The sequence below is a fragment of the Streptomyces sp. S063 genome (genome assembly GCF_002832675.1).
Lineage (GTDB): Bacteria > Actinomycetota > Actinomycetes > Streptomycetales > Streptomycetaceae > Streptomyces > Streptomyces sindenensis.
The window spans coordinates 6319958-6377628 of record NZ_CP021707.1; the positions used below are offsets into that span (position 1 = coordinate 6319958).

The window sequence follows — 57671 nt, forward strand, 5'->3', positions numbered from 1 at the left end:
ACCTGGCCGATCAGGCCGAAGACCTTGCCGTGGGCGGCGCGCAGGATGTTGGCGAACTTCCGCTCGTACGCGTCCCCGCTCGCGGCCGTCAGCTCCCGCAGCCATTCCTGCTGCTGGGCGGTCGGCTGGTTGGGCAGCTCCACCCCGAGCTTCGCCGCGACGTCCCGAGCCCGCCGGTCCAGGTCCGTGTGCCCGACGACGAGGTGGTCCCCGGCGGCCTTCGTCGCCTCGCTGGGCGCCCGTTCGATCGCCTGCTGCCCGGCGGGCAGCTCCCACAGCCCGGCGAGCCGCACCTTGACCAGGAAGTCCCGGTCGGTCGCGGAGAGCGGCCCCCACTGCGTGGCGACACTGGAGGCGTTGAGATTCGCCTCGCCGGTGCCCGAACGGTCGGCGTAGGACCAGACAGGGAACGCGATGGCGCCGAGTGTGGCGACCAGTGCCGCGATGATGAGGGCCGTGCCGTTGATGCGTCGCAACAAGGTGTCTCCCGGGCCGAGGCGTGACAGCGTCGATCGAACAGGCGTCAATCAACCGCCAATCGACTGGCTGTGCAGGCTACTTGGCGGTAATGCCGATAGGGCAGTACCGGGAGATACGTAGTCAGGCGCAGGAATGCTCAGCCGCTGGCTGAACCCGATCCGGCCTGCGGCGCGCCCCCGCCCGGTCTCACGGATCGATCCGTGAGACCGGGCGGGGGCTTCGTAATGCCGTGGTCCGGCCCGCGCTGACAGCGCGGCTGTCGTTGTTCTACTCCTTCTCGGTGCGGGTGGGAGTGATCGTCTTCTCGGCGAGCCCCCGGAGTTTGGCCTCGACGAGGGGGCCGACCTCCCGGAACATATGCGGTGTCGTGATGGTCTGGTGAGTGCAGTCCACCTCGTGGTGGGTGACGTCACCCTCCACATACGCGCTCCAGGCGTCCGCCGGAATCACGTATCCGGAACGGTGCCGAGTGGCCGCGAAGATCATCGCGTCCGTCGAGATACGCTTGTGGCGATAGTTGCCCATCAGCGTGATGTTGTTCCTGATGACGCTCATCAGGGCGACGAACCGGTCCTCCTCAAGGCCGCCCAGTACCGTGTTCGTCCCGCGTGCGAGCTCTGCGAACTCCTCGAATGTGGGCGTCCCGTCGGCCAGCTGCTCGGTGTTGACCCCGAGCGCCTCCAGGATCGCGCCGTACATCAGCCGCATCTCGTCCTGGCCCTGGAGCAGGTCCTCGGGGATCGGCTTGGCGGGATCGGAGTCCAGGAAGACCAGGAGAGCGACCCGCTCACCGCGTTCTTCAAGCTGCGCCCCTATCGCATGGGCCAAGATTCCTCCGAACGAGTGCCCCATCAGGTGGTACGGCCCCTCGGGCTGCACCTTGAGCATCTGCTCGATGCAGTCATCGGCCACCTCCTGGACGCTGTTCCTGAGCTCATCAGGATGAGCCAGTCCGTGGGCCTGGAGTCCGTAGACCGGGAAGTCCGCGCCGAGGTGCGGCAGGAGGCCGGCGTACGACCAGCACATGCCCGCTCCCTGGTGCACGACGAACAGCGGAGCGTGCCGCCCTCGCTTTCGAAGCGGCAGCAGAACCTCATAGGCACTGCTGGGCGAGCCGGCGTCAAGGCTCGCGGAGAGCTCGGCCACGGTGGGCGCCTCGAAGAGCGCCTGGAGAGGCGTCTCGGTGCCGAGAGCTGTCCGAATTCGGCTGCCGAGCTGGGCCGCCAGCAGCGAGTGGCCTCCGAGGTCGAAGAAGTTGTCATCGATCCCGACGCCGGGCAGGCCGAGGACTTCGGCGAACAGCGTGCAGAGAAGCTCTTCTTGGGGTGTGCGGGGTGGGCGGCCGCTGCCTGTGGATGTGTAGTCGGGTGCGGGGAGGGCTTTGCGGTCGGTCTTTCCGTTCGGGGTGAGGGGTATGTGGTCGAGGGTGACGATGGCTGACGGGACCATGTAGTCGGGCAGTTGGTCCTGCAGTGTCTGCCGGAGGGTTGTGATGAGTGTTCCGGTGGTGCGGGATCGGGCTGGGGAGTTGGTGAGAGTGGTGCTGTTGTTGGTGGAGGGCTGGTAGGTGCCGGTCACCGTCTGGGTACTGCCTGCGGGTAGCAGGACTGTGTCGAAGGAGGCGGGCTGTTCGGTGTTCCAGGTGGAGACCGCTTCGAGGCCGTGTCCGGTGGCCCACTCGTGGAATGTTTCGGGGTCGATTCCGGCGGCGGAGGTGAGTGCCGACCGTACGGCGTCCAGGTTCTCGCCGGTGTCCAGGGCGTGGACGGCGGCTGTTTCACCGGTCAGGCGTGCGTTCGGAACACCCACCACGCGCAGGCCGTCTTCGGCCAGCTGTTCCCCGAGCTGCTCGAGGGTGGTGACGTCGCTTCCCCAGTGCAGCGCCGGGAGGTTGGCGAGGTTGGTTGGTGTCTGGGGGTTTTTGTGGAGGGTGATGTCGTAGCGGTGGCGGGTGAGTTCGTTGTGTGCTGTTCCGCGTTTGATCCGGATGTCCACGCCGATGCCGTGATGAGTGGCGAGGTTGGTGAAGTAGTCGGGGTGGACCAGGAGTTCTTTTTCCACTACTAGTGCGCGTTCGACTGAGGCGTGGAGTTGGGCGGTGTCGGTTGCTTTGGGTGTTTGGACTGCGGTGTGGAAGGTGCGGAGTTGTCCGAGGTGGCGGATGTCGCCGAGGATGATTCGGCCGTTTTCGGTGAGGAGTTCCAGGGCTTGGTTGAGGACGGAGGTGAGGTAGTGGTGGTCGGGGAAGTACTGGGCGACGGAGTTGATGACGATGGTGTCGAAGTAGCCTGTCGGCAGGTCGGTGAAGTCGTCGGCGCTCTGGCAGCGGACCTGGACGTGTTTCCAGCCCCGGTCCGTGATCTGTCCGGTGAGGCGGGTGACGACGGCCTGGGAAAGATCCGTTCCCCAGTACGATTCGACGTCCTGTGCCAGGGGTGCCATCAGCAGGCCTGAGCCGACACCGATCTCCAGGACTCGCTGGGGGGCGTAGGAGCGGATTCGTTCCACTGTTGCCGAGCGCCATTCCCGCATTTCTTCCAGCGGGATCGCTTCACCGGTGTAGGAGCTGTCCCAGCCGGCGAAGTCCTCACCCAGGGGCGAGTCGGTCTCGCCGTAGAGGGAGTCGTACAACACCTTCCAGTCCTCGACCTGTTCGGTGGGATCGGTTTCGGTGTTGTCGATGGCTTCGGGGACGATGTAGGCGACCAGGCGGGTGTCGCCGGGCTGGTCCTCACGCGGAACCACCACCGCCTGCGAAATCTCCGCGTGCTTAGTGAGGACGGCTTGGATCTCGCCGGGTTCGATGCGGAAGCCGCGGATCTTGACCTGGTCGTCGGTCCGGCTCAGGTATTCGAGTTCGCCGTCGCGGTTCCATCGTACGAGGTCGCCGGTGCGGTACATCCGCTCGCCCGGTTCACCGAACGGGTCGGCCACGAACCGCTCGGATGTCAGGGCGGACCGGTTGAGGTAACCACGGGCCAGACCGCGGCCCGCGATGTACAGCTCGCCGGCGACACCTTGCGGTACCTGCTGCAGATTCTCGTCCAGGACGTGGGTGTAGGCGTTGTGGTTGGGAGCACCAATGGGCGTGTATGGCTCGGTGAGGGGGCGGCTGATAGTGGTGGAGATGGTGGTTTCGGTGGGGCCGTAGAGGTTGGCCATGTTGCGGTTCGGTGCCCACAGCGGAACCAGGTGGGGCGGGCATGCCTCGGCGCCGACGATGAGGGTGGAGAGTTCGGTGAGGGCGCCGGGCGACTCGGACGGGAGTGTGGCCAGGACGGACGGTGGGATGAACGCGTGGGTGATCCGCCGGTCGGCCAGGATTCGGACGAGGTCCGCACCGGCGAGACGGCCCGGCGGGGGCAGGACGAGGGTGCCGCCGTTGCTGATGGCTATCAGCAGTTCCAGTACGGAGGCGTCGAAGCTCGGCGAGGCCAGCTGCACGACCCGGCTCTGCGCCGTGGTGCGGCAGCGCTCGATGAGGGTGGAGGTGAGGGAGGTGAGTCCGGTGTGGGTGACGGTGACGCCTTTGGGTGGCCGGTGGAGCCGGAGGTGTAGATGGTGTAGGCGGTGTTCGCCGTTGTCAGGGGAGTGGCCCGGTCGGTGTCGGTGGGGTTGGTGGTGGGTTGCTTGTCCCAGGTCTTGGTCAGTTCCTCGACTGCGAGTCCGTTGGGCAGTTCCTGGGTTAGTTCTTTGGTGGTGAGGAGGAGGGTGGGGGTGGCGTCGGTGAGGATGTAGGTGATGCGGTCGGTGGGGTAGTCGGGGTCGATGGGCAGGTAGCCGGCGCCTGCTTTGGTGATGCCGAGGATGGTGGCGAGTTGTTCGGCGCTGCGGGGTAGTGCCAGGCCGATGAGTTGTTCGGTGCCGATGCTTCGGCTGATGAGCCAGTGGGCGATTTGGTTGGCTCGGGTGTTGAGTTCGGTGTAGGTCCAGGTGGTGTCGTCGGTTTCGAGGGCGATGGCGTCCGGTGTGGCTCGTACGTGGGCTTCGAAGAGGTCGGGCAGGGTGGTGTTGTCGATCTCGGGGCGGGGTGTGGTCGCCCATGCGCGGAGCTGGATCTCTTCGTCGTGCGTGAGGATGTCCAGGGAGCCGATGGGCTGGGACGGGTCGGTGGTGATCGTCTTCAGCAGTCGGGTCCAGCGTTCGATGAGTGTCTCGATCGTGGTCCGGTCGTACAGATCCGTCGCGAACTCGATGTACCCCGCGATCCCCGTGGGTGAGCCGTCGTGCTCACGGAACTCACCGATGTTGACGAACAGATCGAAACGGGATGTGTCCGTGCTCGCGGGTTCGTGGCTGACCCGCAGCCCGGGGAGCTGAAAGTCGGCCTGCTCGTTGTTCTGCAGGGCCAGCATGACCTGGAAGAGCGGGTGGTGTGACGCGGAACGGCGGGGGTTGAGCTTCTCCACCAGGTACTGGAAGGGGACGTCCTGGTGGGCGTATGCCTCCAGGCTGGTTCGCCGGACCTGGGCGAGGAGGTCGGTGAAGGCGGGGTTGCCCGCCGTGTCAGTGCGCAGGACCAGGGTGTTCACGAAGAACCCGACCAGGTCGTCGAGGCTCTCGTCGGTGCGTCCTGCGATGCCGCTGCCGATGGGGATGTCGGTTCCGGCGCCGAGGCGGGTCATCAGGGCGGCCACGGATGCCTGCAGCACCATGAACACCGTCGCTCCGGCTGACCGAGCCAGGTCGGCGAGGCCCCGGTGCAGGTCGGCGTCGAAATGGAAGTCGCAGACGTCACCAGCGTTGGAGGTTGTGGTGGGGCGGGGCCGGTCGGTAGGGATGGTGACCTGTTCCGGCAGACCGGCCAACTGCTCCGCCCAGTAGGTGTACTGGCGGCTGAAGGGGCTGTCGGGGTCGGTGTCGTCGCCGAGCAGGTCGCGCTGCCAGAGAGTGTAGTCGGCGTACTGCACCGGCAGCTGCGGCCAGTCGGGGGTGGCGTCGGTGAGGCGGGCGGTGTAGGCGGAGATGAGGTCACGGGCCAGCGGGGCCATCGACCAGCCGTCACCCGCGATGTGGTGCAGCACCAGCATCAGCACCGACTCGGTCGGGCTCACGGTGAACAGCTCGGCGCGCAGCGGAACCTGGGCGGACAGATCGAACTCGTGACGCGCGGCCCGGTTCAGCTGATCGTGAATCCGGCCCTCGTCCGTGGGGACGACCTTGAGGCCGACGCGGGCCGGTCGGGTTCGAGGATGTGCTGGCGGGCCCGTCCGTCGACGTCCAGGAAGATCGTGCGCAGTGATTCATGGCGGGCTATGACGTCATTGAGGGCGTCCTGCAGCGCCTGCTGGTCCAGATCACCGGTCACGCGCAGGGCCAGCGGCATGTTGTAGGTGGCGGAAGGGCCCTCCACCTTGTGGATGAACCACAGCCGCTCCTGGGCGAACGACAGCGGGACGGCCTCAGGCCGGGTGACGGGCGTCAGGGCGAGCCGTGTCTGCTCGTCACCTTCTGCCAGGCGTTCGGCCAGCTGGGCCGCGGTCGGGGCCTCGAAGAAGGCCCGCAGAGGGGCTTCGATGCTGAGTGTCTTGCGGATGCGGCTGATCAGGCGGGTGGCCAGCAGCGAATGGCCGCCCAGGTCGAAGAAGCTGTCGTCGGGCCCGACACTCGACAGTCCCAGTACCTCGGCGAACAGCGCGCACAGGATCTCTTCCCGCGGCGTACGGGGGGCACGTCCCGTGGAGGCGGCGGTGTGGTCGGGAGCCGGGAGCGAGGCGCGATCGATCTTCCCGTTCGGGGTGAGCGGGATATCGTCGATGACCACGATGGCCGCGGGGACCATGTAGTCCGGAAGCTGTTGCCGCAGGTCCTGCCGCAGCTGTGGCAACGAGGGCTCACTTCCGCCGCTCGGAACAACGTAGGCGATCAGCCGTACGTCGCCGGGCTGGTCCTCACGAGCGATGACGACGGCTTGGGCGATTCCGGGGAGCCGGGTGAGTGCGGCTTGGATCTCGCTGGGTTCGATGCGGAAGCCGCGGATCTTGACCTGGTCGTCGGTGCGGCCGAGGTATTCGAGTTCGCCGTCCTGGTTCCATCGTACGAGATCTCCGGTGCGGTACATCCGCCCGCCCGGTTCACCGAACGGGTCCGCGACGAACCGCTCGGCACTCATGCCGGGCCGGTGCAGGTAGCCACGCCCCACACCCTTGCCGGCGACATAGAGCTCGCCCGCGATGCCCGGAGGCACAGGCTGCAGGTAATCGTCCAGCACGTGGAGATGGGCGTTGGCGATCGGGTACCCGATGGGGGCTCGTCCGGCCGAGAACGGGCGGCTGATCGTCGCGTAGACGGTGCACTCCGTCGGTCCGTAGGCGTTGACCATCCGACGGCCCTGCGACCAGCGGTCCACCAGCGCCGACGGTGTGGGCTCACCGACCATGCCGAGGACACCCAGGTCGGCCAGTTCGGTTTCGCTTCCCTCGGGCAGGCTCGCGAGCCGAGACGCTGTGATGAAGGCGTGCGTGATGTGCCGGTCGGCGATGACCCTGGCCAGTTCGAGGCCGGCGAGCGGTCCGCCGGACGGCGGCAGTACGAGGGTCGCGCCTGCGGCGAAGGCCATGAAGATCTCGACCACAGCGGGATCGAAGCTGGGGGAGGCCAACTGCAGCACGCGGTTTCCCGGACCGGCCTCGCACCGCTCGACTGCGGTGGCTATGAGACCGGCCAGCCCGGAGTGGGCGACGACACTGCCCTTCGGCCGACCGGTGGAACCCGAGGTGTAGAAGGTGTAGGCGGTGTTCGCCGGAGTAAGCGGCGCGACCCGGTCCACTTCGGTCGGATCGGTGGTGGGCTGGTCGTCCCAACGCTTCGCCTGGGACTCGATCGTGAGCGCCTCACCGTCGCCACCGACAGCGGACAAGAGGTTCTCGCTCAACCGGTCGGTGGTGAGGAGGAGGGTGGGGGTGGCGTCGGTGAGGATGTAGGTGATGCGGTCGGTGGGGTAGTCGGGGTCGATGGGCAGGTAGCCGGCGCCTGCTTTGGTGATGCCGAGGATGGTGGCGAGTTGTTCGGCGCTGCGGGGTAGTGCCAGGCCGATGAGTTGTTCGGTGCCGATGCTTCGGCTGATGAGCCAGTGGGCGATTTGGTTGGCTCGGGTGTTGAGTTCGGTGTAGGTCCAGGTGGTGTCTCCGGCTTCTACGGCGATGGCGTCCGGTGTGGCTCGTACGTGGGCTTCGAAGAGGTCGGGCAGGGTGGTGTCGTTGATCTCGGGGCGGGGCGTGGTCGCCCATGCGCGGAGTTGGTTGTGTTCGGTGGGGGTGAGGATGTCGGGCGAGCTGATGGGCTGGTTGGGGTCGGTGGCGATGGCCTGGAGCAGTCGGGTCCAGCGTGTGGTGAGTGCTTCGATCGTCGAGCGGTCGTAGAGGTCGGTGGCGAACTCGACGGTGCCGGTCATGCCGGCCGGTGTGCCGTTGTCGTCCCGGTGCTCGCCCATGTTGATGAACACGTCGAACCTGGACGTGCCCAAGCCCACCCCGACCGGCTCCGCCTGGAGGTCGGGCAGTTCGAAGTTCGGCTGTTTGGTGTTGAGGAGGGCCAGCATGACCTGGAAGAGGGGGTGGTGTGTGGTGCTGCGGTGGGGGTTGAGTTTTTCCACCAGGTGTTCGAAGGGGATGTCTTGGTGGGTGTAGGCGGCCAGGCTGGTTTGGCGGACTTGGGTGAGGAGGTCGGTGAAGGTGGGGTTGTTGGCTGTGTTGGTGCGGAGGACGAGGGTGTTGACGAAGAATCCGATGAGTTGGTCGAGGTTTTCGTCGGTGCGTCCGGCGATGGGTGCTCCGAGGGGGATGTCGGTTCCGGCGCCGAGGCGGGTCATGAGGGCGGCGAAGGAGGCCTGGAGGACCATGTACATGGTGGTGCCGGTGGAGCGGGCGAGTTCGGAGAGGGTTTGGTGGAGGTCGGGGTCGATGTGGAAGGTGGTGGAGTCGCCGGCGTAGCTGGCGATGGCGGGGCGGGGTCGGTCGGTGGGGATGGTGACCTGTTCAGGCAGACCGGCCAGTTGTTCGGCCCAGTAGTTTTGTTGGGCGGTGAAGGGGCTGTCGGGGTCGGTGTCGTCGCCGAGCAGGTCGCGCTGCCAGAGGGTGTAGTCGGCGTACTGCACCGGCAGCTGCGGCCACTGAGGTGCCGCACCCTCCAACCGGGCGGTGTAAGCGGCGACCAGATCGCGGGCCAGGGGTGCCAGCGACCAGCCGTCACCGGCGATGTGGTGTATGACGAGCAGGAGTACGGACTCGGTCGGGCTGACGGTGAACAGCTCGGCGTGCAGCGGTATGTCAAGCGAGAGGTCGAACTCGTGGCGGGCGGCCTGATGCAGCCTCTGCATGACGTCGGCCTGGTCGACCTGCTGAACGTACAGCTCGATATGGGCGTGTTCGGGGTTGAGGACGCGCTGGAGGGGCTGCCCGTCAGCCTCCCGAAGACTGTGCGGAGTGCTTCGTGGCGTGTGATGACGTCGTTGACGGCCTCCCTCAGCGCCTGCTGATTCAGCTGGCCGGTCAGACGGAGCACCAACGGAATGTTGTAGGTGGCCGACGGCCCCTCCATCTGGTCCAGGAACCAGAGTTGCTGCTGGGCGAAGGAGAGGGGCAGTGCCTCGGGGCGGGGCTGCGCAACGAGGGCGGGGCGTGTTACGCCCTGGGTGAGGCGTGGTGCGAGTTGGGCGACGGTGGGTGCTTCGAAGAGTGTTTGTAGGGGTGTTTCGGTGCCGAGGGTGGTGCGGATTCGGCTGCTGAGTTGGGTTGCGAGGAGGGAGTGTCCGCCGAGTGCGAAGAAGTTGTCGTCGACAGTGACGCTGGGTACGCCGAGGACTTCGGCGAAGAGGGTGGAGAGGATTTCTTCTTGGGGTGTGCGGGGTGGGCGGCCGCTGCCTGTGGATGTGTAGTCGGGTGCGGGGAGGGCTTTGCGGTCGGTCTTTCCGTTCGGGGTGAGGGGTATGTGGTCGAGGGTGACGATGGCTGACGGGACCATGTAGTCGGGCAGTTGGTCCTGCAGTGTCTGCCGGAGGGTTGTGATGAGTGTTCCGGTGGTGCGGGATCGGGCTGGGGAGTTGGTGAGAGTGGTGCTGTTGTTGGTGGAGGGCTGGTAGGTGCCGGTCACCGTCTGGGTACTGCCTGCGGGTAGCAGGACTGTGTCGAAGGAGGCGGGCTGTTCGGTGTTCCAGGTGGAGACCGCTTCGAGGCCGTGTCCGGTGGCCCACTCGTGGAATGTTTCGGGGTCGATTCCGGCGGCGGAGGTGAGTGCCGACCGTACGGCGTCCAGGTTCTCGCCGGTGTCCAGGGCGTGGACGGCGGCTGTTTCACCGGTCAGGCGTGCGTTCGGAACACCCACCACGCGCAGGCCGTCTTCGGCCAGCTGTTCCCCGAGCTGCTCGAGGGTGGTGACGTCGCTTCCCCAGTGCAGCGCCGGGAGGTTGGCGAGGTTGGTTGGTGTCTGGGGGTTTTTGTGGAGGGTGATGTCGTAGCGGTGGCGGGTGAGTTCGTTGTGTGCTGTTCCGCGTTTGATCCGGATGTCCACGCCGATGCCGTGATGAGTGGCGAGGTTGGTGAAGTAGTCGGGGTGGACCAGGAGTTCTTTTTCCACTACTAGTGCGCGTTCGACTGAGGCGTGGAGTTGGGCGGTGTCGGTTGCTTTGGGTGTTTGGACTGCGGTGTGGAAGGTGCGGAGTTGTCCGAGGTGGCGGATGTCGCCGAGGATGATTCGGCCGTTTTCGGTGAGGAGTTCCAGGGCTTGGTTGAGGACGGAGGTGAGGTAGTGGTGGTCGGGGAAGTACTGGGCGACGGAGTTGATGACGATGGTGTCGAAGTAGCCTGTCGGCAGGTCGGTGAAGTCGTCGGCGCTCTGGCAGCGGACCTGGACGTGTTTCCAGCCCCGGTCCGTGATCTGTCCGGTGAGGCGGGTGACGACGGCCTGGGAAAGATCCGTTCCCCAGTACGATTCGACGTCCTGTGCCAGGGGTGCCATCAGCAGGCCTGAGCCGACACCGATCTCCAGGACTCGCTGGGGGGCGTAGGAGCGGATTCGTTCCACTGTTGCCGAGCGCCATTCCCGCATTTCTTCCAGCGGGATCGCTTCACCGGTGTAGGAGCTGTCCCAGCCGGCGAAGTCCTCACCCAGGGGCGAGTCGGTCTGGCCGTAGATCGAGTCGTACAACTCCCGCCAGTCCTCGACCTGTTCGGCACCACCGTCGGTCTCGGGGACGATGTAGGCGACCAGGCGGGTGTCGCCGGGCTGGTCCTCACGCGGAACCACCACCGCCTGCGAAATCTCCGCGTGCTTAGTGAGGACGGCTTGGATCTCGCCGGGTTCGATGCGGAAGCCGCGGATCTTGACCTGGTCGTCGGTCCGGCTCAGGTATTCGAGTTCGCCGTCGCGGTTCCATCGTACGAGGTCGCCGGTGCGGTACATCCGGTCTCCGGCCCCGCTGAACGGGTCGGCCACGAACCGCTCGGATGTCAGGCCGGACCGGTTGAGGTAACCGCGGGCCAGACTACGGCCCGCGATGTACAGCTCGCCGGCGACACCTTGCGGTACCTGCTGCAGATTCTCGTCCAGGACGTACACACGGGTGTTGACCACCGGCCGGCCGATCGGGGCTTTCGGCCCGGACAGCGGACCGCCGGTCGAAGCATAGATGGTGGTTTCGGTCGGCCCGTAGGCGTTGATCATCCGGCGGCCTTGCGACCACCGCTCGGCCAGATCGGGCGGGCAGGCCTCGCCGGCCACGACGACGGTGCCGAGGTCGGACAGGGTGGCTTCGGCGCCGGAGGGCAGGCTTGCCAGAGCCGACGGCGGAAGGAAAGCGTGGCTGACCCGCTGAGTGGAGAGCACCCTGGCAAGGTCCTCACCAGCCAGTCGGGGAACCTGCGGCACGACCAGGGTGACTCCGGCGGTGAACCCGAGCAGCAGCTCAATGACGGAGACGTCGAAGCTGGCAGAGGTGAATTGGAGTACGCGGCTGTCCGGGCTGAGGGCGCACCGTTCGACCAGAGTGGTGATGAGGGAGGTGAGTCCGGTGTGGGTGACGGTGACGCCTTTGGGGTGGCCGGTGGAGCCGGAGGTGTAGATGGTGTAGGCGGTGTTCGCCGTTGTCAGGGGAGTGGCCCGGTCGGTGTCGGTGGGGTTGGTGGTGGGTTGCTTGTCCCAGGTCTTGGTCAGTTCCTCGACTGCGAGTCCGTTGGGCAGTTCCTGGGTTAGTTCTTTGGTGGTGAGGAGGAGGGTGGGGGTGGCGTCGGTGAGGATGTAGGTGATGCGGTCGGTGGGGTAGTCGGGGTCGATGGGCAGGTAGCCGGCGCCTGCTTTGGTGATGCCGAGGATGGTGGCGAGTTGTTCGGCGCTGCGGGGTAGTGCCAGGCCGATGAGTTGTTCGGTGCCGATGCTTCGGCTGATGAGCCAGTGGGCGATTTGGTTGGCTCGGGCGTTGAGTTCGCTGTAGGTCCAGGTGGTGTCTCCGGCTTCTACGGCGATGGCGTCCGGTGTGGCTCGTACGTGGGCTTCGAAGAGCTCGGGCAGGGTGGTGTTGTCGATCTCGGGGCGGGGTGTGGTCGCCCATGCGCGGAGCTGGATCTCTTCGTCGTGCGTGAGGATGTCCAGGGAGCCGATGGGCTGGGACGGGTCGGTGGTGATCGTCTTCAGCAGTCGGGTCCAGCGTTCGATGAGTGTCTCGATCGTGGTCCGGTCGTACAGATCCGTCGCGAACTCGATGGCTCCACTGATGCCCGCGTGCTCGTGTTCACCGCCGTACTCCTCGGTGAGGGTGATCATCAGGTCGAAGCGCGATGTGCTGGTGTGCGCACTCTCCGAGCGCACTTGCAGTCCCGGCAGGTCGAAGGCAGCCTGCTCGTTGTTCTGCACGGCGAGCGCCACCTGGAAGAGCGGGTGGTGCGCGGCGGAACGCTGCGGGTTGAGCTTCTCCACCAGGTACTGGAACGGAGTGTCCTGGTGGGAGTGAGCTTCCAGGCTGGTTCGCCGGACCTGGGCGAGGAGGTCGGTGAAGGCGGGGTTGCCCGCCGTGTCGGTGCGCAGGACCAGGGTGTTCACGAAGAACCCGACCAGGTCGTCGAGGCTTTCGTCGGTGCGTCCGGCGATGGGGGAGCCGATGGGGATGTCGGTTCCGGCGCCGAGGCGGGTCATCAGGGCGGCCATGGATGCCTGCAGCACCATGAACACCGTCGCTCCGGCCGACCGGGCCAGCTGAGCGAGATCCGGTGCAAGTCGGCGTCGAAGTGGAAGTCGCAGACGTCGCCCGCGTTGGAGGTTGTGGTGGGGCGGGGCCGGTCGGTGGGGATGGTGACTTGTTCCGGCAGACCGGCCAACTGCTCGGCCCAGTAGGTGTACTGGCGGCTGAAGGGGCTGTCGGGGTCGGTGTCGTCGCCGAGCAGGTCGCGCTGCCAGAGGGTGTAGTCGGCGTACTGGACGGGGAGGTGTGGCCAGTCGGGGGTGGTGTCGGTGAGGCGGGCGGTGTAGGCGGAGATGAGGTCGCGGGCCAGCGGGGCCAGGGACCAGCCGTCACCCGCGATGTGGTGCAGCACCAGCATCAGCACCGACTCGGTCGGGCTGACGGTGAACAGCTCGGCGCGCAGCGGAACCTGGGCGGACAGATCGAACTCGTGACGCGCGGCCCGGTTCAGCTGCTCATGGATTCGGCCCTCGTCCGTGGGCACAGCCTCCAGCGTGATCTGGGCCTGGTCGGGGTCGAGGATGTGCTGGCCGGGCTGCCCGTCGGTCCTCCGGAAGACGGTGCGCAGTGCCTCGTGCCGGTTGATCACGTCGTTGAGGGCGTCTTGGAGTGTCTGTCGGTACAGGTCACCGGTCAGGCGTAGGGCGAAGGCCATGTTGTAGGTGGCGGAGGGACCTTCGAGCTGGTTGAGGAACCACAGGCGCTCCTGGGCGTACGACAGTGGCAGTGCCTGCGGCCTGGCGACCGGCTCGGGCGCGGGTCGGAGTTCGCCGGCGTGGTCGGCGAGGCGGCGGGCGAGTTGGGTGACGGTGGGGGCTTCGAAGATGGCGCGGAGGGGGATCTCTACGCCGAGCGCTGTGCGGATGCGGCTGATGAGGCGGGTGGCGAGGAGTGAATGGCCGCCGAGGTCGAAGAAGTTGTCGTCGGCTGCGATGTTCGGCAGGCCGAGGATTTCGGCGAAGGCCGTGGCGAGGATCTGTTCCTGTGGGGTGCGGGCGGGCGTCCGAGGCCTGCGGAGGTGTGGACGGGGGGGGCAGGGCGTTGCGGTCGATTTTTCCGTTGCGTGTCAGTGGGATGCTGTCCAGAGCCACGATGGCTGCGGGGACCATGTAGTCGGGGAGCTGCTGCCGCAGATGGTCGCGTACCTCTGCGGTCGACACGCTGTGGTCTGTTTCGGGCACGACGTAGGCCACCAGGCGGGTGTCGCCGGGCTGGTCCTCACGAGCGATGACGACGGCTTGGGCGATTCCGGGGAGCCGGGTGAGTGCGGCTTGGATCTCGCCGGGTTCGATGCGGAAGCCGCGGATCTTGACCTGGTCGTCGGTGCGGCCGAGGTATTCGAGTTCGCCGTCCTGGTTCCATCGGACCAGGTCGCCGGTGCGGTACATCCGCCCGCCCGGTTCACCGAACGGGTCGGCCACGAACCGCTCGGACGTCAGACCGGACCGGTTGAGGTAGCCACGGGCCAGACCACGGCCCGCGACGTACAGCTCACCGCCCACCCCGACAGGCGTCTGCTGAAGACGTTCGTCCAGGACATAGGTCCGGACGTTGTGGTTCGGATACCCGATCGGGGTCGGCAGCTGGGCGAGTGGGCGACTTATGGTGGTGAGAACGGTGGTTTCCGTCGGGCCGTAGACGTTGTACAGCGCCCGCCCCGGAGCCCAGAGGTCGACCAGATGCGGCGGGAACGGCTCGGCACCGACGAGGAGATGCACGAGATCGGGCAGATTCTGTGCGATCGCGGGCGGGACGGTGTCGAGGATGGACGGCGGAATAAAGGCGTGGGTGATCCGCTGCTCGGCAAGGATGCGCCCGAGCTCTTCGCCGGCGAGACGGCCGGGAGGAGGGAGGACGAGGGTTCCGCCGTTGCTGACGGCCAGGAGGAATTCCAGCATCGAGGCGTCGAAGCTGGGCGAGGCCAGCTGCAGGGTACGGCTGTCGGGGCCGGTGGCGGAACGGTCGCCCAAGGTGGCAGCGAGGCTGGCCAGACCGGTGTGGGTGACGGTAGTGCCCTTGGGACGGCCGGTGGAGCCGGAGGTGTAGATCGTGTAGGCGAGATGCCGGGGAGTGAGCGGGGCGACCCGGTCCGCGTCGGTCGGGTTGCTGCTCGGCTGCTGGTCCGCGTCGGCCGAGTAGGCGCTGAGGGGGATGATCTCGGTCTCGCCGCCGACAAGGTCCCGCGCCAATCGGTCCGTGCTGAGCAGGAGCGCGGGAGCGGCGTCGGTGAGCATGTAGGCGATGCGGTCGGCCGGATGGTCCGGATCGACCGGCAGATACCCGGCACCCGCCTTCACCACGCCGAGGATCGCTGCGAACAGTTCGGCACCGCGCGGCAGCGCCAGGGCGACGAGCTGTTCGGCACCGATACCCCGGCTGATCAGCCAGTGCGCGATCTGGTTGGCACGGGCGTTCAGCTCGGCGTAGCTCCAGGTGGCATCACCGGTGTCGAGAACGGTTGTGTACGGGCCAGCCTTGGCCCGGGCTTCGAAGAGCTCGGGCAGGGTGGTGTCGTTGATCTCGGGGCGGGGTGTGGTCGCCCATGCGCGGAGTTGGTTGTGTTCGGTGGGGGTGAGGATGTCGGGCGAGCTGATGGGCTGGGAGGGGTCGGTGGCGATGGCTTGGAGCAGTCGGGTCCAGCGTGTGGTGATTGCCTCCATCGTCGACCGGTCGTACAGATCGGTCGAGAACTCGATCACCCGCTCATGCCGGAGGGCTCACCGTCGTCGCCCCGTTCCTCGGTTACGACGATGGCGAGGTCGAACCGCGCGGTGCCGGTACCGACGCCGCCGGACTCGACGTGGAGTCCCGGGAGCTCGAAGTTCGGCTGCTGGGTGTTCTGAAGCCCCAGAGAGATCTGGAACAGCGGGTGATGGCTGGAGGAGCGATGGGGGTTGAGTTTTTCCACCAGGTGTTCGAAGGGGATGTCTTGGTGGGCGTAGGCGGCCAGGCTGGTTTGGCGGACTTGGGTGAGGAGGTCGGTGAAGGTGGGGTTGTTGGCTGTGTTGGTGCGGAGGACGAGGGTGTTGACGAAGAATCCGATGAGTTGGTCGAGGTTTTCGTCGGTGCGTCCGGCGATGGGTGCTCCGAGGGGGATGTCGGTTCCGGCGCCGAGGCGGGTCATGAGGGCGGCGAAGGAGGCCTGGAGGACCATGTACATGGTGGTGCCGGTGGAGCGGGCGAGTTCGGAGAGGGTTTGGTGGAGGTCGGGGTCGATGTGGAAGGTGGTGGAGTCGCCGGCGTAGCTGGCGATGGCGGGGCGGGGTCGGTCGGTGGGGATGGTGACCTGTTCAGGCAGACCGGCCAGTTGTTCGGCCCAGTAGTTTTGTTGGGCGGTGAAGGGGCTGTCGGGGTCGGTGTCGTCGCCGAGCAGGTCGCGCTGCCAGAGGGTGTAGTCGGCGTACTGCACCGGAAGTTGGGGCCAGTCGGGGGCGGTGCCGGTGTGGCGGGCGGTGTAGGCGGTGACCAGGTCCCGTGCGAGCCGGCCCACGGACCAGCCGTCACCGGCGATGTGGTGGATGACGAGCAGCAGCACCGACTCGGTCGGGGTCACGGTGAACAGTTCGGCGCGCAGCGGAACCTGGGCGGACAGGTCGAACTCATGACGGGCGGCCTGGTCCACGCGATCGGCGAGTCCGTCCTTGTTCGTGGGGACGATGCGTAGCTCGATATGGGCGTGTTCGGGGTTGAGGACGCGCTGGAGGGGCTGCCCGTCAGCCTCCTCGAAGACTGTGCGGAGTGCTTCGTGGCGTGTGATGACGTCGTTGATGGATTCATGGAGTGCTTGGTGGTTGAGGTCGCCGGTCAGTCGCATGGCGAGGGGCATGTTGTAGGTGGCTGAGGGGCCTTCCAGTTTGTGCAGGAACCACAGTCGCTGCTGGGCGAAGGAGAGGGGCAGTGCCTCGGGCCGGGGCTGCGCAACGAGGGCGGGGCGTGTTACGCCCTGGGTGAGGCGTGGTGCGAGTTGGGCGACGGTGGGTGCTTCGAAGAGTGTTTGTAGGGGTGTTTCGGTGCCGAGGGTGGTGCGGATTCGGCTGCTGAGTTGGGTTGCGAGGAGGGAGTGTCCGCCGAGTGCGAAGAAGTTGTCGTCGACAGTGACGCTGGGTACGCCGAGGACTTCGGCGAAGAGGGTGGAGAGGATTTCTTCTTGGGGTGTGCGGGGTGGGCGGCCGCTGCCTGTGGATGTGTAGTCGGGTGCGGGGAGGGCTTTGCGGTCGGTCTTTCCGTTCGGGGTGAGGGGTATGTGGTCGAGGGTGACGATGGCTGACGGGACCATGTAGTCGGGCAGTTGGTCCTGCAGTGTCTGCCGGAGGGTTGTGATGAGTGTTCCGGTGGTGCGGGATCGGGCTGGGGAGTTGGTGAGAGTGGTGCTGTTGTTGGTGGAGGGCTGGTAGGTGCCGGTCACCGTCTGGGTACTGCCTGCGGGTAGCAGGACTGTGTCGAAGGAGGCGGGCTGTTCGGTGTTCCAGGTGGAGACCGCTTCGAGGCCGTGTCCGGTGGCCCACTCGTGGAATGTTTCGGGGTCGATTCCGGCGGCGGAGGTGAGTGCCGACCGTACGGCGTCCAGGTTCTCGCCGGTGTCCAGGGCGTGGACGGCGGCTGTTTCACCGGTCAGGCGTGCGTTCGGAACACCCACCACGCGCAGGCCGTCTTCGGCCAGCTGTTCCCCGAGCTGCTCGAGGGTGGTGACGTCACTTCCCCAGCGCAGAACCGGCAGGTCGGCCAGGTCACCCAGCCCCGCATTGTCGGCCAGCTCCGCCGGGTTCTTGTGGATGGTTACGTCGTAGCGGTGGCGGGTGAGTTCGTTGTGTGCTGTTCCGCGTTTGATCCGGATGTCCACACCGGCACGGTGAGTGGCTGCGAAGGCGGTGAAGTAGTCCGGGTGGACCAGGAGTTCCTTCTCCGCAACCAACGCGCGCTCCACCGCGGAACGCAGTTCCTCGGCATCGGGAACCCGCGGTGCCTGCACGGAGGTTTGGAAGGTGCGCAGCAGCCCGACATGCCGGATGTCGCCCAGGACTACTCGGCCGCCCTCGGCGAGAAGGTGGAACGCCTGAGTGAGGACGGAGGTGAGGTAGTGGTGGTCGGGGAAGTACTGGGCGACGGAGTTGATGACGATGGTGTCGAAGTAGCCTGTCGGCAGGTCGGTGAAGTCGTCGGCGCTCTGGCAGCGGACCTGGACGTGTTCCCAGCCCCGGTCCGTGATCTGTCCGGTGAGGCGGGTGACGACGGCCTGGGAAAGATCCGTTCCCCAGTACGATTCGACGTCCTGTGCCAAGGGTGCCATCAGCAGGCCTGAGCCGACACCGATCTCCAGGACTCGCTGGGGGGCGTAGGAGCGGATTCGTTCCACTGTTGCCGAGCGCCATTCCCGCATTTCTTCCAGCGGGATCGCTTCACCGGTGTAGGAGCTGTCCCAGCCGGCGAAGTCCTCACCCAGGGGCGAGTCGGTCTGGCCGTAGATCGAGTCGTACAACTCCCGCCAGTCCTCGACCTGTTCGGCACCACCGTCGGTCTCGGGACGATGTAGGCGACCAGGCGGGTGTCGCCGGGCTGGTCCTCACGCGGAACCACCACCGCCTGCGAAATCTCCGCGTGCTTAGTGAGGACGGCTTGGATCTCGCCGGGTTCGATGCGGAAGCCGCGGATCTTGACCTGGTCGTCGGTCCGGCTCAGGTATTCGAGTTCGCCGTCGCGGTTCCATCGTACGAGGTCGCCGGTGCGGTACATCCGGTCTCCGGCCCCGCTGAACGGGTCGGCCACGAACCGCTCGGATGTCAGGCCGGACCGGTTGAGGTAACCGCGGGCCAGACTACGGCCCGCGATGTACAGCTCGCCGGCGACACCTTGCGGTACCTGCTGCAGATTCTCGTCCAGGACGTACACACGGGTGTTGACCACCGGCCGGCCGATCGGAACGTGTGAACCCGACAGCGGTTCGCTGGCCGTGGCATCGACCGTCGACTCCGTCGGCCCGTAGGAGTTGATCATCCGGCGGCCCTGCGACCACCGCTGGGCCAGATCGGGCGAGCACGCCTCACCGGCCACCACCAGCATGGCCAGGTCGACCAGAGCGGACTCGCTGCCCGCCGGCATCGTGCCCAGCGCCGACGGCGGCAGCGACACGTGCGTGATCCTGCGCTCGGCCAGTTGCCGGGCCAGTTCCTCTCCGACCAGCCGTCGTGACCTCGGGACCACGAGCACGGCACCGGTGGTCAGGGCCATCACCAGCTCCCACACAGCTCCGTCGAATCCCGGTGAGGCGAACTGCAGGACCCGGCTGTCCGGCGAGAGGGCGAACCGCTCCAGGTGCGTCACCGTCAACGACGCTAGCCCGGTGTGCGTGACCGCTACCCCCTTGGGCCGGCCGGTGGAACCCGAGGTGTAGATGGTGTACGCGGTGTTCGCCGCCGTCAGAGGAGCAACCCGATCTGTGTCCGTCGGATTCGTGACAGGCTGCCTCTCCCAGTCCTCGGTCAGATCTTCGAGCGCCAGCGCGCCCGGGAACCCCGATGCCAGCTGGCTGGTCGTCAGAACCACTCGCGGAGCGGCGTCGGTGAGCATGTACGCGACCCGGTCGGCCGGGTAGTCCGGGTCCACTGGGAGATATCCGGCGCCCGCCTTCACGATGCCCAGGATCACCGCGACCTGTTCGGCACTGCGCGGCAGCACCACACCCACGAGATCCTCAGCGCCGACGCCGCGCGAGGTCAGCCAGTGCGCGATGCGGTTCGCCCGCTCGTTCAACTCCTCGTACGTCCACGAGACATCGCCGCCATCGACAGCCGGAGCGGACGGCGCGGCCTGCACCCGCGCCTCGAAGAGATCGGGCAATGTCGGCTGGTCGGCTCGTTCTGACTGGACGGCTCGGTCGAGGCGCTCACGCACGGTGAGGATGTTCAGCGCGCCGATCCGCTGGGAGGGGTCGGCGGCCACGGCCCGCAGCAACTGCGTCCACCGTTCGATCAGCGTCTCGATCGTGGCCCGGTCGTACAGCTCCGTCGAGAACTCGATGAAGCCGCTGATCCCCATCGGAGCGCGCTCAAGGTCGTGCTCCTCACCCAGGCTGATGAGCACGTCGAGGCGTGAGGTGCTGGTGTGCGTCTCCTCCGGGCGGACCTCGAGGTCCGGCAGCTTGAAGTCTGCCTCTTCGGTGTTCTGCAGCACGAAAGCCACCTGGAAGAGCGGGTGCTGCGCGGCGGAGCGGTGCGGGTTGAGCTTCTCCACCAGGTACTGGAACGGGATGTCCTGGTGGGCGTGAGCGGCCAGGCTGGTCCGGCGGACCTGCGCGAGCAGATCGGTGAAGACAGGGTTGCGAGCTGTGTTGGTGCGCAGCACGAGCGAGTTGACGAACAGCCCGATGAGGTCGTCGAGGCTTTCGTCGGTACGTCCGGCGATGCCGCTGCCGATCGGGATGTCCGTTCCCGCGCCGAGACGGTTCATCAGCGCGGCCATGGATGCCTGGAGCACCATGAACACGGTTGTGTCAGTGGTACGGGCCAGCTCGGAGAGGTGCCGGTGCAGGTCCGCGTCAAGGTTCAGCCGGATGACGTCGCCGGCGTTGCTGGCGACGGCGGGGCGGGGCCGGTCGGTGGGGATGGTCACCTGCTCCGGCAGACCAGCGAGCTGCTCGGCCCAATATGCGTACTGACGGGTGAACGCGCTGGTCACGTCTGTCTCCTTGCCGAGAAGGTGGCGTTGCCAAAGGGTGTAGTCGGCGTATTGGACCGGCAGGTGTGGCCAGTCGGGGGTGGTGTCGGTGAGGCGGGCGGTGTAGGCGGAGATGAGGTCGCGGGCCAGTGGGGCCATCGACCAGCCGTCGGCCGCGATGTGGTGGACGATCAGCATCAGCACCGACTCGGTGGGACTGATCGTGAACAGCCGGGCATGCAGCGGCACCTGCGTGGACAGGTCGAACTCGTGACGTGCAGCCCGGTTCAGCGTCTCAGCGACATTGGTCTCGTCGATGTGCTGGATGTGCAGGGTGATTTGGGCTTGGTCGGGGTCGAGGATGTGCTGGCCGGGCTGCCCGTCGGTCCTCCGGAAGACGGTGCGCAGTGCCTCGTGCCGGTTGATCACGTCGTTGAGGGCGTCTTGGAGTGTCTGTCGGTGCAGGTCACCGGTCAGGCGTAGGGCGAAGGCCATGTTGTAGGTGGCGGAGGGGCCTTCGAGCTGGTTGAGGAACCACAGGCGTTCCTGGGCGTAGGACAGTGGCAGTGCCCGGGGTCGGGCCTGGGGTGTCAGGGCGGGTCGGAGTTCGCCGGCGTGGTCGGCGAGGCGGCGGGCGAGTTGGGTGACGGTGGGGGCTTCGAAGATGGCGCGGAGGGGGATCTCTACGCCGAGCGCTGTGCGGATGCGGCTGATGAGGCGGGTGCCGAGGAGTGAATGGCCGCCGAGGTCGAAGAAGTTGTCGTCGGCTGCGATGTTCGGCAGGCCGAGGATTTCGGCGAAGGCCGCGGTCAGGATCTGTTCCTGTGGGGTGCGGGCACCGCGCCCGTATCCGGCCGTGGTGTAGACCGGGGCGGGGAGGGCGCCGCGGTCGATCTTCCCGTTCGGGGTCACCGGCATCCGGTCCAGAGCCACGATGGCTGCGGGGACCATGTAGTCGGGGAGCTGCTGCCGCAGATGGTCGCGTACCTCTGCGGTCGACACGCTGTGGTCTGTTTCGGGCACGACGTAGGCCACCAGGCGGGTGTCGCCGGGCTGGTCCTCACGAGCGATGACGACGGCTTGGGCGATTCCGGGGAGCCGGGTGAGTGCGGCTTGGATCTCGCCGGGTTCGATGCGGAAGCCGCGGATCTTGACCTGGTCGTCGGTGCGGCCGAGGTATTCGAGTTCGCCGTCCTGGTTCCATCGGACCAGGTCGCCGGTGCGGTACATCCGCCCGCCCGGTTCACCGAACGGGTCGGCCACGAACCGCTCGGACGTCAGACCAGGACGGTCCAGATACCCGCGAGCCATGACCGTACCCGCGTTGTAGAGCTCGCCGACGATACCCGGCGGCACCAACTGAAGGTACTCGTCCAGCACATAGAGTTGTGTGTGGATGATCGGCCGCCCGATCGTGACATGCCTGTCCGATAGCGGGGAGCTGATGGAGCTGACGAACGTCTCCGTCGTCCCGTACAGGTTGATGATCTGGCGACCCGGCGACCAGTGCTCCACGACTTCCGTCGGGCACGCCTCTCCCGCCACCAGCACGGTGTGCAGGTCACACAGTGAGGCAGCTGTGCCCTCGGGCATACTCGCCAGCGCCGACGGCGGGATGAAGGCGTGGGTCACGCGCCGGTCGGCCAGGACCCGCGCGAGCTCGTCCCCCGCGAGGCGGCCGGGCTGGGGCACGACCAGAGCGCCGCCACGGCTGATGGCCATGAGGATCTCGATGATCGAGACATCGAAGCTGGGGGAGGCCAGCTGCAGGACGCGGCTGCCGGGACCCGTCGCGCAGCACTCGATCAGGCTGGCCGTGACGCCGGCCAGTCCGGTATGAGGGACAGCGGTGCCTTTGGGGCGGCCGGTGGAGCCGGAGGTGTAGATGGTGTAGGCGGTGTTCGCCGTTGTCAGGGGAGTGGCCCGGTCGGTGTCGGTGGGGTTGGTGGTGGGTTGCCTGTCCCAGGCTTCGGCTAGTTCCTCGACTGCGAGTCCGTTGGGCAGTTCCTGGGTTAGTTCTTTGGTGGTGAGGAGGAGGGTGGGGGTGGCGTCGGTGAGGATGTAGGTGATGCGGTCGGTGGGGTAGTCGGGGTCGATGGGCAGGTAGCCGGCGCCTGCTTTGGTGATGCCGAGGATGGTGGCGAGTTGTTCGGCGCTGCGGGGTAGTGCCAGGCCGATGAGTTGTTCGGTGCCGATGCTTCGGCTGATGAGCCAGTGGGCGATTTGGTTGGCTCGGGCGTTGAGTTCGGTGTAGGTCCAGGTGGTGTCGTCGGTTTCGAGGGCGATGGCGTCCGGTGTGGCTCGTACGTGGGCTTCGAACAGCTCCGGCAGAGTCGCCACACCCGGTCCCGCGCTCGGAGCACTCGCCCAGTCTTGAAGCTGGGCGGCCTCACCGGGCGTGAGGACGTCCAGGGAGCTGATGGGCTGGTTGGGGTCGGTGGCGATGGCCTGGAGCAGTCGGGTCCAGCGTGTGGTGAGTGCTTCGATCGTCGAGCGGTCGTAGAGGTCGGTGGCGAACTCGACGGTGCCGGTCATGCCGGCCGGTGTGCCGTTGTCGTCCCGGTGCTCGCCCATGTTGATGAACACGTCGAACCTGGACGTGCCCAAGCCCACCCCGACCGGCTCCGCCTGGAGGTCGGGCAGTTCGAAGTTCGGCTGTTTGGTGTTGAGGAGGGCCAGCATGACCTGGAAGAGGGGTGGTGTGTGGTGCTGCGGTGGGGGTTGAGTTTTTCCACCAGGTGTTCGAAGGGGATGTCTTGGTGGGTGTAGGCGGCCAGGCTGGTTTGGCGGACTTGGGTGAGGAGGTCGGTGAAGGTGGGGTTGTTGGCTGTGTTGGTGCGGAGGACGAGGGTGTTGACGAAGAATCCGATGAGTTGGTCGAGGTTTTCGTCGGTGCGTCCGGCGATGGGTGCTCCGAGGGGGATGTCGGTTCCGGCGCCGAGGCGGGTCATGAGGGCGGCGAAGGAGGCCTGGAGGACCATGTACATGGTGGTGCCGGTGGAGCGGGCGAGTTCGGAGAGGGTTTGGTGGAGGTCGGGGTCGATGTGGAAGGTGGTGGAGTCGCCGGCGTAGCTGGCGATGGCGGGGCGGGGTCGGTCGGTGGGGATGGTGACCTGTTCAGGCAGACCGGCCAGTTGTTCGGCCCAGTAGTTTTGTTGGGCGGTGAAGGGGCTGTCGGGGTCGGTGTCGTCGCCGAGCAGGTCGCGCTGCCAGAGGGTGTAGTCGGCGTACTGCACCGGCAGCTGCGGCCACTGAGGTGCCGCACCCTCCAACCGGGCGGTGTAAGCGGCGACCAGATCGCGGGCCAGGGGTGCCAGCGACCAGCCGTCACCGGCGATGTGGTGTATGACGAGCAGGAGTACGGACTCGGTCGGGCTGACGGTGAACAGCTCGGCGTGCAGCGGTATGTCAAGCGAGAGGTCGAACTCGTGGCGGGCGGCCTGATGCAGCCTCTGCATGACGTCGGCCTGGTCGACCTGCTGAACGTACAGCTCGATATGGGCGTGTTCGGGGTTGAGGACGCGCTGGAGGGGCTGCCCGTCAGCCTCCCCGAAGACTGTGCGGAGTGCTTCGTGGCGTGTGATGACGTCGTTGATGGATTCGTGGAGTGCTTGGTGGTTGAGGTCGCCGGTCAGTCGCATGGCGAGGGGCATGTTGTAGGTGGCTGAGGGGCCTTCCAGTTTGTGCAGGAACCACAGTCGCTGCTGGGCGAAGGAGAGGGGCAGTGCCTCGGGGCGGGGCTGCGCAACGAGGGCGGGGCGTGTTACGCCCTGGGTGAGGCGTGGTGCGAGTTGGGCGACGGTGGGTGCTTCGAAGAGTGTTTGTAGGGGTGTTTCGGTGCCGAGGGTGGTGCGGATTCGGCTGCTGAGTTGGGTTGCGAGGAGGGAGTGTCCGCCGAGTGCGAAGAAGTTGTCGTCGACAGTGACGCTGGGTACGCCGAGGACTTCGGCGAAGAGGGTGGAGAGGATTTCTTCTTGGGGTGTGCGGGGTGGGCGGCCGCTGCCTGTGGATGTGTAGTCGGGTGCGGGGAGGGCTTTGCGGTCGGTCTTTCCGTTCGGGGTGAGGGGTATGTGGTCGAGGGTGACGATGGCTGACGGGACCATGTAGTCGGGCAGTTGGTCCTGCAGTGTCTGCCGGAGGGTTGTGATGAGTGTTCCGGTGGTGCGGGATCGGGCTGGGGAGTTGGTGAGAGTGGTGCTGTTGTTGGTGGAGGGCTGGTAGGTGCCGGTCACCGTCTGGGTACTGCCTGCGGGTAGCAGGACTGTGTCGAAGGAGGCGGGCTGTTCGGTGTTCCAGGTGGAGACCGCTTCGAGGCCGTGTCCGGTGGCCCACTCGTGGAATGTTTCGGGGTCGATTCCGGCGGCGGAGGTGAGTGCCGACCGTACGGCGTCCAGGTTCTCGCCGGTGTCCAGGGCGTGGACGGCGGCTGTTTCACCGGTCAGGCGTGCGTTCGGAACACCCACCACGCGCAGGCCGTCTTCGGCCAGCTGTTCCCCGAGCTGCTCGAGGGTGGTGACGTCGCTTCCCCAGTGCAGCGCCGGGAGGTTGGCGAGGTTGGTTGGTGTCTGGGGGTTTTTGTGGAGGGTGATGTCGTAGCGGTGGCGGGTGAGTTCGTTGTGTGCTGTTCCGCGTTTGATCCGGATGTCCACGCCGATGCCGTGATGAGTGGCGAGGTTGGTGAAGTAGTCGGGGTGGACCAGGAGTTCTTTTTCCACTACTAGTGCGCGTTCGACTGAGGCGTGGAGTTGGGCGGTGTCGGTTGCTTTGGGTGTTTGGACTGCGGTGTGGAAGGTGCGGAGTTGTCCGAGGTGGCGGATGTCGCCGAGGATGATTCGGCCGTTTTCGGTGAGGAGTTCCAGGGCTTGGTTGAGGACGGAGGTGAGGTAGTGGTGGTCGGGGAAGTACTGGGCGACGGAGTTGATGACGATGGTGTCGAAGTAGCCTGTCGGCAGGTCGGTGAAGTCGTCGGCGCTCTGGCAGCGGACCTGGACGTGTTTCCAGCCCCGGTCCGTGATCTGTCCGGTGAGGCGGGTGACGACGGCCTGGGAAAGATCCGTTCCCCAGTACGATTCGACGTCCTGTGCCAGGGGTGCCATCAGCAGGCCTGAGCCGACACCGATCTCCAGGACTCGCTGGGGGGCGTAGGAGCGGATTCGTTCCACTGTTGCCGAGCGCCATTCCCGCATTTCTTCCAGCGGGATCGCTTCACCGGTGTAGGAGCTGTCCCAGCCGGCGAAGTCCTCACCCAGGGGCGAGTCGGTCTCGCCGTAGATCGAGTCGTACAACACCTTCCAGTCCTCGACCTGTTCGGTGGAAGCCAGAGCCCCGTCGTCCGTGGCGGTGTCGGGCACGACGTACGCCACCAGGCGGGTGTCACCCGGCTGCTCCTCACGGGCGATGACGGCAGCGTGGGCGACGTCGTGGTGGGCGGCCAAGGCGGCCTCTACTTCACCGAGTTCGATGCGGAACCCGCGGATCTTCACCTGGTCGTCGGCGCGGCCGAGGTAGACGAGGACGCCTTCGGCGTTCCAACGCACGACATCTCCGGTGCGGTACATCCGCTCGCCCGGCTCACCGAACGGGTCCGCGACGAAACGTTCGGCACTGAGGCTGGGCCGCTTCAGGTACCCGCGGGCCAGCTGGACGCCGGCGAGGTACAGCTCACCCGGCACACCTGGCGGAACAGGCTGGAGTGTTGCGTCCAGCACGTACACGCGGGTGTTCCAGACGGGGCGTCCGATGGGCACGCTCGCACCGGTGTTCGACTCCCGGGACGCCCAAGCGGTGACATCCACCGATGCCTCGGTGGGCCGTAGAGGTTGTGCAGCGGAACGTCGAGTACGTCGGTGAAGCGGTTGCGCAGGTCGGCCGACAGCGCCTCCCCGCTGCACAGGACCGCACGCAGTCCGATGCAACCGGCCGCCGCCGGCTCGTGAAGGAACACCTGGAGCATGGACGGAACGAAATGGGCGATGGTAATCCGCTCACGTTGGATCAGCTCAGCCAGGCGGTTGGGGTCCTTGTGCTCGCCCGGGCGGGCGAGGACGAGCGTTCCGCCCTCCAGCAACGGCCAGAAGAACTCCCAGACCGAGACGTCGAATCCGAAGGGCGTTTTCTGCAGCACCCGGTCGCCCGCGCCGATCCCGTACTCGCTCTGCATCCAAGCCAGGCGGTTGACGATGCCGATGTGCGGGACCGCCACACCCTTGGGCTGGCCGGTCGAGCCCGAGGTGTAGATCACGTACGCGGGATTGGCGGGCCGCAGCGGGTGAATCCGCTCTGCGTCCACCGGGTCGCTGTCGGGCAACCCGGACAACTCTTGGATCAGGTCCGGCGAGTCCAGGATGACGGCTGAGGTCGGGGCAATCCCGGCGGTGGCCGTTGTCGTGAGCACCAGGGCAGGCGCGCCGTCCTCCAGCAGGTGGGCGATACGGTCCGCCGGGTACTCCGGGTCGACCGGCAGGTAGGCGGCACCTGTCTTGGTGACGGCGAGCAGCGCCACCACCATCTCCACGGAGCGTTCCAGCACCAGTGCGACCGAATGCTCCGGTCCGGCCCCACGGCTGATCAGCAGGTGGGCAAGACGGTTGGCACGGATGTTCAGCTCCGTGTACGAGAGCTCGACGCCGTCGAACACCACGGCCGTCGTTTCCGGCGTACGGATCGTCTGAGCCTGGAACAGGTCGGGCAGCGTGGCGGAGGGGACCTCGGCGGCGGTGTCGTTCCACGCACCGAGTATGTGGCGACGTTCGGCCGGGGCGAGGATCTCGACCTGGTCGACGGGCAGCTGCGGGTCGTCGACCACGGCCCGCAGCAGGCGTGCCCACCGCTCGGCCAGGACCTCGATGGTCATCCGGTCGTACAGGTCCGTTGCGAACTCGATGAACCCGTTGATTCCCACAGGTGCACCGTCCTCGCCGCGTTCCTCTCCGACGGTGATGAACAGATCGAACCGAGCGGTGCCGGTGGGAGTTGGCTCAGGGCTGACGTGCATTCCGGGGAGCTGGAAGTCGGCCTGCTCGTTGTTCTGAAGGGTCAGCATGACTTGGAAGAGCGGGTGGTGCGCGGCGGAGCGGTGCGGGTTGAGTTTTTCCACCAAGTACTGGAAAGGAACGTCCTGGTGGGTGTAGCCGGCCAGGGTCGTCCGGCGGACTTGGCCGAGGAGGTCGGTGAAGGTGGGGCTGTTCGATGTGTCGGTGCGCAGGACGAGGGTGTTCACGAAGAACCCGACCAGGTCGTCGAGGCTTTCGTCGGTGCGTCCGGCGATGGGGGAGCCGATGGGGATGTCGGTTCCGGCGCCGAGGCGGGTCATCAGGGCGGCCATGGATGCCTGCAGCACCATGAACACCGTCGCTCCGGCCGACCGGGCCAGCTGAGCGAGATCCCGGTGCAGGTCGGCGTCGAAGTGGAAGTCGCAGACGTCGCCCGCGTTGGAGGTTGTGGTGGGGCGGGGCCGGTCGGTGGGGATGGTGACTTGTTCCGGCAGACCGGCCAACTGCTCGGCCCAGTAGGTGTACTGGCGGCTGAAGGGGCTGTCGGGGTCGGTGTCGTCGCCGAGCAGGTCGCGCTGCCAGAGGGTGTAGTCGGCGTACTGGACGGGGAGGTGTGGCCAGTCGGGGGTGGTGTCGGTGAGGCGGGCGGTGTAGGCGGAGATGAGGTCGCGGGCCAGAGGGGCCATCGACCAGCCGTCGGCCGCGATGTGGTGGACGATCAGCATCAGCACCGACTCGGTCGGGCTGATCGTGAACAGCCGGGCATGCAGCGGCACCTGCTGCGACAGATCGAACTCGTACTGCGCGGCCCTGTTCAGCTGCTCGCGCAGTCGGTTTTCGTCGATGTGCTGGATGTGCAGGGTGATTTGGGCTTGGTCGGGGTCGAGGATGTGCTGGCCGGGCTGCCCGTCGGTCCTCCGGAAGACGGTGCGCAGTGCCTCGTGCCGGTTGATCACGTCGTTGAGGGCGTCTTGGAGTGTCTGTCGGTGCAGGTCACCGGTCAGGCGTAGGGCGAAGGCCATGTTGTAGGTGGCGGAGGGGCCTTCGAGCTGGTTGAGGAACCACAGGCGTTCCTGGGCGTAGGACAGTGGCAGTGCCCGGGGTCGGGCCTGGGGTGTCAGGGCGGGTCGGAGTTCGCCGGCGTGGTCGGCGAGGCGGCGGGCGAGTTGGGTGACGGTGGGGGCTTCGAAGATGGCGCGGAGGGGGATCTCTACGCCGAGCGCTGTGCGGATGCGGCTGATGAGGCGGGTGGCGAGGAGTGAATGGCCGCCGAGGTCGAAGAAGTTGTCGTCGGCTGCGATGTTCGGCAGGCCGAGGATTTCGGCGAAGGCCGCGGTCAGGATCTGTTCCTGTGGGGTGCGGGCACCGCGCCCGTATCCGGCCGTGGTGTAGACCGGGGCGGGGAGGGCGCCGCGGTCGATCTTCCCGTTCGGGTCACCGGCATCCGGTCCAGAGCCACGATGGCTGCGGGGACCATGTAGTCGGGAGCTGCTGCCGCAGATGGTCGCGTACCTCTGCGGTCGACACGCTGTGGTCTGTTTCGGGCACGACGTAGGCCACCAGGCGGGTGTCGCCGGGCTGGTCCTCACGAGCGATGACGACGGCTTGGGCGATTCCGGGGAGCCGGGTGAGTGCGGCTTGGATCTCGCCGGGTTCGATGCGGAAGCCGCGGATCTTGACCTGGTCGTCGGTGCGGCCGAGGTATTCGAGTTCGCCGTCCTGGTTCCATCGGACCAGGTCGCCGGTGCGGTACATCCGCCCGCCCGGTTCACCGAACGGGTCGGCCACGAACCGCTCGGACGTCAGACCGGACCGGTTGAGGTAGCCACGGGCCAGACCACGGCCCGCGACGTACAGCTCACCGGGGATACCCGTCGGAGCCTGGCGCAGATTCTCATCCAGCACGTGGACACGGGTGTTGTGGTTCGGAGCGCCGATAGGAGTGTGGGCCCGGGTGAGTACGTGGCTCAGAGTGGTGATCGTGGCCTCGGTGGGGCCGTAGAGGTTGGCCATGCGGCGGTTCGGTGCCCACAGCGGAACCAGGTGGGGTGAGCATGCCTCGGCGCCGACGATGAGGCTGGAGAGTTCGGTGAGAGTCCGGGCCGCCTCGGCGGGAAGGGTGGCCAGGAGGGAGGGCGGGATGAACGCGTGGGTGATGCGCCGGTCGGCCAGGGTGCGGGCGAGGTCGTCACCAGCGAGTTGACCGGGCGAGGGCTGGACGAGGGTGCCGCCGTTGCCGATGGCCATCAGCAGTTCCAGGATGGAAGCGTCGAAGCTTGGCGACGCCAACTGCACGACCCGGCTCCGCGGACCGGTATCGCACCGTTCGACCAGAGTGGTGATGAGGGAGGTGAGTCCGGTGTGGGTGACGGTGACGCCTTTGGGGTGGCCGGTGGAGCCGGAGGTGTAGATGGTGTAGGCGGTGTTCGCCGTTGTCAGGGGAGTGGCCCGGTCGGTGTCGGTGGGGTTGGTGGTGGGTTGCCTGTCCCAGGCTTCGGCTAGTTCCTCGACTGCGAGTCCGTCGGGCAGCTCCTGTGCCAGTTCCCTGGTGGTGAGGAGGAGGGTGGGGTGGCGTCGGTGAGGATGTAGGTGATGCGGTCGGTGGGGTAGTCGGGGTCGATGGGCAGGTAGCCGGCGCCTGCTTTGGTGATGCCGAGGATGGTGGCGAGTTGTTCGGCGCTGCGGGGTAGTGCCAGGCCGATGAGTTGTTCGGTGCCGATGCTTCGGCTGATGAGCCAGTGGGCGATTTGGTTGGCTCGGGTGTTGAGTTCGGTGTAGGTCCAGGTGGTGTCGTCGGTTTCGAGGGCGATGGCGTCCGGTGTGGCTCGTACGTGGGCTTCGAAGAGGTCGGGCAGGGTGGTGTCGTTGATCTCGGGGCGGGGTGTGGTCGCCCATGCGCGGAGTTGGTTGTGTTCGGTGGGGGTGAGGATGTCGGGCGAACTGATGGGCTGGTTGGGGTCGGTGGCGATGGCCTGGAGCAGTCGGGTCCAGCGTGTGGTGAGTGCTTCGATCGTCGAGCGGTCGTAGAGGTCGGTGGCGAACTCGACGGTGCCGGTCATGCCGGCCGGTGTGCCGTCCCGGCCATGTTCCTCGTCGACGGTGATGGCCAGGTCGAACATCGAGGTTTCGGTGGGCCAGATCTCGCTGTCCACCTGGAGTCCGGGCAGCTCGAAGGACGGCTGCTCGGTGTTCTGGAGGGCCAGCACGACCTGGAAAAGCGGTTGGTGTGCGGCGGAGCGATGCGGGTTGAGCTTCCCCACCAGGTGTTCGAAGGGGATGTCTTGGTGGGCGTAGGCGGCCAGGCTGGTTTGGCGGACTTGGGTGAGGAGGTCGGTGAAGGTGGGGTTGTTGGCTGTGTTGGTGCGGAGGACGAGGGTGTTGACGAAGAATCCGATGAGTTGGTCGAGGTTTTCGTCGGTGCGTCCGGCGATGGGTGCTCCGAGGGGGATGTCGGTTCCGGCGCCGAGGCGGGTCATGAGGGCGGCGAAGGAGGCCTGGAGGACCATGTACATGGTGGTGCCGGTGGAGCGGGCGAGTTCGGAGAGGGTTTGGTGGAGGTCGGGGTCGATGTGGAAGGTGGTGGAGTCGCCGGCGTAGCTGGCGATGGCGGGGCGGGGTCGGTCGGTGGGGATGGTGACCTGTTCAGGCAGACCGGCCAGTTGTTCGGCCCAGTAGTTTTGTTGGGCGGTGAAGGGGCTGTCGGGGTCGGTGTCGTCGCCGAGCAGGTCGCGCTGCCAGAGGGTGTAGTCGGCGTACTGCACCGGAAGTTGGGGCCAGTCGGGGCGGTGCCGGTGTGGCGGGCGGTGTAGGCGGTGACCAGGTCCCGTGCGAGCCGGCCCACGGACCAGCCGTCACCGGCGATGTGGTGGATGACGAGCAGCAGCACCGACTCGGTCGGGGTCACGGTGAACAGTTCGGCGCGCAGCGGAACCTGGGCGGACAGGTCGAACTCATGACGGGCGGCCTGGTCCACGCGATCGGCGAGTCCGTCCTTGTTCGTGGGGACGATGCGTAGCTCGATATGGGCGTGTTCGGGGTTGAGGACGCGCTGGAGGGGCTGCCCGTCAGCCTCCTCGAAGACTGTGCGGAGTGCTTCGTGGCGTGTGATGACGTCGTTGATGGATTCATGGAGTGCTTGGTGGTTGAGGTCGCCGGTCAGTCGCATGGCGAGGGGCATGTTGTAGGTGGCTGAGGGGCCTTCCAGTTTGTGCAGGAACCACAGTCGCTGCTGGGCGAAGGAGAGGGGCAGTGCCTCGGGCCGGGGCTGCGCAACGAGGGCGGGGCGTGTTACGCCCTGGGTGAGGCGTGGTGCGAGTTGGGCGACGGTGGGTGCTTCGAAGAGTGTTTGTAGGGGTGTTTCGGTGCCGAGGGTGGTGCGGATTCGGCTGCTGAGTTGGGTTGCGAGGAGGGAGTGTCCGCCGAGTGCGAAGAAGTTGTCGTCGACAGTGACGCTGGGTACGCCGAGGACTTCGGCGAAGAGGGTGGAGAGGATTTCTTCTTGGGGTGTGCGGGGTGGGCGGCCGCTGCCTGTGGATGTGTAGTCGGGTGCGGGGAGGGCTTTGCGGTCGGTCTTTCCGTTCGGGGTGAGGGGTATGTGGTCGAGGGTGACGATGGCTGACGGGACCATGTAGTCGGGCAGTTGGTCCTGCAGTGTCTGCCGGAGGGTTGTGATGAGTGTTCCGGTGGTGCGGGATCGGGCTGGGGAGTTGGTGAGAGTGGTGCTGTTGTTGGTGGAGGGCTGGTAGGTGCCGGTCACCGTCTGGGTACTGCCTGCGGGTAGCAGGACTGTGTCGAAGGAGGCGGGCTGTTCGGTGTTCCAGGTGGAGACCGCTTCGAGGCCGTGTCCGGTGGCCCACTCGTGGAATGTTTCGGGGTCGATTCCGGCGGCGGAGGTGAGTGCCGACCGTACGGCGTCCAGGTTCTCGCCGGTGTCCAGGGCGTGGACGGCGGCTGTTTCACCGGTCAGGCGTGCGTTCGGAACACCCACCACGCGCAGGCCGTCTTCGGCCAGCTGTTCCCCGAGCTGCTCGAGGGTGGTGACGTCGCTTCCCCAGTGCAGCGCCGGGAGGTTGGCGAGGTTGGTTGGTGTCTGGGGGTTTTTGTGGAGGGTGATGTCGTAGCGGTGGCGGGTGAGTTCGTTGTGTGCTGTTCCGCGTTTGATCCGGATGTCCACGCCGATGCCGTGATGAGTGGCGAGGTTGGTGAAGTAGTCGGGGTGGACCAGGAGTTCTTTTTCCACTACTAGTGCGCGTTCGACTGAGGCGTGGAGTTGGGCGGTGTCGGTTGCTTTGGGTGTTTGGACTGCGGTGTGGAAGGTGCGGAGTTGTCCGAGGTGGCGGATGTCGCCGAGGATGATTCGGCCGTTTTCGGTGAGGAGTTCCAGGGCTTGGTTGAGGACGGAGGTGAGGTAGTGGTGGTCGGGGAAGTACTGGGCGACGGAGTTGATGACGATGGTGTCGAAGTAGCCTGTCGGCAGGTCGGTGAAGTCGTCGGCGCTCTGGCAGCGGACCTGGACGTGTTTCCAGCCCCGGTCCGTGATCTGTCCGGTGAGGCGGGTGACGACGGCCTGGGAAAGATCCGTTCCCCAGTACGATTCGACGTCCTGTGCCAGGGGTGCCATCAGCAGGCCTGAGCCGACACCGATCTCCAGGACTCGCTGGGGGGCGTAGGAGCGGATTCGTTCCACTGTTGCCGAGCGCCATTCCCGCATTTCTTCCAGCGGGATCGCTTCACCGGTGTAGGAGCTGTCCCAGCCGGCGAAGTCCTCACCCAGGGGCGAGTCGGTCTGGCCGTAGATCGAGTCGTACAACTCCCGCCAGTCCTCGACCTGTTCGGCACCACCGTCGGTCTCGGGGACGATGTAGGCGACCAGGCGGGTGTCGCCGGGCTGGTCCTCACGCGGAACCACCACCGCCTGCGAAATCTCCGCGTGCTTAGTGAGGACGGCTTGGATCTCGCCGGGTTCGATGCGGAAGCCGCGGATCTTGACCTGGTCGTCGGTCCGGCTCAGGTATTCGAGTTCGCCGTCGCGGTTCCATCGTACGAGGTCGCCGGTGCGGTACATCCGGTCTCCGGCCCCGCTGAACGGGTCGGCCACGAACCGCTCGGATGTCAGGCCGGACCGGTTGAGGTAACCGCGGGCCAGACTACGGCCCGCGATGTACAGCTCGCCGGCGACACCTTGCGGTACCTGCTGCAGATTCTCGTCCAGGACGTACACACGGGTGTTGACCACCGGCCGGCCGATCGGAACGTGTGAACCCGACAGCGGTTCGCTGGCCGTGGCATCGACCGTCGACTCCGTCGGCCCGTAGGCGTTGATCATCCGGCGGCCCTGCGACCACCGCTCGGCCAGATCGGGCGAGCACGCCTCACCGGCCACCACCAGCATGGCCAGGTCGACCAGAGCGGACTCGCTGCCCGCCGGCATCGTGCCCAGCGCCGACGGCGGCAGCGTCACATGCGTGATCCTGCGCTCGGCCAGTTGCCGGGCCAGTTCCTCTCCGACCAGCCGTCGTGACCTCGGGACCACGAGCACGGCACCGGTGGTCAGGGCCATCACCAGCTCCCACACCGCGGCATCGAACCCCGGTGAGGCGAACTGCAGGACCCGGCTGTCCGGCGAGAGGGCGAACCGCTCCAGGTGCGTCACCGTCAACGACGCTAGCCCGGTGTGCGTGACCGCTACCCCCTTGGGCCGGCCGGTGGAACCCGAGGTGTAGATGGTGTACGCGGTGTTCGCCGCCGTCAGAGGAGCAACCCGATCTGTGTCCGTCGGATTCGTGACAGGCTGCCTCTCCCAGTCCTCGGTCAGATCTTCGAGCGCCAGCGCGCCCGGGAACCCCGATGCCAGCTGGCTGGTCGTCAGAACCACTCGCGGAGCGGCGTCGGTGAGCATGTACGCGACCCGGTCGGCCGGGTAGTCCGGGTCCACTGGGAGATATCCGGCGCCCGCCTTCACGATGCCCAGGATCACCGCGACCTGTTCGGCACTGCGCGGCAGCACCACACCCACGAGATCCTCAGCGCCGACGCCGCGCGAGGTCAGCCAGTGCGCGATGCGGTTCGCCCGCTCGTTCAACTCCTCGTACGTCCACGAGACATCGCCGCCATCGACAGCCGGAGCGGACGGCGCGGCCTGCACCCGCGCCTCGAAGAGCTCAGGCAGCGTCGAGTCCGTGATCTCGGTTCGCTCCGGCTGAACCAGGTGGTCGAGGCGTTCGTGCGGGGCGAGGATGTTCAGCGCGCCGATCCGCTGGGAGGGGTCGGCGGCCACGGCCCGCAGCAACTGCGTCCACCGTTCGATCAGCGTCTCGATCGTGGCCCGGTCGTACAGCTCCGTCGAGAACTCGACCGTGCCGGGCATGCCCATGGGCATGCCGTCGGAGTCGTAGCTTTCATGCATGCTGATGAACGCGTCGAAGCGCGCTGTACCGGTGGGCCAGGTCTCGGAATCCGCTCGCAGCCCAGGCAGATCGAAGTGTGCCTCTTCGTTGTTCTGGAGGACCAGCGCGACCTGGAAGAGCGGGTGGTGCGCGGCGGAGCGGTGCGGATTGAGCTTCTCCACCAGGTACTGGAAGGGGACGTCCTGGTGGGCGTATGCCTCCAGGCTGGTCCGGCGGACTTGGTCGAGCAGGTCGGTGAAGGCCGGGTTGTCCGCTGTGTCGGTCCGCAGCACGAACGTGTTGACGAAGAATCCGACCAGCTCGTCCAGGTTCTCGTCTGTGCGCCCTGCCACGCCGCTGCCGATCGGGATGTCCGTTCCCGCGCCGAGACGGTTCATCAGCGCGGCCATGGATGCCTGGAGGACCATGTACATCGTGGTGCCGGTGGAGCGGGCGAGCTCGGCGAGGCCTCGGTGCAGGTCGGCGTCGATACCGAAAGGGCTGAGGTCACCGGCGTTGGAGGTTGTGGTGGGGCGGGGCCGGTCGGTAGGGATGGTGACCTGTTCCGGCAGACCGGCCAACTGCTCGGCCCAGTAGGTGTACTGGCGGCTGAAGGGGCTGTCGGGGTCGGTGTCGTCGCCGAGCAGGTCGCGCTGCCAGAGGGTGTAGTCGGCGTACTGGACGGGGAGGTGTGGCCAGTCGGGGGTGGTGTCGGTGAGGCGGGCGGTGTAGGCGGAGATGAGGTCGCGGGCCAGCGGGGCCAGGGACCAGCCGTCACCCGCGATGTGGTGCAGCACCAGCATCAGCACCGACTCGGTCGGGCCGATGGTCAGCAGTTCGGCACGGAAGGGGACGTTGCCGAAGAGGTCGAACTCGTGACGCGCGGCCCGGTTCATCGTCTGCGTGAGATCGGTCTGGACGACCTCGCGGACGTACAGCTCGGTGCGAGCCTGGTCAGGAGTGAGGATGTGCTGGACAGGGCGGCCGTCGGCATCCTTGAAAACGGTGCGCAGGGCCTCGTGGCGTGCGACGACGTCGTTGAGGGCCTCCTGCAGTGCCTGCCGGTCCAGATCGCCGGCCAGGCGCAGGGCGAGGGCGATGTTGTAGGTGGCCGAAGGGCCCTCCAGCTGGTGCAGGAACCACAGTCGCTCCTGTGCGTAGGACAGCGGCAGCACCTGCGGCCGGGCCACCGGCTCAAGTGCGGTGCGCAGTTCGCCGTCATGGTCGGCCAGCCGACGGGCGAGCTGCTCCGGCGTCGGCGCGTCGAACACCGTCCGCAGGGGAAGCTCCACGCCCAGCGCCGTACGGATACGGCTGATCAGACGGGTGGCCAGCAGCGAGTGGCCGCCCAGCTCGAAGAAGCTGTCGTCGATCCCCGCTCCGGGCACACCTAGAATCTCGGCGAACGCCGTGCGGAGGATCTCTTCCTGCGGAGTGCGCGGAGCGCGCCCGCTACCCACCAGGGCGTGGTCGGGTGCCGGCAGGGCCTTGCGGTCGACCTTCCCGTTCGTGGTCATTGGCATCTGGTTCAGCCGGACGACCACGGAGGGAACCATATGGTCGGGCAGAACGCTCCGCAGCCGCTCCCGGACCTCCTCCGAGGAGAAGCCGTCGACCGTCGTCGGCACCGCGTACGCCACAAGACGGGTACCACCGTGCTGGTCCCCGCGGGCTACGACAACGGCCTGGGAGACACCGGGCTGCTGTTGCAGTACGGCCTCGATCTCGCCGGGCTCGATCCGGAACCCGCGGATCTTCACCTGGTCGTCGCTGCGGCCGAGGTACTCCAGCTCGCCGTCCCGGTTCCACCGCACCAGGTCACCCGTGCGGTACATCCGGCTCCCGGCCCCACCGAACGGGTCCGCGACGAAGCGCTCGGCGCTGAGGCCGGGCCGGTTGAGGTAGCCACGCGCGACGCCCTTGCCGGCGATGTAGAGCTCACCGTCCTCGCCCGGGGCGACCGGCTGGAGGCGAGCGTCCAGGACGTGGACACGCGCATTGAACAAGGGCCGACCGATGGGCACATGACGGCCGCTCAGGAATCCGCTCGCCGTTGCGTACACGGTGCATTCCGTCGGTCCGTACGCGTTGACCATGCGGCGGCCCGGGGACCAGCGCTCCACCAGTTCCGGCGGGACGGCCTCGCCGATCATGGTCAGGTTGCCCAGTCCGGACAGGGCCGACTCACTCCCGGCGGGGAGCGTCTCCAGTACCGAGGCGGTGATGAAGGCATGGGTGATCCGCCGGTCGGCCATCATCCGCATGAGCTCGTGGCCGGCGAGGCTGTCGGCGTCGGTCAGCACGAGAGCGGCGCCGGACGTCAGCGCGAGGAAGATCTCCGAGGCGGAGGCGTCGAATCCGAGCGAGGCAAGCTGAAGAATCCGGCTGCCGGGACCTGCTGTGCAGCGGTCGGCCAACGCGGTCGTGAGGCTGGCCAGTCCGGTGTGGGGGACGGTGACGCCCTTGGGGTGGCCGGTGGAACCGGACGTGTAGATCGTGTACGCGAGGTTCTCGGTGACAAGCGGTGCGAGACGGTCGGCATCGGTCGGATTGCCGACGGCCTGCTCGTCCACCAGGCCGGAGAGTGCTTCGACGGAGACGCTTTCACGGCTGGGGCCGGGCAGGCCGGTGGCGAGGGCTGTCGTGGTCACCGTCAGGGTCGGCCTCGCGTCGGCGAGCATGAAGTCGATGCGCTCGGCCGGGTATTCCGGGTCGACGGGCAGATAGGCGGCGCCGGCTTTCGTGATGCCCAGGATCACAGCAATCTGCTCGGCACAGCGGGGAAGCGCCACACCGACCAGCTGGCCCGGGGCGATGCCGCGGGAGATGAGCCAATGAGCGATCCGGTTGGCTTGCGCGTTGAGCTCGGCGTAGGTGAAGGAGCGGTCGCCGTCCTCAAGCGCGAGAGCCTGTGGGGTCGCCTCGACCTGGGCTTCGAACAAGTGTGGCACGGTGGCGTCGTGGAGGTCGTCCCGCCGATTCTGGCCCCAATCGGACAGACGCCGGTCCTCTCCGCGAAGAGGAGCGGGGGAGCCTCCGTCGGCACCGGAGTGGAGGGTCTCGGCGGACCGCTTGTCAGGGGTGGTCATGAAGACTCCACAGGAGAGGCGACGAGCGTTCAGGCGCGGAATCCGAGATTCACTGACTGATCCCAAGCCTGAACCGGAATGACTCGGGTATTTGGTGCGAGCAGGCCGAACGCACCGGCGGCGCCCCCGATAGCCGCCCGCCGGTCAATATGTCTGTCCGGAATCCTGGGCTGCGAGTGTGCGTACCCCAGCGGCTTACATTCCGGAACAGCAACGTTCGATGATCCTCACCAGCGGCCGGGGCTGTGTCAAGAAGAGGCCGTTCAACCGTAAAACTTCCGTTCAACTGTACAGAACTGACTGGTGTAGCAGCGGCAGGCATTCTTGACGCCCACCGCGAACATGTGCGGAGATGTCTTTCCGACGAGGAACCCCGGAACTGACTTCCCGCGTACGGCACCCCTAGTACGGGATGAGGATACGAATGAAACCGAAGACGACGTACACCGGTCCAGTTCTCGATATTTTGGGAGTCGGTTTCGGGCCCTCGAATCTGGCTTTGGCGGTAGCGGTCGACGAATACAACGAGGCTGCCCCGGCCACCCCGCTGCGCGCCGGTTTCGTCGAGCGCAAGCAGACCTTCGGATGGCACAGGGGCATGCTGCTCGACCAGGCAACGATGCAGGTCAGCTTCTTGAAGGACCTGGTCACGATGCGGAATCCGCGTAGTCGGTTCACCTTTCTGACGTATCTGCACGAGCGTGACCGACTGGTCCAGTTCATCAACCACAAGACGCTCTTTCCGCTGCGTATAGAGTTTCACGACTATCTGGAATGGGTGGCCGCGCAGTTCGCGGAAACCGTTCATTACGGCACGGAAGTGGTCGAAGTGCGTCCCGTCGAGGAGGGCGGCAAAGCCGTCTACCTAGACGTGATCTCGCGCGAGGTCGACCATCCCGACAGGGTGGTCGTACGCCGTACCCGCAACCTGGTGATTGCCAGCGGTATCGTGCCCGCGCTGCCCGCCGGGCTGGAGAGTACGGATCGCCTGTGGCACAGCTCGGAGTTCCTCGACCGACTGGCGGAGTTCCCGGGAGATCCGTCAGTGTGTACGGTGGTCGGTGCGGGGCAGAGCGCCGCCGAGATAGCCGGGCACCTTCATGAGGTCTTTCCGTGCGCCGATGTCCATGCCGTCTTCTCGCGTTACGGCTACAGCCCTGCCGATGACTCGCCCTTTGCGAACCGTGTATTCGACCCGGCGGCCGTCGATGAATTCTTCTCGGCGCCGCCGCATGTGCAGCAGAAATTCTTCGAGTACCACGCGAACACCAACTACTCGGTGGTCGACATCGAGGTCATCGAGGACCTGAACGGCCGGATCTACCGGGAGTCCGTCCGCGGCGTACCCCGCCTGCACATCCGCCATATGACGGCGGTGAAGCAGGTGACGCCGGAGCCCGATCGGGTTCGCCTCCGGCTGGAGCAACTGTCCACCGGGGAACACGTCGACCTCGATACCGATCTGGTGGTCTTCGCCACCGGCTACCGGCCGATGGACCCGCTCGCGGTGCTCGGCGGGACGGCCGACCTCTGCAAGCACGACTCCTCCGGCCTCCTGCGGGTCCAGCGGGACCACCAAGTGGTGACCGAGAACTCGGTGGGGTGCGGGATCTACCTGCAAGGCGGCACCGAGCACACGCACGGCCTGTCCTCCTCGCTGCTGTCGACCACGGCCGTCAGGGCCGGCGAGATCGTCGAGTCGGTGGCCGGACGTTCCCGTGGCGCGGATTCCGGGCGAACCGAACGAGCAATGGCGAAAGGCTTGAGCAATGTACGTTCCTGAGCAGTACCGGCCGCGAGACGCGTCCTGGACGCTCGAACTGATCCGTTCCAACCCGTTGGCCCTGCTGGTTACCAACGGGCCGCAACACCCCTGGGCCACACATGTCCCCGTGCTCTTCGCCGAGGAACCGGACGGGCCGGAGGGGCCGGACGGGCTGGACGCGACCGGGGATGACCTCGTCGGCCGGCGGTTGCTCGGGCACCTGAACCTCATGAATCCCCACTGGGAAGCGCTGGCTGGGGCCGGTCACGCCCTGCTGGTCTTCCAGGGGCCCGGCTCCTATGTGTCACCGACGGTGTACGAGACGGCTCCAGCGGCTCCGACCTGGGACTTCACTTCCGTTCACGTCCACGGCGCACTACGCCTGATCGACGACCCCGATGACCTCAGGAAGATCGTGCAGGCCACCGTGCGCGCCTACGAGCGGGAGGTCGGCACGGACTGGGACATGAGCGAGTCGCTCGAATACTTCGAACGGCTGCTGCCCGGCGTACGCGGGTTCGAGATCAAGATCGAGAGCGTTGACAGCATGTTCAAGCTCAGTCAGGAGCAGCTTCCCGAGGCGGTGACCAAAGTGATCGACAGCTTCCGCCGAAGTGACGGGGGCCGACGGCAAGAACTCGCCACCATGATCGAACGAGCGGCGTCCGACAAGCCCGGCGACCTCGCTTCGTACCGCCACCCCCGTGTGCCCCGAGAGGACGAACCATGCAGCGCACCATGCTGAAATCGAAGATCCATCGCGCCACCGTGACCCAGTGCAACCTGCACTATGTGGGCTCGGTCACCGTGGACGAGGATCTGATGGAGACCGCCGACCTGATAGCGGGCGAGCTCGTCCACATTGTGGACATCAACAACGGTGCCCGCCTGGAGACTTACGTCATCGCCGGGCCGCGAGGAAGCGGCGTCATCGGGATCAACGGCGCCGCGGCCCGGCTTGTCCACGAAGGCGACTTGGTGATCATCATCGCGTACGCGGCGGTCAACGACGCCGAGGCCCGTAAGCTCGAACCCCGCGTCGTCTTCGTGGACGAAGCCAACCGGGTGCTGGAAGCCGGCACCGACCCCGCAGCCGCACTCCCGGGACACGGCCTGGTGTCCGGTGCCTCCTGAGCGGGCGGCGGGTGCGCGCTGGACCCGAGGGTAACGGTGCCTGTTCAACTGCCCGGAAAGGGCAGTTGAACAGGCACCGGTCTCAGTCCGAACGGCTTTCCAACTCCTCGGCGAACGAATTCCAGTCCTGGGCACACGCTCGTGCGAACTCCGCTACAGCGTCCACCGCGTGGGGCGGAACCTGTTCCAGAAACTCATTCCACTGCTGGCTGCCGGTCGCTTGCGAGCCGAGCCAGCGCAGCAGCGAGCGGCGGGACTCGTTGAAGCGCAGCGACGGGTCGCGGAGGAGCCTCTCCATGATGTCCGTAGGCCGGGTGTCCGCGTCGGCGTCGGACGACGAGAGTCGACTGCGCACCACGCCGCGCCGCTGCCCGCTCTGGGCCATCTTCCTGACACACCGCCTCGGCACGGTTTCCTCCTTCCGCCGCTGAGGTGGGCTCTCCGTACCCCGCTGCTCCGGAAGGCTCTCCGCCGCTCGTTGCTTCGGGGGGACAGGGTCCTGGCCGCGGCGCATCCGTTCGCGGACATCTCGCACGGTGGCCGGAGCGATACCGGCGATCTTGGCGATTTCCCGCAGAGAGGCGGCGGGTTGCTCGGCTATCAGGTCGCCGGCCAGTCGACGCCCCTCCGCCGCGCTGAGCGGGCGCGCTTTCCCGTCCCGCCCGATCCGCGCCCCCAGCGGGGATCCGGCGGATTCCTTCTGCCGGATGCCGCTCACAGTCACGGCGGAGAGCCCCGAGGCGGCCGCGATCGCGCGGTCGGACCAATTGGGATGCGCCTTGAGAATGCGGCTCGCGGCAGCGGTACGGTCCGCTCGTGTTAAGGGCAGCCCATGGGCCCTGTTGGCCTCGACGGCGATCACGAATGCTGCTTCCGCGTCGCCGTCGAAGAAGCTCACCTCGATCTCCTCGTCGCCCCGTATCTGCGCTGCGAGGAGGCGATGGTGGCCATCGATGATCTTCATGGAAGGCCAGTGGACCAGGATGGGCGGCAGCGCCCCGTCGATCTGCGCGAGGGCTTCGACATGCCGCTTGTCCGGTCCCAGAAGCCGGGGCGAATCACCTGGCAGGAATGAGCTGACCGGCATCGCTCTGGTCCGTGGCTCGGTGAGTGGTCTGGGGAGTCCGGTTCTGGCATCTGCCGACCATGAATATCCGTCATCAATACGATTCGCCATGGATGTCGCCTCTCCCGTATGGCCTGACTGGTCCTTCGGCTCTCGCGCCTAATCGTGCCCGTGTGCGAAGAGCGGATCCATCGTAAGCACTGGCTACGACGACTGGCTTGAATTAATGGTGCTGCGTTATGCCGCCTGGCGAAGAGGATGTATATGGCGATTGATGGCCACTGGCGTGAATCTTTCGCCGCCGCAATTTATTGATCTTTCGTCTGAGGTATCACATTTGTCCTGTCTGCTGGGCCGTGCGGGCAGGTCGATGCGGACGACCCTTGACCGGAACATGCGGGCCCAGTGGGTTGCGTCCTCGCCGAGGCGCTTCTGTTCCCGGGTGTTCAATGTCCGGAACGATAAGTCCATTGACAGTCGGAGGAGACGCATGGAAGCATCATCGAAGTCGTGATCATCTTCATCGGAATTTCGAATGCTGACCTGTATTCGCTCTCTCCGGAAGCAGGCAGGCGCCACTCCGGATCGTTGAGGATGGCGAACCGGCTATCGGTACGGCAGTGTGCGGAGCAGCAGTCCGGTGCAACGTGAGGAAGAGCGCTATGGGCAGCCAGGACGGCATGGAGGTCGGCCGGTGGTTCCGGAAAGTGAGGCGCTGCCCGAATCCGCGGATGCGATTGATCTGCTTTCCCCATGCCGGAGGAATGGCAGGATTCTTCCACTCCTGGGGTCGGCTCGTGCCGCCCGGTGTGGAGCTCCTCGCGGTCCGCTATCCCGGTCGGGAGGACCGGTTCCTCGAACCCTGCGCCGAGACGATGGACGAGCTTGTCGAGCAGATCGTCCGCGCGTGCTCCGGCCTGCTCGACGCGCCACTGGCGTTCTTCGGTCACAGCATGGGCGCCTCGGTTGCCTACGAGGTCTCACTGCGGCTGCAGCAGCAGAAGAAGTTCTCCGTGTCGGCCCTCTTCGTCTCGGGCCGCTCGGGGCCCGGGAGGGAGCAGATTCGTCCGCTCTCCGAGGCCGACGAGGATCAACTCATGCAGGAGTTGCGCGAGTTGGGTGGTACGGATGCCCAGGCCTTCGACGACGCGGAACTGCGCGAACTGGTTCTGCCGGCGATCCGTGCAGACTACCGGCTGATCGAGAAGTATGCGGCGACGAGGGGCGGTGTCGTGGTGAACGCCCCTGTCACTGCCTACTATGGAAAGCAGGACGCGGACGTGGACGGCGATTCCGTAAAGGCCTGGGCCGAGACGACGCACTCCGATTTCTGCGTACTGCCTTTCGAAGGCGGCCACTTCTACCTGCTGAAAGAGACCCGGACTCTCGTCGAAGATCTCTTCTCCCGTCTCGGTCGTGCCGCCATGGGCTGATACCTGGCCAAAATTTGTTCGTTTGAGCCGGACGGGCCGGCTCTTCGGATTGTCCCCTTCATTCGAAGCCACACCCCCAGACAGAGGAGCCCAGCATGTCGAACCCGTTCGAGGACCCCAACGCCACCTACTTCGTCCTGGTCAACGCGGAGGGGCAGCACTCACTCTGGCCGACTTTCGCGGAGGTGCCCGAGGGCTGGGACAAGGCCTTCGGTGAGGCCAGTCGCGAAGAGTGCCTCGAATTCACCGAGAAGTCCTGGACCGACATGCGCCCGAAGAGTCTTGTCGCCGCCATGCAGGGCAACTGACTGACTCGGTCTTGTGCGCCATCGGCCGGAGGCATGAATACCGTGCCTCCGGCCACACGCCTAATCAAAGGGATTCACTGCTGCGGGCCTTCGCGTTCCGGAAATCCCTTGCGCGCAGGAGTGGTCGGTTCGACAGGGCGCCCGCATTGTAGTCGTGTTCTGGCACCCCTCCGCAGGGGTCGGCCCCTGCGCGGATCGGTGAAGCAGAAGGTCAAGAATGTGGCGGGCGCGGGCAGACACCGACGCGGTGATGTCCCTCGGCCACGACGGTAGGCCCGGGGGCGATCTCGGTGAACCCCGCGTCGCGCACCACCGGCAGCCCGCTCGCCGTCAGCTCCCGCCAGCGCTCCGCCCCGGGGGTGGCCACGGAGAGCGGGAACCCGGCCTCGCGCCAGGCCTTGCGCTCGGTGTCGGACAGCTCCCACCAGGCGAGCTGAGCCCCGTGCCCGGCCTGCGCCATCGTCTTGCCCGCCGACATGTCGACATCGGGGTTCAGCCACAGCACCGGGCCCGAGGGATCGGGCGCGGCGGGGGGCTCGGGGTCGTCCAGGTCGGTGCCCGACACCTGGAGCTTGGCCAGCTCCTTGGGCCAGCCGTCCAGCGGGATCGGCGGGAACACCCGTACCTCCGCGCCGTCCTCGCCCGTCACCGTGATGCCGTCGAGCGCCGCCGCCTTGCGCCACTCCGCACCGCGCGCCCGGCGCACGACCTTGCGGATCCGGGCGTCCTGCCAGTCCCGCATGGCCGCCGCCCACTCGCCGTCGCCGAGGGACCGCTCGTCGGAGAGGATCGTCAGCACCGCCCGGGCGGCGGCCCGCAGCGCGTCGGTGCGGGCGGGCGGGTCCGTCTTCTCCAGGTGGAGCACCAGAGGCAGCACGAACTGCGGTGCCTGATCACGGTCGGTCGGGCCGCTGCGGAACGGGCTCCCGGAGGCGGGGGAGGGGGTGTCATGGCTGGTCACCGTCCCAGTCTGCCAGGCGGACGAGGTCATCCGCTTGGCGGAACGGCCGGGTCCGGGTGAGGATGCTCCGCATGAAGAGCGATCTCTTTTCCAGCGAGCACATGGCCCAGCCGGCCACCGCCCCCGGGATGACCCTGCAGAACGCCAAGTCGATCAAGTACGCCGTCAACGGGGAGATGCACGCCCGGCAGGGCTCGATGATCGCCTTCCGCGGCAATCTCCAGTTCGAGCGGAAGGGCCAGGGCATCGGCGGCATGCTCAAGCGCGCCGTCACCGGCGAGGGCCTCGCGCTGATGGCCGTCCGGGGCCAGGGGGAGGCCTGGTTCGCGCACGAGGCGGCGAACTGTTTCATCGTGGAGCTGGACCAGGGCGACGCCATCACCATCAACGGCCGCAACGTCCTGTGCTTCGACCCCACGCTCTCCTACGAGATCAAGACCGTGAAGGGTGCCGGGATGGTCGGCGGCGGCCTCTTCAACAGCGTCTTCACGGGCTACGGCAAGCTCGGCCTGATGTGCGAGGGCACCCCGATCGTGATCCCCGTGACGGCCGCCCAGCCGGTGTATGTGGACACGGACGCGGTGGTCGGCTGGAGCCAGCAGCTCACGACCAGCCTGCACCGCTCCCAGAGCGTCGGCTCGATGGTCCGCGGCGGCTCGGGCGAGGCGGTCCAGCTGATGCTCCAGGGCGAGGGTTTCGTCATCGTCCGGCCCAGCGAGGCCCGGCCCGAGAAGACGTCCAACTGACCTTGGAGCTGCGGGGCGTGGGGCGCGGGCCGGCCTCGCGCTCGTGACCACCGGGTCCCCGGCGGGGGCGCGTAGGCTCGTGGACGTGGACGACACGTACTGCGAGCCCCCGGGGCAGACCGCACCTGAACCGCCCGCCGGAACCGCCGAGGGCCCGCCGTACGCCGAGTGCGTGCTGTGCCGCAAGCCGACGGAGTACCCGGAGTCGGCGAAGGGCGCCACGCTCTGCCCGGTCTGCGCCTGGCAGGAGGCGGGCCGCACGGCCTGCTCGGGCTGACTGCCGCCCCGGCCCGAAATCAGGCGCTGTCCTCCATCAGCTCCGACACCTTCACGAACCGGTAGCCGCGCTCGCGCAGCTCCGGCACGATCCGGCGTACCGCCGCCTCGGTGGCCGGGGCCGCGCTGCGGGTGCAGTGCATCACCACCAGCGAGCCCGGCCGGACCCCGTCCAGCACCTGCTCGGCGACCGCGTCCGCGTCCGTGGCGAAGGCGTCGCCGCTGACCACGTCCCACTGGACGGCCGTCACGTTCGCCGGGCCCAGGGCGCGCAGGGCCGTGTCGTCGTAACAGCCGCCGGGGAAGCGGAAGTACGGCACCACGTTCCGCACCCCCGCCTTCCGGAACGCGGTGAAGGCGCGTTCGACGTCTCGGGTCATCGCGTTCTTCGCGACCACCGGCAGCCCGTAGCAGGGGGAGCTGAACGCGTGGTGGCTGTAGGAGTGGTTGGCGACCTCGAACAAGGGGTCCGCGCCGATGGCCTTCGCCTGGGCCGGGTACTCCTCGGCCCAGCGGCCGGTCATGAAGACCGTGGAGGGCACCTTCAGCCGACGCAGCAGGTCGACCAGCTCCGGATTGTCGAACCGCTCGCCCGAGGCGGCCCGGGGGCCCTGATCGGCCGTCATGTCGGCGTCGAACGTGAGCGCCACGATCCTCTCCGCCGAACCGCCGCCCGTGCCCCCGCCGCCCCCGTCCGTCGTTCTCCGCTCGAAGACCGGGGTGCGGCCCGCGGGGCCGGGGGCCATCGTGGGCGGCTTCTTCGGGGGCGGGGAGACCGAGGCGGAGGCCGAAGCGGGCGGGGGTGCGGGGGCGGGGGGACCGCCCCCGCACCCGGTCAGGGCGGCGCCCGTCAGCGCCCCCGCGACCGCCAGAACCGTCACCTTCCGCGTCTTCCGCGTCTTCCGTGCAGCAGTGATCACTCACGGAAAATATCTGACAATATGGATATATCGGCCGAAGGCGCTCCGGTGGCGGGAGCCAGGGAGGTGGCTACCTCAGCACCACGGCCCCGTCACCGCGAACGTCGTCCCCGGCGTGTAGCAGTTCACGTACATAGTCGAGTTGTCCGGCGAGAACGTGACCCCCGCGAACTCGCCCCACTCCGGCTCCTCGGGCGTCCCGATGTTCTGGCGGCCGCGCGCCATCGGGTACACCTCGCCGCGCCGGGTCACCCCGAGCACGTGCTGCGCGCCGCCGCCGTCCTCGCAGACCATCAGCCCGCCGTCGGCCGCCAGGCAGATGTTGTCGGGGGACTCGCCGGGCAGCTGGATGTCGGTGTCCGGGCCGAAGATCACCACCAGGGTCAGCCGGCGCTTCTTCGGCTCGTAGCGCCAGACCTGGCCGTAGTGGTCGGCCGCGGAGCCCTCGTCGCGGCGGGCGAAGCTGGAGACGAAGTAGACCGACGAGCCGCCCCAGTAGCAGCCCTCCAGCTTCTGCGCGTGCGTGATGCCCTTCGGGCCGAAGTCCTGGAAGCGGATCGCGGTCTCGGCGGCCAGCGGATCCGGTACGGGGACCCACTCGATCCGGTCGAAGCTCGTGCCGGTCTCCTGGACGGCGGAGAGGTCGGGCACGCCCGGCACCCGCATCGCCTCCAGCGCCCCGCCCGCCCGCAGTGAACCGGTGCCGCCGAGCGGCTTCTCGGGGAGGAAGCGGTAGAAGAGCCCGAACGGCTTGTCGAAAGCGTCCTCCGTCTCGTACACGATCCCGGACTTCGGGTCGACGGCGATCGCCTCGTGCTGGAAGCGGCCCATCGCGGTCAGTGGGACGGCTCCGGTGCGGCGCGGATCGGCGCCGTCCACCTCGAAGATGAAGCCGTGGTCCTTGGTGTACCCGTTGGTCCCGGCCTTGTCCTCGTTCTCCTCGCAGGTCAGCCAGGTACGCCAGGGGGTGGGCCCGCCAGCGCAGTTGACCGCCGTACCCGCGATGGCGACCCGCTCGCCGAGCACCTTGTTGCGGCCGTCCAGCTCCAGCGACGTACAGCCGCCCTTGGCCGCCGGGTCGTACGTCAGCCCCGGAATCGTCGGCACGCCGATCCTGGCGGTGTGCCGGTTCTCGTGATTGCGCACGAGGTGGATCCGGCCGTTGCGGCCCCGCAGGGCCGCCATACCGTCGTGGTTGCCCGGCACCGGGCCCTCGCCGGAACGCAGCGGCTCGCCCTCCCGGGAGAGCACCCGGTAGCGGAACCCCTTCGGCAGGTCGAGCAGACCGTCCGGGTCGGGGACGAGAGGGCCGTAACCGTGGTGGCCGCGCGCGGCTGCGGTGCCCGCGAAGAGTTCGGAGAAGGCCCCCGTGAAGGCGATCGCGGCGGCCGCGCCGCTGCCGGCCAGGACCTGACGTCGCGTTGCGGTGGTGCGGGGTGCGGTTGACATGAGGTGACTCCCTGTTGGCGGACAGGTGAAGTGACCCGCACGTGTGTAGCACGCACAAAGGCACGGGGGAACCATGCGTGCCCCCGCGCCTCCGTGTTGCTGCTGGGACGGCCCACAACGGAAGGGCCGTCCGAGGCCGGTCGGGCCGACGAGACCGGTGGGTCGCGTCGGCGATGACGGCCGGTCAGGCCAGCTTGGCCGACAGCGTGATCGTCGTGCCCGTCAGCGCCTGGCTGACCGGGCAGTTCGCCTTGGCGTCCTCGGCCGCCTTCACGAAGGTCGCCTCGTCGAGACCGGGGACCGTGCCCTCGACCGTGAGGTGGATCCCGGTGATGCCGGTGCCGGGCTGGAAGGTGACGTCCGCCTTCGTCTCCAGCTTGGTGGGCGGGGTGCCCGCCCCGGCCAGCCCGTGCGAGAGCGCCATCGAGAAGCAGCTGGAGTGCGCGGCGGCGATCAGCTCCTCCGGGCTGGTCTTGCCGTTCGCCGCCTCCGAGCGGGACGGCCAGGAGACGTCGTACTCACCGATGCCGGAGGAGTCGAAGGTGACGACCCCCTTGCCCTCGATCAGGTTGCCTTCCCAGACCGTGTGCGCCTGACGCGTGGTAGCCATGCTGGATCCCTTCGAACGGTGTGCGCGGTTGTACGGGACAACGGGATATACGGGCACGCACACGCCGTTGTGCGCCGCGCCCTATCGCGTTACGCCCCCGAACCTACTGCGCCACCAGACCCTTCGCGTCACGCGCCAGCGCCGTCAGCCGGGAGATCGCCCGGAAGTACTTCTTCCGGTACCCGCCGTTCAGCATCTCGTCGCTGAACAGCTTGTCGAACGGCAGCCCGGAGGCGAGCACCGGAACCTCCCGGTCGTACAGCCGGTCGGCCAGCACCACCAGGCGCAACGCGGTCGACTGGTCGGGCACCGGCGTCACCCCGGTCAGGCAGACCGCGCCCAGTTCGTCGGTGAGCGCGCCGTACCGGCTCGGGTGCACCTTCGCCAGGTGGTCCAGCAGCCCCGGGAAGTCGTCCAGCGACGCGCCCGGCGTGGCGTACGCCGCCCGGGTCACCTGCTCGTCGCTGTACGGCGGCGGGGCCTCGGGCAGCCCGCGGTGCCGGTAGTCCTCGCCGTCGATGCGCAGCGGGCGGAAGTGCGCGGACAGGCCCTGGATCTCACGCAGGAAGTCGGCCGCGGCGAACCGGCCCTCGCCCAGCTTGCCCGGCAGCGTGTTCGAGGTCGCGGCCAGCGCCACCCCCGACTCCACGAGCCGGCTGAGCAGCGAGGACACCAGCACGGTGTCGCCCGGGTCGTCCAGCTCGAATTCGTCGATGCACAGGAGCCGGTGACCGCTGAGCGTCCGCACGGTCTGCTGGAAGCCCAGCGCGCCCACCAGGTTTGTCAGCTCCACGAACGTCCCGAACGCCTTCAGTGACGGCTCGGCGGGCGTGGCGTGCCAGAGGGAGGCCAGCAGGTGGGTCTTGCCGACGCCGTAGCCGCCGTCGAGATACACCCCGCGCGGCCCGGTCGGCGCGGCCGGCTTCCTGCTCCCGAACCACTTGCGGCGGCCGGAACCCGTCGCGTGCGCCCCGCCGAGCCCGGCGGCGAACCCCGCCAGGACCGTGACCGCCTCGCTCTGGCTGGGCTGGTTCGGGTCGGGCACGTACGTGTCGAAGCGCACCGAATCGAAGCGCGGCGGCGGCACCATCTCGGCGACCAGACGGTCGGCGGGGACGTGCGGCTCGCGGGCGCACAGGGACAGCGGGGCCGTTTCGGCAAGGGGGCTCTGCCCCGGAAACGCGGTGGATGACGACACAACTCTCCACCCTAAGGCCCGTGCCAGACTGCAACCCATGCGAAGCCTGTTCCCTGTGACGGACCTGACAACGACGGCCGCCGCCGCCCCCGACCGCGAGTGGAGCCTCGACGAGCTGGCGGAGACGTACGCCTACCCCGCCGGCCTCCCCGACGGCAGCTCCTGGCTGCGCGCCAACATGGTCTCCACCCTCGACGGGGCCGCCCAGCACGACGGCCGTTCGCAGCCCATCTCCTGCGCCGCCGACATGCGGATCTTCGGCACCCTGCGGGGCCTGGCCGACGTGGTGATCGCCGGGGCCGAGACCGTACGGCAGGAGGGGTACCGTCCGGCCCGCGCCCGGGAGGCGTTCGCCGAGCGCCGGGCCGCCGCCGGGCAGGGCCCCGCGCCCGCCGTCGCGGTGGTGACCGGCTCCCTGGACCTGGACTTCTCGCTGCCGCTCTTCACCGAGCCCCTCGTCCCGACCCTCGTGGTGACCGGCGCCGGGGCCGCCGCCGACCGGATCGAGGCGGCCCGGAGGGCGGGCGCCGAGGTGGTGATCGCGGGCGACGGGGCCCGGGTGGACCCGGCCCGGGCGGTGCGCGAGCTGGCCGCCCGGGGGCTGCGCCGCCAGCTCACCGAGGGCGGACCCCGGCTGCTCGGCCAGTTCGTGGCGGCCGGTGTGCTGGACGAGCTCTGCCTGACGCTCTCCCCGATGCTCACTGCGGGTGACGCTCAGCGCATCGCAGGGGGCCCGGGGTCGCCGTGCCGGAACGTTTTTTCCTGGCATCGCTGCTGGAAGAGGCCGGTTTCCTCTTCTCTCGGTACCGTCGGACTGACAGTTAGCGGAATTTGCCGTTCCGCTTAGCTTCGGCTGGGCACACTTACCCCTGCGACCCCGTGGAAGCACGGGGAAGGATGGTTTCAGCAAACGACCGTCGACGGTCGAGCCGACGGTCGACGAGACGAAGAACCGGAAGGGCGCCTGTCGTGTTCACAAGCGTTTTGATGATCGAGAAGCCGCTTACTGCCGAGGACGTGGACTTCGTCACCACGCTCCACGGCGAGGAGCGGATCTCGTTCGTCGTTCTGTTGCAGCCGCGCGGTGACCAGGCCGATGTTCTGCTGCGCGCGATCGACGACGTGGCGATGGGGGAGCTGAAGGAAGCGGTGCGCGAGGGCGAGGAGCCGGAGGGCAGCGAGGCCCGTGAACCCGCCGAGATCGGCCTGGAGTACTCCCTACGGGCTCTGCGCCAGGCGGGCGCCGAAGCCGTCGGACAGGTGGTCGAGGACCACCCCCTGGACAAGCTGAAGACCGTCGTCGACGAGGCGGGCGCCGACGAGGTCATCGTCCTGACGGCCCCGCACTACGTGGAGGAGTTCTTCCACCGCGACTGGGCCTCCCGGGCCCGGCACAAGGTGGGCGTCCCGGTGCTCAAGCTCTTCGCGCACAGCGAATAGGCTGAAGCCGCGCGGTCCGGGTTGGCCCTCGGCCGCCTCATCGGAACCCGAACCACGACCGCAGGAGTACAGATGGCACCCGGCATTCCCGCCGCCATGGAACGACCGCACTTCATCGGCATCGGCGGCGCCGGAATGTCGGGCATCGCGAAGATCCTCGCCCAGCGCGGAGCGAAGGTGGCGGGCAGCGACGCCAAGGAGTCCGCCACCGCAGAGTCCCTGCGAGCGCTGGGGGCGACCGTGCACATCGGGCACGCGGCCGGCCACCTGGCCGACGACGCGTCCTGCGTGGTCGTCTCCAGCGCCATCCGCGCCGACAACCCGGAGCTGCTCCGGGCGAACGAGCTGGCCGTCCCCGTCGTCCACCGCTCGGACGCCCTGGCCTCCCTGATGAACGGACTGCGGGCCATCGCGGTGGCCGGCACCCACGGCAAGACGACCACGACCTCCATGCTGGCCGTCGCCCTCTCCTCGCTGGGCCTGGCCCCCTCGTACGCCATCGGCGGCGACCTGGAGGGCCCGGGCACCAACGCCACGCACGGCGAAGGGGACATCTTCGTCGCGGAGGCGGACGAGAGCGACCGCAGCTTCCAGAAGTACGACCCCGAGGTCGCGATCGTCCTCAACGTCGAGCTGGACCACCACGCGAACTACGCCTCGATGGACGAGATCTACGACTCCTTCGAGACCTTCGTCGGCAAGGTCGTCCCCGGCGGCACCCTGGTCATCTCCGCCGACCAGCCCGGGGCGGTCGAGCTGACCCGCCGGGTCCGCGACCTCTCCGACCTCAAGGTCGTCACCTACGGCTCCGCCGAGGACGCCGACGTACGCGTCCACAAGGTCACTCCGCGCGGCCTGACCAGCGAGGTCACGGTCCTGCTCAACGGGAAGTTCCTCACCTTCACGGTCTCGGTCCCCGGCGCGCACTACGCCCACAACGCGGTCGCCGCGCTCGCCGCCGGGGTCGCCCTCGGCATCCCGGCGCACAACCTGGCCTCCGCCCTCGGCAGCTACACCGGGGTCAAGCGCCGCCTCCAGCTCAAGGGCGAGGCGGCCGGCGTGCAGGTCATCGACTCGTACGCGCACCACCCGACCGAGATGACCGCCGACCTGGAGGCCATGCGCGGCGCGGCCGCCGACTCCCGCATCCTGGTCGTCTTCCAGCCGCACCTGTTCTCCCGCACGCAGGAGCTGGGCACCGAGATGGGCCAGGCCCTCGCGCTGGCCGACGCCTCCGTGGTCCTGGACATCTACCCGGCCCGCGAGGACCCGATCCCCGGCATCACCAGCGCCCTGATCATCGACGCGGCGAAGGCGGCCGGCGCCGAGGTCACCGCCGTCCACGACCAGGCCGACGTACCCGCCGCGATCGCGGGAATGGCGAAGCCCGGCGATCTCGTTCTCACCATGGGAGCGGGCGACGTCACCGACCTCGGCCCGCGCATCCTGGACCACCTGTCGAGCTGAGGAGCGAGCCGTGCCGTACGACGTCGAGAAGCCGGACGAGCAGTGGCGGGAAGAGCTGACCCCCGCCGAGTACGCGGTGCTGCGCCAGGCCGGCACCGAGCCCGCCTTCCGGGGTGAGTACACCGACACCAGGACGGCGGGCGTCTACTCCTGCCGGGCCTGCGGTGCGGAGCTGTTCCGCTCCGACACCAAGTTCGAGTCGCACTGCGGCTGGCCGTCCTTCTACGACCCGAAGGACACCGAAGCGGTCGAGCTGATCGAGGACCGCAGCCACGGTATGGTCCGCACCGAGGTGCGCTGCGCCCGCTGCGGCTCGCACCTGGGCCACGTCTTCGAGGGCGAGGGCTACCCCACCCCGACGGACCAGCGTTACTGCATCAACTCGATCTCGCTGACCCTGGCCCCGGACGAGAGCTGAGCCGGACGCCGACGGAACGCGAAGATGCCCGCGCGGGGAGACCCGTGCGGGCATCTTCGCGTATGCCTTCCGGCACCGCTCCGGCCGTCCGCCGCCGGAGCGGCGACGTCACCGGCGTCCGCGCAGCCGTCCCAGCAGGCTGCGAGCCTGGGCGCGCTTGCGGGGGTCGGCCGCGGCACGCCGTGCGGACGCGATGGTCCGGCGGCCCTGGGGACTGCGGGTGAACCGGGTGATGCGGGCGATCAGGCGGGACATGATTCCTCCTTGCGGGGTCTGCCTCTCGCCTACCCCGCAAACGCCCGTCCGCACGCTCCCCGGTGCCTTCACCGACGGGCACCGTCAATCCTGGCCGTCACTCCCGTCCTGGGTCCTCGGTTGCCCTCCGACCGCGGCAGCGGGCGGATCAGGACTGTGCGGCCTCCCAGACGAAGCCGTCCGGGTCGGTGAAGGAGCCGCCGGTGGAGCCGATGACGATGCGATGCGAGCCGGTGCCGTCGGCGGGGACACCGAGGTCCTTGGCCAGTGCCCGGTGCTTGTACAGCGCCAGCTTGACGGGGCCGGCCTCACCGGTGGCGAACTCGGCGTACTTCCCGCCGAAGCTCTTGGCCACGGTCAGGCCCCGTCCCACGTAGAACTGCTTGGTGGCCTTCACATCCTCGACCCCGAGCAGCAGGACGACCTCGTCGATGTCGCGGGTGGCGGGCCCGGTGTCCTTCTTCGCCGAGGTCGCGATCTTCCAGATCGTCCCGTCCGGGGCCTGGACGACGCCGCCGTACCCCCACAGCGACTTCGTGGCGGGCTTCAACACCGTGGCGCCGGCACCGACGGCGGCGTCGACGAAACCGTCCACGGTGGCCGGGCCGGAGACCGTGAGGGCCAGGGTGAAGCCGCGAAAGCCGGTAGAGGCCGCTTCGGACGCCCGCAGGGTGATGTATCCGTCCACGCCGAAGGCGCGGTAGAAGGGGCGGGCGTTCTCGGGGTCGGCCACCTCCAGGGTGACGGAGGCGAGGGCCGTGGGGGCCGCGGAGGACGTGGTGGTTTCCATGTCCTTCACGCTAGGGGGCCGGGACCGGCCGGCGCTTCTCGAATCCTGACCGGTCTCGCCACCCCCGCTGTCACTCCGGGGCGTTGCCGCTCCCGGTCCGCAGCAGCGGGTGAATGACCCCCGGGAAGACGGTCGCCTGCACGACCTCCTCGGCCGACCCGCCCTTGACGACGGTCTCGGCGACGCCCCAGGGCCGTCCGGCCAGGTGGACGGTGAGGGTGTACGAGGAGGAGCAGCCGGTGCACTCGTAGCGGTCGGCCCAGGTCTCGACCTCGGTGGCGGAGCCCGGGTAGCGCTTCACATGGCGGTGGCGGGCGTGGCAGTGGTCGCAGGTCTCGCCCGGCTCGCAGGTTCCGCCGCAGGGGCAGGGCACGTCGAAGGAGTCGGCGGGCGTCCAGCGCTGCACGAGGACGGCGTCGCGGGTGGCGGACGTGTCCTTCATGGCCTTGAGGTTGCGGGCGGCGACGTTGTACGACTCGCCGGTGGCGGCCATCCGGTCGCGGATGACGTCCTTGCGTCCACGGTTGGTCGTCATGTGGTTCCTCCTGGGTTCACGCAGCCCGCCAGGAGGCCCATGAGTGACATCGATGCCTCCTTACGGTACCTGTGCCGCCCGACCCGGCGCACGGACCCGCCACCAGGGTGCCGCCAGGGCAAGCGACTGGGCGGCCAGGACCGGGGCAAGGCCCTGCCGGCGATCGTGACCGGCTGGCTGCTGATCCTCTTCGCGCTGGTGCTGGTCCTCGCGTACGGGGGACCGGTGGCGGGACTCGGGGTCCTCGGCGACTCCGCGAGCTGAGCGTCCGGGCGTCGTGTCCTCGGCGAAGACGGACAGGACCCGGGCTGGATCACAGGGCGTATGACGGGCACGATCACTGCGCCGGAGCCCGCCGACCGGCCTGTCCGTCGGCCTCCCCCGTCCGGATCGGTTCGGCCGTGGACCGGCGCAGAATCTCGACCGTGCCCGTCAGCCGGCGGGTGACCGCCGCGCGCTCCACGTCGTCCATGCCGTCCACCAGGCCGTTCATCGCCTCGGCCATCGGCGCGAAGAGCCGGGCCGGGTCCGGCGGAGCGTCGACGTCACGCTCAACGCGTACCCGCGCCCGTCCGAACCGTCCTTGCGGCGGTCCACATGCCCGAGCGCGGCCGGCCGGTGGACGATTTTGGTGATGGCCGCGTTGGGCAGCCCCGTACGGTCCACGAGCTGCCCGGGCGGGGCAGAGCGGCTGACGAAAACTCAGGACGCGCGTCAGCCCTGGGCGGCGTACGCGAGGAAATGCGTCCAGGCGGCCGGGGCGAGGGCGAGCTGCGGGCTCTCCTCGATCTTGGAGTCGCGTACGTGGACGGTGGAGGCGCAGGCGGCGACCTCCACGCAGGAGTCGCCGTCGCCGCCGCTGTAGGTCGACTTGTGCCACTCCAGCGCGACCTCCACGCAGGAGTCGCCGGATCCGCCGCTGTAGCTGCTCTTGAACCAGGCCAGGTCTGTGGTGCTCATCTCGCTCCTCGCATCCGCCGCATCAGGCTCTTGGAGTCGTCCAACGAGAGAGCCTGTGAACGCATATTGGCACACCGCATCTGGAGTGCGCTGATCACTGCGGGGTCGGAGACGAACTGGCCGTACTTCTGTCCTTCCAGGTATCCGAACCACTGGTGGTCCGGCGTCTCCAGCAACTGCATCGGCCCATCCAGGCCCGCGTGGTGATGCCGTACCAACGGCATGATCTGGATGTTGACGTTGCGCAGCCCGGCCAGATCAAGGATGTGGTCCAGCAGCTCCCTGGTGACCTCCTCGCCGCCCAAGTCGCGCAGGAACAGATGCTCTTCGAGGATGAAACTGAAGGAGGTGTTCGGCCGCTCGCGCAGCAGTTGCTGACGTTCCAGCCGAGCCGCGAGCTGTGCCTCGATCTGCTCGTCGCCGAGCGGTGGCAACTGGTCCGTGAACAGCGTCCGCGCGTACGCGGGCGTCTGCAACAGCCCCGGAATCAACCGGCACTCGTACGTGTACAGGCTCAGCGCCGTCAGCTCCAGCTGCGCCCACTGCCGGAACCAACTCGCCAGCCCCTTGCGCCGCGTCAGATGCTTCGCCGCCGCCAGAATCACGCCGAACGCGTCGAGCACACTGTCCGCCCGTTCCGCGAAGTCCGGCGGCGGGAGGCGGCGGCCCTGCTCGATGGAGGCGACGGTCTCGGGTGAGTACCCGACGAGCGGGGCGAACTGCTCCTGCGTCAGCCTCGCCCGCTTGCGGAAGGTCTTGACCACCTCTCCGAACATCTTGAGGATGTACTGCGGTTCGGGTTCGCCACCGCGACCGCCGCCGTTGCCGAAGGTCCCGTACGTCGTGCTGTCGATGCCGTCCGTGCCGTGCGTCATGTACGGCCACCTCCCCGTGCGCCTGTCCTGGTCCGAGACCCGTCCATGCTCACGGAACGTGACCCGTACCGTCCACCCTTCGCGCCCGTACGCTGACTGAGCGTACGGGTCGCTGACCTGGTGGACCGGGTCCCGGGCCCGGAATCTGGGGGCATGGAAGCATCTACGAAGGCCCAACCACCCGTAACCGTACGTGTGTTCAATCATCAATACCGCGCGGATCCCCATGGCGCCCGGCTCGCCCGCCGCGTCGGCCTCCACAAGCTGCACACCTGGGGCATCCCGTACCTCAGTGACGCATCGGAGTCGGCGGCCCTGATCATCGGTGAGCTGGCGGCCAACGCGGCGACCCATGGCCGGGTGCCCGGCCGCAACTTCGAACTGCGGCTGTCGTACCTGCCGGGCGATCCGGCCGTGCCCGGCCTTCTGCGGATCGAGGTGTCCGACACGCGGGGCGAGCGGCGTCCGCCCGGCCCCGGTGAGATCACCGTGCCGGACGGCGGCTCCGACAGCGGGCGCGGGCTGCTGATCGTGGAGGCCCTGGCGGACCGCTGGGCGGTCTTCGACCGCAACCCGGGCAAGACGGTCCGGGCGGAGCTGGACCTGCTGTGCTGACGGTCTCTCCCGCGCTACCCGCGATACCCGCGACACCGGAGTGCGGCCGGTAGGTCGACGCGTACCGCGTGACCATATCTGTGGCCGCCGTAGGAAGTTTCGGTTCGCCGGGCGGAGAGGATTTCTCTTCGCGTGGGAAGCGGAGTTATTCTCGGTGTCCGGATCATTGTGGCGTGCTACTGTTATTTCCAGTTGCAGTCTTGCTGTTCCCAGACTCCGAGTGCCGCCGCCGATCTCCGGCTGGTGCGGGCGCTTCTGTTTTCCGGTCATTGTTCACCGGGTGGGGCATCACCGCGGCGACCCGGCATCCGTACCTCACGGTCCCGGCGTACAGCCCCAAGGGAGAAGCGGCATGGCATCCGGCACTGTGAAGTGGTTCAACGCGGCCAAAGGCTTCGGCTTCATCGAGCAGGACGGTGGCGGGGACGATGTGTTCGCCCACTTCTCCAACATAGCCGCCGACGGATTCCGTGAGCTGTTCGAAGGTCAGCCGGTCACTTTCGACATCCTGCCGTGCCAAAAGGGCCTGACGGCCGAGAACATCGTTCCCGGCTGATCGCGCACTCTTTCTCCTGCACCTCTGTACGTCGGAATTTCTCGCATTTTCTGGCCCGTTCCTGTGATTCCCCGCGCTGTTTTTCCGCTGCGGAAATTCCTTGATACGTGCCGTATAAAGGAAGGTCTC

31 protein-coding genes and 9 pseudogenes (1 of these 40 cut by a window edge) are annotated in these 57671 nt (G+C 67.5%); 14 read left to right on the plus strand and 26 right to left on the minus strand.

The window, feature by feature from the left end; all coding sequences use genetic code 11:
• The 14 genes and pseudogenes from CCZ36_RS28790 to CCZ36_RS28870 all read right to left on the minus strand — a co-directional run.
• Positions 1-476: the 5' portion of a DUF4142 domain-containing protein gene (locus CCZ36_RS28790; protein WP_176734541.1), read on the minus strand. Its footprint begins 271 nt before the window's first position; only the first 476 of its 747 coding nucleotides appear in the window; its start codon is at positions 474-476; its stop codon lies beyond the left edge, outside the window.
• 271 nt (positions 477-747) lie between these two features.
• On the minus strand, positions 748-1626 hold the full coding sequence (locus CCZ36_RS37030) for a thioesterase domain-containing protein (RefSeq protein WP_443069850.1): 879 nt from the start codon (positions 1624-1626) through the stop codon (positions 748-750).
• Positions 1603-3381, minus strand: a pseudogene (locus CCZ36_RS37035) (phosphopantetheine-binding protein); the annotation flags it as partial. The pseudogene CCZ36_RS37035 and the gene CCZ36_RS37030, both read right to left, overlap by 24 nt.
• A gap of 123 nt (positions 3382-3504) precedes the next feature.
• Positions 3505-5615, minus strand: a pseudogene (locus CCZ36_RS36320) (non-ribosomal peptide synthetase); the annotation flags it as partial.
• Positions 5600-5833 (minus strand): condensation domain-containing protein, encoded by a 234-nt coding sequence (locus CCZ36_RS37040; protein ID WP_443069851.1) that lies wholly within the window; start codon positions 5831-5833, stop codon positions 5600-5602. The pseudogene CCZ36_RS36320 and the gene CCZ36_RS37040, both read right to left, overlap by 16 nt.
• A 91-nt stretch (positions 5834-5924) precedes the next feature.
• Positions 5925-13625: pseudogene (locus CCZ36_RS37045) on the minus strand (condensation domain-containing protein).
• A gap of 136 nt (positions 13626-13761) precedes the next feature.
• Positions 13762-15309 (minus strand): annotated as a pseudogene (locus tag CCZ36_RS28820) (non-ribosomal peptide synthetase); the annotation flags it as partial.
• Between the two features lie 35 nt (positions 15310-15344).
• The gene (locus tag CCZ36_RS28825; RefSeq protein ID WP_335755828.1) at positions 15345-17936 is read right to left on the minus strand and encodes a condensation domain-containing protein; all 2592 of its coding nucleotides are present in this window, start codon (positions 17934-17936) and stop codon (positions 15345-15347) included.
• A gap of 230 nt (positions 17937-18166) precedes the next feature.
• A pseudogene (locus tag CCZ36_RS36055) lies at positions 18167-22639 on the minus strand (amino acid adenylation domain-containing protein); the annotation flags it as partial.
• Between the two features lie 96 nt (positions 22640-22735).
• Positions 22736-25485, minus strand: a pseudogene (locus CCZ36_RS36555) (condensation domain-containing protein); the annotation flags it as partial.
• 156 nt (positions 25486-25641) lie between these two features.
• A pseudogene (locus tag CCZ36_RS28855) lies at positions 25642-28793 on the minus strand (amino acid adenylation domain-containing protein); the annotation flags it as partial.
• Entirely contained in the window at positions 28726-29832 is a 1107-nt protein-coding gene (locus tag CCZ36_RS36325; protein WP_250645215.1) for an amino acid adenylation domain-containing protein, read from the minus strand. The gene CCZ36_RS36325 and the pseudogene CCZ36_RS28855, both read right to left, overlap by 68 nt.
• The gene (locus CCZ36_RS36330) at positions 29790-31052 is read right to left on the minus strand and encodes a condensation domain-containing protein (protein ID WP_128818891.1); all 1263 of its coding nucleotides are present in this window, start codon (positions 31050-31052) and stop codon (positions 29790-29792) included. Before CCZ36_RS36330 ends, CCZ36_RS36325 begins: the two co-directional genes overlap by 43 nt.
• A 32-nt stretch (positions 31053-31084) precedes the next feature.
• Positions 31085-37765: pseudogene (locus CCZ36_RS28870) on the minus strand (amino acid adenylation domain-containing protein); the annotation flags it as partial.
• Positions 37766-38189: 424 nt separating this feature from the next.
• Here CCZ36_RS28870 and CCZ36_RS28875 point away from each other — a divergent pair.
• Genes CCZ36_RS28875 through panD form a run of 3 tightly spaced genes read left to right on the plus strand, consistent with a single transcriptional unit; the run spans position 38190 to position 40664 of the window.
• Positions 38190-39548: a lysine N(6)-hydroxylase/L-ornithine N(5)-oxygenase family protein gene (locus CCZ36_RS28875; RefSeq protein ID WP_128818893.1), complete on the plus strand. Its 1359-nt coding sequence runs from the start codon at positions 38190-38192 to the stop codon at positions 39546-39548.
• Positions 39535-40275 carry an FMN-binding negative transcriptional regulator gene (locus CCZ36_RS28880; RefSeq protein WP_128818894.1) on the plus strand — a complete coding sequence of 247 codons (741 nt, stop codon included), beginning with the start codon at positions 39535-39537 and terminating at the stop codon, positions 40273-40275. The genes CCZ36_RS28875 and CCZ36_RS28880 overlap by 14 nt, the downstream gene beginning before the upstream one ends.
• Positions 40257-40664, plus strand: a complete 408-nt coding sequence (panD, locus tag CCZ36_RS28885) for an aspartate 1-decarboxylase (protein WP_128818895.1) — start codon at positions 40257-40259, stop codon at positions 40662-40664. The genes CCZ36_RS28880 and panD overlap by 19 nt, the downstream gene beginning before the upstream one ends.
• An 82-nt stretch (positions 40665-40746) precedes the next feature.
• On the opposite strand, the gene CCZ36_RS28890 is transcribed toward panD, so the two are convergent.
• The gene (locus CCZ36_RS28890) at positions 40747-41751 is read right to left on the minus strand and encodes a ParB/RepB/Spo0J family partition protein (protein WP_128818896.1); all 1005 of its coding nucleotides are present in this window, start codon (positions 41749-41751) and stop codon (positions 40747-40749) included.
• 641 nt (positions 41752-42392) lie between these two features.
• Here CCZ36_RS28890 and CCZ36_RS28895 point away from each other — a divergent pair.
• Both CCZ36_RS28895 and CCZ36_RS28900 read left to right on the plus strand, forming a co-directional pair.
• The gene (locus tag CCZ36_RS28895) at positions 42393-43163 is read left to right on the plus strand and encodes a thioesterase II family protein (protein ID WP_128818897.1); all 771 of its coding nucleotides are present in this window, start codon (positions 42393-42395) and stop codon (positions 43161-43163) included.
• 95 nt (positions 43164-43258) lie between these two features.
• Entirely contained in the window at positions 43259-43471 is a 213-nt protein-coding gene (locus CCZ36_RS28900; protein WP_128818898.1) for an MbtH family protein, read from the plus strand.
• A 211-nt stretch (positions 43472-43682) separates the two neighbouring features.
• Here CCZ36_RS28900 and CCZ36_RS28905 read toward each other — a convergent pair whose 3' ends face one another.
• Positions 43683-44462 (minus strand): peptidyl-tRNA hydrolase, encoded by a 780-nt coding sequence (locus CCZ36_RS28905; protein WP_443069823.1) that lies wholly within the window; start codon positions 44460-44462, stop codon positions 43683-43685.
• 41 nt (positions 44463-44503) lie between these two features.
• On the opposite strand from CCZ36_RS28905, the gene CCZ36_RS28910 reads away from it, so the two are divergent.
• Positions 44504-45178 (plus strand): AIM24 family protein, encoded by a 675-nt coding sequence (locus CCZ36_RS28910; protein WP_069739274.1) that lies wholly within the window; start codon positions 44504-44506, stop codon positions 45176-45178.
• 79 nt (positions 45179-45257) lie between these two features.
• Positions 45258-45455 (plus strand): hypothetical protein, encoded by a 198-nt coding sequence (locus tag CCZ36_RS28915; RefSeq protein WP_176734532.1) that lies wholly within the window; start codon positions 45258-45260, stop codon positions 45453-45455.
• 19 nt (positions 45456-45474) lie between these two features.
• Here CCZ36_RS28915 and CCZ36_RS28920 read toward each other — a convergent pair whose 3' ends face one another.
• The 4 genes from CCZ36_RS28920 to zapE form a co-directional block, all read right to left on the minus strand.
• The gene (locus CCZ36_RS28920; protein WP_128818900.1) at positions 45475-46335 is read right to left on the minus strand and encodes a polysaccharide deacetylase family protein; all 861 of its coding nucleotides are present in this window, start codon (positions 46333-46335) and stop codon (positions 45475-45477) included.
• A gap of 114 nt (positions 46336-46449) precedes the next feature.
• A complete protein-coding gene (locus CCZ36_RS28925; RefSeq protein WP_128818901.1) occupies positions 46450-47823 on the minus strand; it encodes an alkaline phosphatase PhoX in 1374 nt (457 codons plus the stop codon).
• A 184-nt stretch (positions 47824-48007) separates the two neighbouring features.
• Positions 48008-48433 (minus strand): OsmC family protein, encoded by a 426-nt coding sequence (locus CCZ36_RS28930; RefSeq protein WP_128818902.1) that lies wholly within the window; start codon positions 48431-48433, stop codon positions 48008-48010.
• Positions 48434-48536: 103 nt separating this feature from the next.
• A complete protein-coding gene (zapE, locus tag CCZ36_RS28935; protein ID WP_128818903.1) occupies positions 48537-49631 on the minus strand; it encodes a cell division protein ZapE in 1095 nt (364 codons plus the stop codon).
• Between the two features lie 37 nt (positions 49632-49668).
• On the opposite strand from zapE, the pseudogene CCZ36_RS28940 reads away from it, so the two are divergent.
• The 4 genes and pseudogenes from CCZ36_RS28940 (at position 49669) to msrB (ending at position 52956) form a co-directional block, all read left to right on the plus strand.
• A pseudogene (locus CCZ36_RS28940) lies at positions 49669-50456 on the plus strand (pyrimidine reductase family protein).
• 162 nt (positions 50457-50618) lie between these two features.
• Positions 50619-51071: an indole-3-glycerol phosphate synthase gene (locus tag CCZ36_RS28945; protein WP_176734533.1), complete on the plus strand. Its 453-nt coding sequence runs from the start codon at positions 50619-50621 to the stop codon at positions 51069-51071.
• Positions 51072-51143: 72 nt separating this feature from the next.
• Entirely contained in the window at positions 51144-52538 is a 1395-nt protein-coding gene (gene murC / locus CCZ36_RS28950) for a UDP-N-acetylmuramate--L-alanine ligase (protein ID WP_069741444.1), read from the plus strand.
• A 10-nt stretch (positions 52539-52548) separates the two neighbouring features.
• Positions 52549-52956: a peptide-methionine (R)-S-oxide reductase MsrB gene (msrB, locus tag CCZ36_RS28955; RefSeq protein WP_069739928.1), complete on the plus strand. Its 408-nt coding sequence runs from the start codon at positions 52549-52551 to the stop codon at positions 52954-52956.
• A gap of 108 nt (positions 52957-53064) precedes the next feature.
• Here msrB and CCZ36_RS34935 read toward each other — a convergent pair whose 3' ends face one another.
• The 3 genes from CCZ36_RS34935 to CCZ36_RS28965 form a co-directional block, all read right to left on the minus strand.
• Positions 53065-53211 carry a hypothetical protein gene (locus CCZ36_RS34935; protein WP_164873563.1) on the minus strand — a complete coding sequence of 49 codons (147 nt, stop codon included), beginning with the start codon at positions 53209-53211 and terminating at the stop codon, positions 53065-53067.
• Between the two features lie 148 nt (positions 53212-53359).
• Entirely contained in the window at positions 53360-54001 is a 642-nt protein-coding gene (locus CCZ36_RS28960; RefSeq protein ID WP_199888061.1) for a glyoxalase, read from the minus strand.
• A 70-nt stretch (positions 54002-54071) separates the two neighbouring features.
• Entirely contained in the window at positions 54072-54536 is a 465-nt protein-coding gene (locus CCZ36_RS28965) for a hypothetical protein (RefSeq protein WP_069741446.1), read from the minus strand.
• Between the two features lie 39 nt (positions 54537-54575).
• On the opposite strand from CCZ36_RS28965, the gene CCZ36_RS28970 reads away from it, so the two are divergent.
• Positions 54576-54800 carry a hypothetical protein gene (locus CCZ36_RS28970; RefSeq protein ID WP_128818905.1) on the plus strand — a complete coding sequence of 75 codons (225 nt, stop codon included), beginning with the start codon at positions 54576-54578 and terminating at the stop codon, positions 54798-54800.
• Positions 54801-54873: 73 nt separating this feature from the next.
• On the opposite strand, the gene CCZ36_RS36070 is transcribed toward CCZ36_RS28970, so the two are convergent.
• From CCZ36_RS36070 to CCZ36_RS28985, 3 genes are all read right to left on the minus strand, one after another.
• Positions 54874-55041 carry a hypothetical protein gene (locus CCZ36_RS36070; protein WP_234427842.1) on the minus strand — a complete coding sequence of 56 codons (168 nt, stop codon included), beginning with the start codon at positions 55039-55041 and terminating at the stop codon, positions 54874-54876.
• Positions 55042-55250: 209 nt separating this feature from the next.
• Entirely contained in the window at positions 55251-55496 is a 246-nt protein-coding gene (locus tag CCZ36_RS28980) for a DUF397 domain-containing protein (protein WP_069739924.1), read from the minus strand.
• Complete coding sequence (locus CCZ36_RS28985) at positions 55493-56371, minus strand: helix-turn-helix domain-containing protein (protein ID WP_128818906.1); 879 nt, start codon at positions 56369-56371, stop codon at positions 55493-55495. The genes CCZ36_RS28980 and CCZ36_RS28985 overlap by 4 nt, the downstream gene beginning before the upstream one ends.
• A 153-nt stretch (positions 56372-56524) precedes the next feature.
• Here CCZ36_RS28985 and CCZ36_RS28990 point away from each other — a divergent pair, with 153 nt between their 5' ends.
• Both CCZ36_RS28990 and CCZ36_RS28995 read left to right on the plus strand, forming a co-directional pair.
• Positions 56525-56986, plus strand: coding sequence for an ATP-binding protein (locus CCZ36_RS28990; RefSeq protein WP_164873564.1), 462 nt, complete (start codon positions 56525-56527; stop codon positions 56984-56986).
• Between the two features lie 352 nt (positions 56987-57338).
• Positions 57339-57542 carry a cold-shock protein gene (locus CCZ36_RS28995; protein WP_069739923.1) on the plus strand — a complete coding sequence of 68 codons (204 nt, stop codon included), beginning with the start codon at positions 57339-57341 and terminating at the stop codon, positions 57540-57542.
• Positions 57543-57671 lie beyond the last annotated feature (129 nt).

Excerpts from the sequence above, each read along its gene's own strand:
- CCZ36_RS28825 (WP_335755828.1), bottom strand. The coding sequence starts at position 17,936 with ATGGCACCCTTGGCACAGGACGTCGAATCGTACTGGGGAACGGATCTT.
- CCZ36_RS28875 (WP_128818893.1), top strand. The coding sequence starts at position 38,190 with ATGAAACCGAAGACGACGTACACCGGTCCAGTTCTCGATATTTTGGGA.
- CCZ36_RS28880 (WP_128818894.1), top strand. The coding sequence starts at position 39,535 with ATGTACGTTCCTGAGCAGTACCGGCCGCGAGACGCGTCCTGGACGCTC.
- panD (WP_128818895.1), top strand. The coding sequence starts at position 40,257 with ATGCAGCGCACCATGCTGAAATCGAAGATCCATCGCGCCACCGTGACC.
- CCZ36_RS28890 (WP_128818896.1), bottom strand. The coding sequence starts at position 41,751 with ATGCCGGTCAGCTCATTCCTGCCAGGTGATTCGCCCCGGCTTCTGGGA.
- CCZ36_RS28895 (WP_128818897.1), top strand. The coding sequence starts at position 42,393 with ATGGGCAGCCAGGACGGCATGGAGGTCGGCCGGTGGTTCCGGAAAGTG.
- CCZ36_RS28900 (WP_128818898.1), top strand. The coding sequence starts at position 43,259 with ATGTCGAACCCGTTCGAGGACCCCAACGCCACCTACTTCGTCCTGGTC.
- CCZ36_RS28905 (WP_443069823.1), bottom strand. The coding sequence starts at position 44,462 with ATGACCTCGTCCGCCTGGCAGACTGGGACGGTGACCAGCCATGACACC.
- CCZ36_RS28910 (WP_069739274.1), top strand. The coding sequence starts at position 44,504 with ATGAAGAGCGATCTCTTTTCCAGCGAGCACATGGCCCAGCCGGCCACC.
- CCZ36_RS28925 (WP_128818901.1), bottom strand. The coding sequence starts at position 47,823 with ATGTCAACCGCACCCCGCACCACCGCAACGCGACGTCAGGTCCTGGCC.
- CCZ36_RS28930 (WP_128818902.1), bottom strand. The coding sequence starts at position 48,433 with ATGGCTACCACGCGTCAGGCGCACACGGTCTGGGAAGGCAACCTGATC.
- CCZ36_RS28945 (WP_176734533.1), top strand. The coding sequence starts at position 50,619 with ATGATCGAGAAGCCGCTTACTGCCGAGGACGTGGACTTCGTCACCACG.
- murC (WP_069741444.1), top strand. The coding sequence starts at position 51,144 with ATGGCACCCGGCATTCCCGCCGCCATGGAACGACCGCACTTCATCGGC.
- CCZ36_RS34935 (WP_164873563.1), bottom strand. The coding sequence starts at position 53,211 with ATGTCCCGCCTGATCGCCCGCATCACCCGGTTCACCCGCAGTCCCCAG.
- CCZ36_RS28960 (WP_199888061.1), bottom strand. The coding sequence starts at position 54,001 with ATGGAAACCACCACGTCCTCCGCGGCCCCCACGGCCCTCGCCTCCGTC.
- CCZ36_RS28965 (WP_069741446.1), bottom strand. The coding sequence starts at position 54,536 with ATGACGACCAACCGTGGACGCAAGGACGTCATCCGCGACCGGATGGCC.
- CCZ36_RS28970 (WP_128818905.1), top strand. The coding sequence starts at position 54,576 with ATGAGTGACATCGATGCCTCCTTACGGTACCTGTGCCGCCCGACCCGG.
- CCZ36_RS36070 (WP_234427842.1), bottom strand. The coding sequence starts at position 55,041 with ATGGCCGAGGCGATGAACGGCCTGGTGGACGGCATGGACGACGTGGAG.
- CCZ36_RS28980 (WP_069739924.1), bottom strand. The coding sequence starts at position 55,496 with ATGAGCACCACAGACCTGGCCTGGTTCAAGAGCAGCTACAGCGGCGGA.
- CCZ36_RS28985 (WP_128818906.1), bottom strand. The coding sequence starts at position 56,371 with ATGACGCACGGCACGGACGGCATCGACAGCACGACGTACGGGACCTTC.
- CCZ36_RS28990 (WP_164873564.1), top strand. The coding sequence starts at position 56,525 with ATGGAAGCATCTACGAAGGCCCAACCACCCGTAACCGTACGTGTGTTC.
- CCZ36_RS28995 (WP_069739923.1), top strand. The coding sequence starts at position 57,339 with ATGGCATCCGGCACTGTGAAGTGGTTCAACGCGGCCAAAGGCTTCGGC.